This window comes from Mesorhizobium sp. 113-1-2 (assembly GCF_016756475.1).
GTDB lineage: Bacteria > Pseudomonadota > Alphaproteobacteria > Rhizobiales > Rhizobiaceae > Mesorhizobium > Mesorhizobium loti_C.
The window spans coordinates 7,109,458-7,167,128 of the sequence record NZ_AP023242.1 but is presented as its reverse complement, the minus strand read 5'-3'; the positions used below and the strand labels follow the sequence as shown (position 1 = coordinate 7,167,128).

The following is a 57,671-nucleotide window of genomic DNA, read 5'->3' as shown; positions in this document are numbered from 1 at the left end:
CGCGGTTCCGTCGAAGCGGATGCGGCCCCGGTCGGGCCCGAACGGGATGCCGGTGATGATGTTGAACAGCGTGCTCTTGCCGCTGCCGTTCGGGCCGGCGATGCCAAAAATCTCGCCGGCCTCGACCTTGAATGACACGCCGTCGACGGCCTTTAGCGAACCGAAGGCCTTCGAGACGTCGTCCAGTTCAAGCAGGGCCATTCCTCACTGCATCCAGGGCTGCGGCTTGAAGGCGCCGGTGGCGTATTTCTCCGGCGAGATCAGCGTACGCTGGCCGTCCCAGATCTGGAAGAAAGTGATCGGGATATAGTCGTCGCCTTGTGTGGCAAGGTGCGTCGCGGGATCGAACTTCAGCCGGCCCTCCGCCACCTGCTTGTCGGTTTCCGACAGTGCTTTCATGATCGCTGCGTGGTCGGATGCGCCGCCGACCTTCTTGACCGCGTCGAAATAGACATTGGTCATTTCGTAGAGGCCGACGCCGTAGGTGCCGCTCTCGACGCCGTACTTGGCCTTGAACTTGGCCGCCACCTCGTCGGCGCGCGGGTTCTTCGGTGTGGTCAGCGCGCCGCCGAGCAGATTGTAGATGACACCGTTCGATTTCTTGCCGGTCAGTTCGACGAATTCCGGCACGCTCGGCGCATATTGCAGGAAGACCAGGCTCTTGGTCGGCTGCTCGAGGAACTGGTTGAGGAAGGATGCCGAATTACCGGGCAGGTAGTCGGTGTTGATGACGACATCGGGAACATTCTCGCGCACCTTGGCCAGGATCGAGCGCCAGTCGGTCACTTCGCCGAAGGGGACGATTTCGTCGACACTGATGGTCCAGCCCTTCTCCTTGAAGGTCTTCTTCATGCCTTCGGAGATGGTCTTCGAATAGGCGTTGTCGGAGGAGATGATGGCGACCTTCTTGGTCGGCAAGGTGATCTTGCCGTCGGCCGCGAGCTTCTCGACGAACAGGGTGACGTCGGTGTTGTAGGCGTCGAAGGACGGCGTCAGCGACCAGCAGCACATGTATTTGTCCGGGTGCGGCGCGATGATGTCCCTGGTCTGCTGTGAGGTGGCGGCCAGCATGTAAGGCATCTCGGCCTCGGCCATGTTGTCGATCTCGAAATTCGTCAGGCTGGCATAGCCGGTGAGCATGAACTGCACGCCGGGATCGCCAAGCAGGCGCTCGACCGCGCTGGTGACGTTGCCGGCCGACTGATCCTTGACGTCACCGACCACCAGTTCGAACGTGTTGCCGGCAACGCCGCCCGCGGCGTTCGCCTCGTCGATCGCCATCTGCACGCCGCGCTGGAATTCCTGGCCGTCGGCCGCGGCAGGCCCGGTGATCGGCGCCAGCAGGCCGATCTTGACGACATCGGCGAAGGCGGGAACGGCGGATACGGCAAACGCGCCGATCAGCGCGGTGCTCATCAGCATATGGCGGAGTCTGGTGGCGGCGGATTTGGATTTCATCGTGCTGTTCCCTGTTTTCCTCCCGTTCATCGGGAGTTGGATAATTGACAATCTACGCATAATTGTTCTTATTTGAAAAGGATTTTTCAACGCAGCCTGATCGGGAAGACGATTCCCGCAAAGGTATGGAAGCCGTGGCGCTTTGCTGCGCAACTGCACTGAAACAAGGCAATTCCAGACGGAGCGGACCATGACGATCGCGCAGAAGACCCTTGAAACCAGCCAGGGCAGGATCGCCGTCCGCGAGACCGGCGGCAAAGGCACCTCTGTCCTGCTGATCCACGGCAATTCGTCTTCGAGTGCGGTTTTCCGCAACCAGCTCGAGAGCCCGCTGGGCGAGCGCTACCACATCATCGCCGCCGATCTGCCGGGGCACGGGGCATCAGGCGATGCGATCGATCCGGACCGCTCCTACAGTATGGAGGGCTATGCCGATGCGATGACGGAAGTGCTTGGGCTGCTCGGTATCGACAGGGCCATCGTCTTCGGCTGGTCGCTGGGTGGCCATATCGGATTGGAGATGATCGACCGCTTTCCAGGCCTGCTCGGCCTGATGATCACCGGGACGCCGCCGGTGGCGCCCGAGGAGGTCTCCAACGGCTTCAAGCCGAGCCCGCACATGCACCTTGCCGGACAGGAAACGTTCACTGCCGCCGACGTCGAGGCCTATGCGCGCAGCACCTGCGGCGAGCCGTTCGAGCCGTTTCTGATCGACACGGTCGCGCGCACCGACGGGCGGGCGCGTCGCCTGATGTTCGAGAAATTCGCGGCCGGCACCGGCCGCAACCAGCGCGAGATCGTCGCCGGCAAGACGCCGCCGATCGCTGTCCTCAACGGCATCGACGAACCCTTCGTCAACACCGACTTCGTCTCGGCGGTGAAGTTTTCCAACCTTTGGGAAGGCAAGGCGCACCTGCTCGACAATTCAGGCCACGCGCCTTTCTGGGATTCGCCCGACCGTTTCGACCCGATCTTCGCGCGGTTCCTGGCAAGCGTGGATAAGAACTAGACGCAGCCTGCCGTCATGATCTTGCCGGGCTATCCGACGGCATGGAGCACTGTTCGGCGGCACGCCTCCACAGCGTCGCATCGCCCTCTCTCAGAACCTCGAGCAGCCGGATCTTTTCGACGCGGTAGACGCGCCAGAAGCCGGGATCGAGCCATTCGATGGTGCGCGTGTTGTCGATGAGATCGGCGAGCTTGATCGTCTTGGCTTGCGCCGGCGCGGCTGCGGTATGTTCCAGATCCCTGGCCTTGCGCGCAGCGCGGTTGCCGTCGGAAGGCACAGACACATCGGTCAGCCACCCGACGAGTTCGGCGACCGTGCGGCCGAACTCTTCTTCAATCTCGGCAATCGTGACGGGCGTGTCTTCCACCACATCGTGCAGATAGGCCGCGGCGATCATTTCAACCGTATGCGGCACGCCACGCACGATTTCGGCGACCGCGGTGGGGTGCACGATATAGGGTTCGTTGGTGTATTTTCGCCGCTGGTCGATCGACTCGTGCGCCCGAGTGGCAAACGCAAGGGCACGGCGCTCCAAATCGCTAGGCAAGACTCCCCTCCCGAAAATATCCTTCCAAAATTGGCGGCAGGGCCTACGCCACCGACCAGCCACCATCGACCAGTATATTCGTTCCAGTAATCAGCGACGCTGCCGGCGAGGCGAGGAACACCACGGTTCCCGCCACATCGATCGGGTCGCCGATCCGGCCGAGCGGAATGTGGCCGAGCACATGGGCATGGAAATCCGGTTCGGCGAGCGAGGGGCGTGTGCCGTCGGTCCAGATGAAGGTCGGCGCCACGCTGTTGACGGCGATCCCGTGCTGCGCCCACTAGGCCGCCAGGCAGCGCGTCAGATGGTTGATCGCCGCCTTGGTCATGCAGTAGATCGCCTCGCCCTTCAGCGTGACCGTGCCGGCCTGCGAACTGATGTTGATGATGCGCCCACCTTTCTGCGCGATCATCAGCTTTCCGACCGCCTGCGTGGTGAAGAACGTGCCCTTGAGGTTGACGTTCACGGTGAGGTCGAAATCCTCCTCGGTGACGTTCTCCGCCAGGTTTTCCGGGCCGAGCCCGACATTGTTGACCAGCACGTCGATGCGGCCGAAGGCGGCATGCCCGTCGGCGACACCCTTGCGCACCGTGGCGAGATCGGTCGCATCCATCTGCACGGCAAGCGCCCGCCGGCCGATGCGTTCGATCTCGGCGACAAGCTCCGCGCCGTCGGCCTTGTTGCGCACGCCGACGATTACGTCGGCGCCGGAGCCGGCGCAGGCGAGCGCACAAGCGCGGCCAATACCGCGCGAGGCGCCGGTGACCAGCACCACCTTGCCGGCCAGATCGAATTTTGGTGTGAAGTCCGTCATAGCAACCTCCCCTGAAAGCTTATCGGGCCGAGCCTGTGGACAGTCCGCGCATAGGAACGGCCGCTTTGGTTGAAGACTACCTGCTCACGGCGTGAAAGCCAGCTGGCATCGGTGCCTCACGACAAGAACACCGTTCGTCCCGGGACTTGCCACGCGCCGGCCGTCATGATGCCATCTCGCAAGGTAAGATCGCGCGTTGCGGGTTCCGGGGGTGGGCGATGCAGCTTACCGAGGACAGCCTCTGCGACGTGCTGACCGACCTGGGTGCTGCCCGCAAGGACAAGGCGCTGGCTGAGGAAGCGATCGCCGCTTGCCAGGAGGCGCTCGTCATCTTCAGGGACTGCAAGATGGACGATCTCACCGCCGGTTCCGAGAAGAACCTTGCCGAGGCGCAAGCCTTGCTGGCTGATTTGAACTGAGACGCGATGTGCCAATATCGGCATTTGCGCCGGCGGCTCGCCTGTGATCCAAGGCGACGATAAATCCTTGGCACTCGTCTTTGTAGCTGGAGCGCTGAATGACCGGATTGACACGCCGCAGGCTCTTGAAAACGGCAGCGATCGCTGGCGCAAGCGGGCTCGGGCTCGGGCTCTCGGCCATCGGCAGGCTTGGCAGCTGGGCTGCTGCCAGCCCCGAACCGGTGGTGCTGCAGACGGCGAAAATCCAGGCGAAGCTGATGGATGTCGGCCCGACCAACAATGTGCTGACCTATGGCAATGCCGGGATGCCGCCGGTGCTGAGGATGAAGAAGGGCGACCCGTTCGCCGCGCGCCTGGTCAATGCCATCGATGATCCAACAACCATCCACTGGCACGGCATTCGCGTGCCCAACAAGATGGATGGCGTGCCGTTCCTGGTGCAGCCCTACGTCTACACCGGCGACCATTTCGACTACGCCTTCACCCCGCCCGACGCCGGCACCTTCTGGTATCACCCGCATTGCAACACGCTGGAGCAGATGGGCCACGGCCTGACCGGCGTAATCGTGGTCGAGAACCCGAACGATCCGAAATTCGACGCCGAATTCGTCCTCAATCTGCGCGACTGGCGTCTTGGCGACGACGGCCAGTTCATCGACCAGTTCCGGCCGCGCGATGCGGCGAGAACCGGCACCTACGGCACGGTGCGCACCGCCAACTGGCTCGACCAGCCGCAATATGACGCGCCGGCCGGAGGCCTGGTGCGGCTGCGCGTTGCCATCACCGATGTCACCCGCATCTATGCCTTTCGCGTCGACGGCGCCGAAGCGATGGTCATAGCGCTCGACGGCAATCCAGTGCGTGAGCACTTTTCACCCGATGCCTTGCTGCTTGGGCCGGGGCAGCGCATGGAACTCGCCATCCGCATGCCCGACCAGGAGGGCGCGGTGGTGAGCCTGCGGGACGTCAGGGGCACCAAGCCCAAAATCCTGGCGACCCTGCAGGCGACGGGCAGTTCTCTGAAGCGGGATGTCCGCGATGTTGCCCCGCTGGAGGTCAATCCCGTGGCGGAGGTCGATCTTACAGCAGCCCAGCATATTTCCCTGGCGCTCAGCGCCACGGCGGAAAACGTCCCGAGCGATGGCATCTGCGGTTCGCTAGGCTACAGTTTCTGGGCCATCAACAAGGTGCCGTGGCCAGGCGATACATCCGATCCGACCGCGCCGCTGGCCGAACTGAAGCTCGGCAAGAGCTATGTCATCGACATGGAGAACCTGACGCCGCAGTCGCATCCGATGCATCTGCACGGCATGAGTTTCAAGGTGCTGTCGTCCTCGACGCGGCAGGTTGAGCCGTTGATTTCCGACACCTATCTCATCCAGCCCAACGAGAAGGTTCAGCTCGCCTTCGTCGCCGACAATCCCGGCGACTGGCTGCTACACTGCCACATCATCGAGCACCAGAAATCGGGCATGACGAGCTACGTCAGAGTGGTCTGAAGCAACGTTTGAGCGGTTTCATTGGCAAAAGCGGGTGGTTCCCTGCTATGCCGCCTCCAAATCAGGAACCATGGACATCTCCTGCATGACCAATGTCGCCTTGACAGGCCTTGCCCGCGATCTCGCCAGCCGTGCCGCCGAAGACCGCCCGGTGCGCATCGGCGTCATCGGTTCGGGCGAGATGGGCACCGACCTCGTCACGCAAGGCATGCTGATGCCGGGCATTTCGGTTTGCGCCGTCTCGACTCGACGCCCGCACACCGCGCGTGACGCCATCCGCATCGCCTATGGCGACGAGGCGATGGCGGTCGAAGCCGACACGGCATCGAAAGTCACCGCAGCCATCGAGGCGGGAAAGATCGCCATCACCTCCAACGAGATGCTGGTCACCAATCCACTGATCGACGTCGTCATCGACGCCACCGGAAAACCCGGTGTCGCCGCCGATTTCTGCCTGTCGGCGATGGAGCATGGCAAGCATCTGGTGATGATGAATGTCGAGGCCGACGTCACCATCGGCTGCTATCTCAAGCAGCAGGCCGACAGACTCGGCGTCGTCTATTCGGTCGGCGCCGGCGACGAGCCGTCGAGCTGCATGGAGCTGATCGAGTTCGCCTCCGCGCTCGGCCTGACCATCGTCTCGGCCGGCAAGGGCAAGAACAACCCGCTCAACCACGACGCCATGCCCGACGACTATCGCGAGGAAGCGATCCGCCGCAACATGAACCCGCGCATGCTGGTCGAGTTCGTCGACGGCTCGAAAACCATGGTCGAGATGTGCGCCATCGCCAACGCGACGGGCCTGGTACCGGACGTGCCCGGCATGCATGGCCCGAAGGCCGACCGCGACGACCTCGTCAAAGTGCTGATCCCGCGCGAGGATGGCGGGCTGTTGCTGAAAAAGGGCGTCGTCGACTACACGATCGGCAAGGGGGTCGCGCCCGGTGTCTTCGTCATCGTCGAGGCGACGCATCCGCGCATCATCGAGCGCATGGACGATTTGCATATCGGCCACGGTCCCTACTACAGCCTGTTCCGGCCGTATCATCTGACCTCGCTGGAAGTGCCGCTCACCGCTGCCCGCATCGTGCTTTCCGGCAAGCCCGACATGGTGCCGCTGCCAAGGCCGGTCGCCGAAGTCTGCGCGGTTGCCAAGCGCGACCTGGCTGCCGGCGAGACCTTCGATGCGATCGGCGAGACCTGCTACCGCTCCTGGACGATGACGGTCGAAGAGGCCCGTGCCCAGCGCGCCCTACCGGTCGGCCTGCTCGAGGGCGGCAAGGTGCTGAAGCCGGTCAGGAAAGGCGAGTTGCTGACCGCCGACAATGCCGCGCCCGACTCAACGACAAGGCTGTTCGCCTTGCGCCGGCTGCAGGATGAGATGCTGTATGGCGCGTAAGACGACCCCGTTGGCGCTGGGGATTTTGGTCGCTCTATGAGCAAGGATGAAATCGACGGCATGGGGGGTATCCCTGATGTCGACATCGGTAGAACATCATAGACATTCGCGATTGGCCGAAGCCTTCCCAACTTCGTCGTCCCTGGGCGGAGCAGGAGCGAAGCTCCGTCGCGGAGACCCTGGGATCCATTCCGTGACCTTGGTCGGAGAGTGCAGCGAAGCAGAATTCTGCACCGTGGCAGCGCTTCCGAGTCCCGGCATGGATCCTGGGGTCTGCGCCGCGTCGCTGCGCTCCTTGCTTCGCCCCAGGATGACGAACCAAAGGTCGGTTCCGTCAAGGTACGCAAAGAAGGTAGCGGCTTACTTCCCCAGTTCGATCGACCGCAGCCGCGCCGCTTCCACGGCCTGCGTGAGCAAATTGGTCAGCCGGTCCTCGCCCATCAGCACGCCAAGAGCCGCTGCGGTGGTTCCGTTCGGGCTGGTCACCTGCTGGCGCAGCACGCCCGGGTCCTCCCGGCTTTCGGCGGCCAGCGAGGCGGCGCCATAGACGGTCTGCATGGCGAGCAGTCTGGCGGTCGCCGCCGGCAGGCCGGCCTTCTCGGCGGCTACGGTCAGCGCTTCGATGAAGTGGAAAATATAGGCCGGCCCCGATCCCGACACGGCGGTCACCGCATCCATCAGGCCTTCGTCGTCGATTGTGGCCACTTCGCCGCTTGCCGACAGCAGGTCGGCGACGAAGCGCTTGGTGTCATCGGAGACGAGCGGGTTGGAAAACACCACCATCATGCCCTTGCCGATGGCAGCAGGCGTGTTGGGCATGCAGCGCGCGATCGGCGCGCGGCTGCCGAGTATGTCTTCGAAAGTGGCGACCGGCGTGCCGGCGGCGATGCTGACGAAGGTGGTGCGGCCGTCGCCGAAACGCTTGTAGGCGGCAGTGACGTCGCGGATCACCTGGGGCTTCACCGCGATGACGACGAGGTCGGGCACCGCATCGGCTGGAATCTCACTGGCATCCGCGGCCGCAGCGCAGCCAAGCGTTGCAGCGCGCTGGCGCAGATCGGCATTGGGCTCGACCACGAAAACCGCCGATGGCGCAAGCTTGCCTGATTTCAGCCAGCCCGAGAGCATGGCGTAACCCATATTGCCACAGCCGGCGAGAACAAGCCTGATCGTCATTGAGAACCCTCCGAAGGAAGGTTCTGACATAGACGCTCGCGGTTCCCTGGGGAAGCCCCGTCAGGCAGGACGAGAGGGGCTGCGCACCGCGATCGGCCGCAGCGATACTTGCCTCAGGCCAAGCACGCCGAGCACGAAGAACAGCCAGACCGGGTCGCCGCGATGGAAGAAGAAGCTTTCGAGGAAAGCGTTGAGCGCGGTGAACAGCACCACCATCATGAAGAAGTCGCCGAGATAGATGTTTTCCTTGCGCAGTGGGATACGCATGTAGTCGCGCAGCGGCGCGATGAGGAAGGTGTAGACCGCCACGCAAAGCGCGGGGATGCCCATCAGCACGGCGATGTCGAGATAGCCGTCATGGCCGTGCACGATGGTCCTGATATCCCAGGGCCGGTCGAAGGGCTGGTCCTGGTTGAGCAGCAGCGGCGTGCCCCAGAAGCTTTCATAGCCGTAGCCGGTCCATGGCTTCTTAGCCAGCATCGAGCCGGCGAACTCCCACAGTGTCGTGCGGCCGGTATAGGTCATGTCGGGGAAATAGACCGCCGACAGATGTTTCACCGGCGGCAGGAAGACGATGCCCAGCGTGCCGACCGCCGTGGCGATGATCGCCAGCGCAAACAGGATCGGCGTGCCGAGCCGCATGCCGATCAGGCTCGGCAGCACCACAATCAGGATCGAGAACGGCACCAGGCCGGCGGTGGTCTTGGAGCCGGTGTGCAGCATGAAGATCATCGCCGCGCAGAAGATCCCCGCGCCCCACCAGCGTTGCCCGCGCCGGTAGAGATAGAGGCCGGCGAAACTGAAGCAGGCCATGATCGGGCCGGCGATGTTCTTGTGGGTGAACACGCCGCGCCACAGGCCCGCATGTTCCGGCTCCTGGGAGTCGGCCGTGTGCAGCGCTTCGTGCGGGAAGACGATCAGGCCGACATAGGAAAGCCCCATGACCACCACAGCGGTGAAGATGATGACTTTCGAGAAGGACTCGGCATCGCGCGGCAGTGCCAGGATCGTCGCCATGGTCAGGATGCCGATCATGGTGAAGGACGCGGCGCGCATCGCCGAGGGCGGGTCGGTCGCCAGCACCACCGACAGGAAGAAGAAGCCCAGCATCAGCACCCAGGATGGGCTGAGCAGCGAGCGCACGATGCGCGGATCGGCAAAGGCCATCAGCGAGAAGATCGAAATGGCGCCGAGCGAGCCGAAGCCGAGCTGGTTGACGATGTCGCCGCCGTCGCCGGTGAGTTCGGCGCCGGCCGGCTGGAACGGGCGGAAGGACACCATGATGACGGTGAACAGAAGTGCGGCGATCGCCGTCGCCACGCCGTCGCGCGTGAACGCGTCGCTGAGCGGGGCGCGCTCAGTTTTTCTCGGGCTGGCGATACTGCTCATTGGCATATCCGAATTCGGCCAGCACGCGGCCGAGCGCCACATGGACGGGGTAGATTGCGATCGCCGGCGATCCTGTCCGCGCCAGCCGGATCAGGCCGCGAAACGGCGCGGCGGCAAGCAGCGCCAGGCTCTTCGCGAACACCTTGACGCCGGCCAGCGGCGTGCCGGCGCGCTTCTTCTTCTCGACCAGTGTCGAGATCACGCCGTTGCGCAGGCTGCGGGCCCGGATCCAATCGGCCTCGACGCGCCGCGCCGGGACGGTCTCACGAACCTTGGCCTCCGCGCACCAGCCGAGCACAAAGCCCCTTTGCGCCGACCGGCTGAGAAAGTCGGAATCGCCGCCGCCCGTGAAATTGAATTTCAGATCGAGGAAGGGCGGCCCCATGGCGACCAGCACGTCGCGCCCGACCAGAAGATTGCCGGACGAATAGAGCGCGGGCACGCGCCCGGTTTCCCGGTAGGGTGGCGCGAACACCGGATGCTCGGCCCATCTCACATGGGCAGCGTCTGCGAAGACAGGCACCTGCGGGCCGCCGACGATATCGGCGCCGAGCGTCTCGGCAGCCGTGCACATGCGTTCCAGCCAGTGCGGATCGGCGATCTCGTCATCGTCGATGACCAGCAGATGCCTGAAGTTCGGAAAGTGCAGGATCGCCGTTTGCCAGCCGGCATTGTAGGCGCTGCAATTGCCGCGCTCATGCGCGATGATGACCATGCCGGGCATCTCGCCGCGCTCGAACATCGGCAGCACCGCCTTGGCGCCTTCCTGCGCCTGGGCTTCGTTCTCCATGACGATGACGGCAAAGCGCCTGCCGGTCCGCTGCGCACGCAGCGACGCCAGCGTTTCCAGCACCTGTTCGGGCCGCTTGAAGGTCGGCAAGGTGACGATCGCTTCGACAACCTCCACGTTAAGCCGGGGAGACCGTCCAGCGATCGATACCGAACCGTCCGATGGCAAAGGGATCATCCGTGTCCAGCCACATGGTGAGTCGCGTTCTGGTAGCACCACGATGATAAGGTTTCGTTAATCACCTTGCGCGGAGAGGCCCGCCAGGCAGGGGCTTTCGGGCGCCGACTGTGCTCGCTTAATCAAGGGTTCACCGCGCTTTGCTACCGGCTACACCACAGGATAGGTGAGATGCATCTGCTGTTCGCCACATCGATCGTGCCCGATGGCGCTCTCGCCTCGGGCTACGAGATCGCCAATGCTGCGATCATCGCCGCCTTGCGGCGCGCTGGCGCGCGCGTCACGGTCATCGGTTTCGCCTGGCCCGGGAAGGCCGCGGCCGACCTGGAAAACACCGTGGTGCTGGGTGCGATCGACGTACGCACCGAAAGCGCCTCAACGCTGCAAAAGCTAGCCTGGGTCGGCAAGGCGATGCTGTCGGGCCTCACCTTCGCGTCGGTCAAGCTGCGTGGGGTGTCTGACCGCGATGTCCAGGCCGCTCTCGAACGAGCCGGTCCGTTCGATGGCTATGTGCTGAATTCCGTGCAGTTCGCCGGCGCCTTCGAAAAGCTCTTCGAAGACAAGCCTTCCATCTTCGTCGCCCACAATGTCGAGCATCTCTCGGCGCGGGAGAACGCGGCTGCCGCCGGCGGCCTCTTCCAGCGCCTGCTGTTCCGCCGCGAGGCAAGGTTGCTCGAGATCGTGGAAGAGCGTCTCTGCCACCGGGCGCGCTTCGTCTTCACGCTGGCCGAGGAAGACCGGGCGGCACTCGGCGTTGCCTCCGACGACCGCTCGGCGGTGCTGCCGCTGGTGACCGGCGCCAAAGCGCCAACCCGGAACGGGCCGCGCCGGATCGACTGTGACGCCGCGTTGATCGGCACCTGGACCTGGCAGCCGAACCGCATCGGCCTCGACTGGTTCCTGGGCAAGGTGGTGCCGCATCTGCGGCCCGGTTTCCGCATCCGCATCGCCGGCCACATGCCGTCCGGCGTCACCTCGACGCATCCGGGTGTCGAGTTTGTCGGCCGTGTCCCGGATGCCAGGGCTTTTGTGTGCGGCGCGGCCGTGATTCCGCTGATCAGCACCGCCGGTAGCGGCGTGCAGCTGAAGACCATCGAGACCTTCGAACTCGGCCTGCCGTCGGTCGCCACCAGCCGCTCGCTGCGCGGCATCGACCATCGCCCCGACAATTGCGTCGTCACCGACGATCCGGCCGGTTTCGCCAGGGCCCTGGAGGCTGCAGCAGTCAATATCCGGGACGTCGATGGCAGTGCGTTCCATCGCCAGCAGGTTAAGGCGCTCGATGCCGCCATCCGGCTCGGCCTCGAAAAACTTGGGGGCGTCAGGCAAGAGGTGTTTGCATGAATATGCACGCCGCCCGCGCTGCGTTCGGGTTCGACAGCCTGAAGACGATCCTCGGCATCTCGGTGCTCGCCATCCGCTGGGACGATGCGATCGCCCTGCTCACCCGCCTGATCGCCGAACGGCGGTTCACCAAGGTCAGTTTTCTCAACGCCCACAACGCCAACATCGCCTATTCAGACCCGGCCTTCGCCGAGGCGCTCGACGATTTCCTCATCCTGCCGGACGGCATCGGCGTCGATCTCGCCGCGCAGCTTCTCTACGGCGCGCCGTTTCCGGACAATCTCAACGGCACCGATTTCGTGCCGGCCTTCCTGCAGGCCTCGACGCGACCGCTGACCGTCGGGCTGCTCGGCGCGACGCGTGTCAACGCCGAGGCGGCGTCGGTCAAGCTGGCGGCCCTTGCCGTGCAACACAATTTCGTGGTCATTCATGACGGTTATTTCTCCGCCGAACAGGAGCCGGAGATCATCGGCCGGATCGCGGCGCTGCGGCCGGATATGCTGCTGGTCGCCATGGGGGTGCCGCGCCAGGAACTGTGGATCGCGCGCCATATCGACGAACGCCACTGCACCATGCCGGTCGCGGTCGGCGCGCTGCTCGATTTCCTGAGCGGCTCGGTGCCGCGCGCGCCGCTGTGGATGCGCCGCCTGCGCCTGGAATGGCTGTTCCGGCTGGCGGTCGAGCCGGGCCGGCTCTGGCGCCGCTACGTCGTCGGCAATCCGGTGTTCCTGTGGCGGGTCTTCAAGCAGCGATGGTCGCATGGAGCTGACACGGCCGGAGAACTCCGTTGAACAAGCGGTTCGTTCCAGACGCCCGTGCCGGCCAGGGCCTGTTGCCGAAGACGCCGACGGCGGCGGTGGTGACGGCAAGCTACGCGCCGGATTTCGAGCGCTGCCGGCTATTGTGCGAGACCCTGGACCGGCATGTTTCCGGTGCCGCGCACCATTACATCCTAGTCGAACATCGCGATATCAAGCTTTTCCAACAGTTGGAGACAGACCGGCGCACCGTTGTCGACGAGCGTGACCTGCTGCCGCGCTGGCTGCGCGCTTTCGACGATCCGCTCAGCCTGTTTCGCCGGCGCGTCTGGCTCAGCCTGAAGACGCAGCCGCTGCGCGGCTGGCACGTGCAGCAACTGCGCCGCATCGCCATCGCGGCGCATGCCAGGGAAGACATTCTGGTCTTCTGCGATTCCGACGTCGCTTTCCTCAGGTCTTTCGACTGCGCCGCCTTCTGGCGCGACGGCAAGGCGCGGCTGTTTCGCCGCGACGGCGTGCTTGCGGATGACGGCCACGACGAGCATCGCATCTGGTCGCGCAATGCCGGTTCCGCGCTCGGCATCGACCCGACCCGGACGTCGGTCCACGATTACATCTCGACGCTGATCGCCTGGCGCCGCGACACCGTGCTTGCCATGTGCGGTCAGATCGAGAAGGTGCATGGCCGCGACTGGGTCGAGGTGGTCGGCCAGGCGCGCAGATTCTCCGAATGCATGATCTACGGCCGCTATGTCGACGATCTGCTGGACGGCGCCGGTCACTTCCACGGTTCGGAAGAATTCTGCCGCGTCCACTGGACGGGCGAAGCGCTGTCGGACGACGAGTTTCGCCGCTTCGTTGCCGGCATGGCGCCCGAGCAGGTGGCGATCGGCATGCAATCTTTCATCGGCACCGATATCGGCCGCATCCGCCGCCTGATCGGATTGGCTGGCTGAATTCAGATCGCCTTCGCCGGCCTGCGCAGCGCCGAATAGGTCAGCAGCATCGAGGCGAGATAGAGCAGCAGGAAGACGATGTTGAGCGACAGCACCAGCTTCGACGTGTCGGCGATGGTGGTCAGCACATAGGTCAAAAGCAGCGCCTTGAGCCCGGCAAGCAGGCCCAGGTTGATCGCCCGCACCAGGGTCTGGCCGCGCGCGAAGAGAAGCTCGGCCTGGTATTCGACAAGATTGCGCAGCCCCGGAACGCAGATCGCCAACGCCACCAGCGGCGCTGCCTCAGAGACATTCCTGCCAAGCGCGTTGGGGAAGAAATGCAGCACGGTGCCGAGCGCCAGCAGCGCCAGCGTCGAAACGAGGAAGACGCCGCCCTCGATGCCGCTCTTGACCGCCAGCCGCGACAACAGGTCCGGGGCGCGCATCATGCGCTGCACCAGCATCATAGAGAAGGTGCGGATTGGGATCGCGGTCAGGTCGACCAACCGCATGATGATGGCATAGATGCCGGCCAGATGCGGGCCGCCGATCGCCAGCACCAGCAGCTTGTCGAATTCCGATTGCAGATAGAACAGCACCTCGGCGCCGGCGACGTAGATGGAATCGGCAAGCCGCCGCAGATACAGCTCGATGCGCAGCCGCAGCCTCTGGCGCGGATAGAACCAGCCGAAAGCCAGAAGCAGCGAGGCGGCGTTGGCGCCGATATAGAACCACGACCACACCCATATGCTGTGCTGCGCCGAGACCATGAACAACACCGCGCCAAGCGCCCGCAGCGCTGTCGCCAGGATCGCCAGGATCGCGGCACGGCCGAATTTGCCCAGCCCGTTGTTGACGATCAGCGCCACCTCGACCGGCCGCCATAGTAGCGCTTCGGCGAATACAATCGCCGAAAACACCGACAGCGGCACGGTGCCGGCAAAGAAGATCAGGTAGACGCCGAACGAGGCCGCGGCCAAGAGCGGCAGCGAGACGACGCCGAGCAGCAGGAAGCCTGCGGTGAAGGTGCCGATCAGATTGGGGCGGATGGTGGCGGTGCGATAGAGCGCCGAAATGAAACCGAAGGCCAGGATCCGCGACAGCATCACGCCGGCCGCCGATGCGGTGGCGAACATGCCGAATTCGGAAATGGACAGTGTGTTGGCGAGCGCGATGAAATAGGCCAGCGAAAACACCAATCGCCCGCCGGCGCCGCTGATCGCCGAAAAATAGTCGCGCACCAGTCCCCGTCGCTCGGCCACGAAAGTGCCGATCCGGGCGAAACTGCGCCTTTGCGGTATGCCGCGAGCTTCGGTCATGTCTGGGAAGCCATAGGCGGGAAAACTTAACGTGCCGTTCTGAGGCCCGAAAGCGCTGAAATTCCGGCACTTGGGGCTATGAAAAGCTTAGATACCGGCCTGCCGAAATTAACCTTTTGTTTCCTATGCTTGTTTAGCGTGACTTAAGGAATAGCCGACCGCCGCCGCCCAGCGGCCAAAGAGTGAAGCTCCAAGACATGGTCGACAGGGAAAACCGTGAAGACTGGAGGCGCGAGCGTTCCTTGCTGGCGCTCGGCCAGGCCATGCGCGGTGAGGATGACGCATCCCTGGTCTCGATAGGCGATCGCGCGGATTCGGCATGGCGCGAGGATGCCGCCACGCGCCACCGCCTTGCCCGTTCGCAGCGTGAGGCGCGGGCGAACCTAAATCCGTCCGCCGCCGCCGGAACAGAGCACATCCGGTCAGAGCCGGAAGCGGCTGCACAGGACGACGCCTGGCGCTTGCAGGAAGAAGACGACACCCGTGATCCGCCGCCGGCCGTGCCGTACTCAAGGCAGTCCCCGGAAGAACCTTCCGGCAGCGCCCGCTCTGATGACACGTCCGGATCCCGACGGGCGGGTGAAGCGGATGCTTCCCTCGGCGATCGCCGAGATGACCAGCAATGGAAGCCGCTGATCGATCCGATGCAGGTGGTGCGCGGCATTGCCAGGTCGAAGCTGCTGATCATCACCACCACCCTGATAGGTGCCGGACTCGGCATAGCGATCGCGCTGTCGACGCCGAAGAAATATGAAGCCACCGCGGAATTGATCGTCGATCCGCGCGACCTCAAGCTCACCGACCGCGACCTCACCCAGAATGTCGTCGCTTCCGACGCCACGCTCGCCATCGTTGAAAACCAGGTCCGGGTGCTGACCTCGGGCACGGTTTTGAACAAGGTCGTCGACAAGCTTAACCTCACCAACGATCCGGAGTTCAATGGCCAGGGGGCCGGCGGTCTTGGCATCAGGTCTCTCATTCGCTCTTTACTTCCGCACCAGGACGGCCGGAGCGGCGCCGACGAGGTCCGCCGGCGTGCGCTTGCCGTCGGCAATCTGGCCGAAAGCCTCTCGGTCGAGCGCGGCGGCAAGACCTTCGTCATCACCGTCAGCGCGATCACGCAGAACGGCGAGAAATCGGCGCTCATCGCCAACACGATGACGGATGTGTTCCTGCAGACCTTCGGTCAGATCCAGTCCGATACGGCGGGTCGTGCGACCGACGAGCTGACGGCAAGGCTCGATGAACTGCGCAAGGGCGTCGAGGCGGCCGAACGCAAGGTCGAGGATTTCAGGGCGTCGCATGACCTTGTCGACGCACAGGGTCATCTGATCAGCGACGACGAGATGCTCAAGCTCAACGAGCAGCTCTCGGTCGCCCGCGCCCGCACGCTCGAGCTCAATGCAAGGGCGGCTTCGGCGCGCTCGGTCGACGTCAACTCGGTTCTCTCCGGCACCTTGCCGGAAGAGATCAACTCCAACACGATGAGCGATCTGCGTTCGCAATATGCGACGCTCAAGCAGGAGGCCGACCGTGCCGCCATCCGGCTCGGTCCGCGCCATCCCGAACTCCAGGCGCTCAACGCGCAGATCGCCGGCGCGCGCGATCGCATCGCGGGTGAGTTGCGCCGCATCGCGTCCTCTCTGCAGGTCGATCTGAAACGCGCCGTCCAGCTCGAACAGGATCTCTCCTCCCGCCTGGCGCAACTCAAGGTGCGCAGCGGCGACGTCAACAACGATTTGGTGTCGATGCGTGAACTCGAGCGCGAGGCAGCCGCCAAGCGATCCGTCTACGAACAGTACCTTCTGCGCGCCAAGGAGACCGGCGAGCAGAAGGACATCAACACCGCCAATATGAATGTGATCTCCAAGGCTTTTGCGCCGCTCGAGGCGAAGGGGCCGTCGCGAGCCTTGATGGCACTTGCCGGCCTGTTGCTCGGCTTTGCCTCTGGTGTCGGCCTTGGCGCCATGCGTGGTGCCTATGAAAGCCTGCGTGAGACCGCGACATCACGTTCGCGCCGCGACCGCAAGGCGCCTCTCGAAGAGCAGGCATTCCGGGCAGCGCCGCCGCCCGCGCCGCCAATGTCGGCCGCACCGGTACCTCCGGCGCCGCCACCCCCACCGCCTGCACCACCACCGCCGGTGGTACAGGCCGAGGCCGCTCCCGTCGAACGGCCCGGGCGCATCGCCGCGCTCATGGCAAAGCTGCGCAATGCTGTGTCCCGCAAGCCAACCACAGAGGCGGACGACGCCAGCGAGTTTGCCGCCTTTGGCGACACTGCGCGGGCGGCGGGTACTGGCCTGCCTTCCGGCGTCCCGAATCCGGATTTCGGCTTCATGCCGCGGTCGTCGGACTATGCGCGGCCGCCTTTCCCGCCAGGCTTCGATGCCGCCTATTCCCAGCCGATGGGGCCGCCGTCGCGGTCGCCGATAATGCCGCTGCAGCCGCTCTATTCGGCGCCGCCGCCCTATCCCCCTGCGCAGCAGGCCGGCTATCCGCAGATGCAGCCATGGCAGGCGCCGCCGGCAGGCAGCCCTCGCGCCCAAGGCATGGCGGCCTATGCCGGGCATATGCCGTATCCGCCGCAGCCCGCGCCGCCGCAGGCACCGGCCCATTCAGCCCAGCGGCCGGCGGAGCCATCGCGGGCCGAGGAAAGCGCCGAACAGGCGCCGATCGAGGAAATCCGCGCCAGCCTGCGCGAATTTCGCGAGGCGGTCCGCGAACTCACCGAGAGCCGTGCGCGCCGCCGCTACTTCTGAGCCACAAGATACATCGCCGAGGCCGAACAAAACCATCCCGGTTTTCGCGTAAACGGCATGGGACGGCGCTTTGACGGGATTGCGTGCCGGAATTTTCGTGACAATGCCGCGCTGCATGTTGCCGCCGCCGTGGCATCTTGTTCCCGAAAAGCGGCGTTGGGCGAAACAGGGTTGAGGATGGTTCATGGCCGAAGTGATTGACGGAAAGAGCGTTGCCGAGGATGTCGTGCGGACGGTCAAGACGCTGACCGCCGAGCTGGTTGCCAAGGGCAAGGCCAAGCCTGGTCTTGCCGTGGTCATCGTCGGCGAGGATCCGGCAAGCCAGGTCTATGTCGCTTCTAAGTCTCGCACCGCCAAGGAATGCGGCTTTCATTCGCTGCAGCACACGCTGCCGGCCGAGACCTCAGAGGAGGCGCTGCTCAAGATCATCGGCGACCTCAATGCCGATCCGGCGATCAACGGCATTCTGGTGCAGTTGCCGCTGCCCGCCCATATCGATGCCGGCAAGATCATCCAGACGATCGCGCCGGAGAAGGATGTCGACGGCTTCCATTTCATCAATGTCGGCAAGCTCGGCACCGGCGAACTCGACACGGCATTCGTTCCCTGCACGCCTGCCGGCTCGATGCTTTTGATCGAACGCGTGCGCGGCAAGGACCTGTCCGGCCTCAACGCCGTCGTCGTCGGCCGCTCGAACATCGTCGGGAAGCCGATGGCCAACCTGCTGCTTGCCGCCAACTGCACCGTCACCATCGCCCACAGCCGCACCAAGGATCTGCCGGCACTTGCCCGCACGGCCGACATTCTTGTCGCCGCTGTCGGCCGGCCGGAAATGATCAAGGGGGATTGGGTGAAGCCGGGCGCCACCGTCATCGATGTCGGCATCAACCGCATTTCCGCACCCGAGAAGGGCGAGGGCAAGTCGCGCCTCGTCGGCGATGTCGCCTATGCCGAGGCGGCTAGGCAAGCCGGCGCCATCACGCCGGTGCCCGGCGGTGTCGGGCCGATGACCATTGCCATGCTGATGGCCAATACGTTAGCTTCTGCCTACCTTGCGGCCGGACTGAAGCGGCCCTCCTTCTGAGCCCGGGTTGACCCTGAAAGCGCCAGTTTTGCCGAACCCCACCATTTCCCCGGAACGGCCGGTCGTGAGTGATCCCGTTCAAGGTGGCCGGCAGTTCGCCTTCCTGCTGGTCGACAAGTTTTCCATGTTCTCGCTGGCCGCGGCGATCGATACGTTCCGTTCGGCGAACCGTCTGCTCGGCCGCGATTTCTATGGCTGGACCACGGTTTCGGCCGATGGCGATCCGGTGATGGCGTCCAACGGCCTGCCGCTCAAGATCGACTATGCCGTCGCCGACCTGCCGCCGGTCGACATCCTCTTCGTCTCAGTCGGCCTGACGACCGAATTTCCCGGCAAGAGCAAGGTTCTGGCGGCCCTGCGCAGCTGGGGCCGGCGCGGCAACGCGCTTGGCGCGCTGTCGGTCGGGTCCTACCTGCTGGCCGAGGCCGGACAGCTCGACGGGTACCGCTGCACCATCCATTGGGAAAACCGCGCCGGCTTCATGGAGCGCTTCCCCGACATCAATTGCACCGGCAATGTCTTCGAGATCGACCGCAAGCGCTACACCTGCGCCGGCGGCACCACTTCGATCGACCTGATGCTGGAGATCGTGCGCGGCGATTTCGGCTCGAACCTCGCCAATGGCGTCGCCAACCAGTTCCAGCACGAGCGCATCCGCTCGGCCGGCGACCGCCAGCGCGTCGGCCCGGAGCGGGATCTCACCGGCAAGTCAGAAAAGCTCAGGCGCATAGTCGAACTGATGGCCGACCATCTCGACGAGCCGCTCTCGGCGGTGCAACTCGCCAAGTCGGCCGGTCTTTCGGTGCGCCAGGTGGAGCGCCTGTTCCTGCGCCACCTCAACGTCACGCCGGGCCGCTATTACATGCGGTTGCGGCTGGAGCGGGCACGCGAATTGCTGCGCCAGACCAACATGCCGATCCTCGACGTGGCGATTGCGACCGGCTTCACCTCGCATTCCTATTTTGCCCAGAGCTACCGGCTGCAGTTCGGCAGGCCGCCCTCGGAAGAGCGCCGCACCACTTACTGAGCCGCCTGGAAGGCAGCCCGATTTCCCCCACCTTTTCGCCGGGTTGAAAACGGCGATAGACCAAGCAATGCTTCCCGCCGGCAGCGCCGTTGGCGGCATCGAAGCTTTGATGTCGATGGCGATGCTAGCTCAGCCTGGTGTTGGAGGGCATCAGACGAATGCGGGCAGATACGGGCGTTAGGGGACAATGGCCTTGACGAGCAAGCACGACCGTCGCGTTCGCGACTGGAAGGAAATCGCAGCGTTCTTCGGACGCGACGAGCGCACGGTGCGGCGTTGGGAGCAACAACGCGGCCTGCCCGTGCACCGCATTTCCGGCGGCGCCAGGAGCCTGGTGTTTGCCTATACGGATGAGCTCGAAGCGTGGCTGCGTGGCGGTGAGCCGGCCGCATCCGACGATGTCGAGCCCTTGGCCGAAGAACCGGCCGTGCCGCCTTTGGCTGTGGTTGCGCAAACAACCGCCCCAGCCGCTTCGGCCAGATCTTCGAAATGGCCCGTAATCTCGCTGCTGGCCTTCGGTGCGGTTGGATTGGTGTCGCTTGCGATTGCCGGCACACTGGCCATGCAGCATGTCGATGCGCCGCCGGCACGGGTCGTCTATCGCCCAGATTCCCGAGTCCAGGACCTCTACCTCGACGCCGTCTATCATCTCGGCACCCGACAGGCCGACGGCTTCACGCACGCGATCCAACTGCTGACCGAGGCAACGACGCTCGACCCGAATTATGCCGATGCCTATGTCAAACTGGCCGAGGCCTACAACACGGTCAGCCAGTTCACGCTGATGCCGGCCAATGAGGCCTATCCGCGCGCCGTCGCCGCCGCGGAACGGGCAATCGCGCTCGAACCCGACAATGCCGGCGCCTATGCCGCCCTTGGCTTCACCACCTTCTACTGGACGAAGGATTTTCCGCGATCGAGGGAGCTGTTCGAACGTGCCATCCGGCTCGATCCGAATGCCGCGCAGACCCATCATTGGTACGCCTTGACCCTGATGGTGACAGGGGAGACCGCCATACCCTTGGCTGAGATAGGCAAGGCGCAGGCGTTGAACCCGGAATCGCGCGCCATCATCGCCAACAAGGCGCTCATCCTGTTTTATACCGGCCGTGTCGACGATGCCGTGATGATCCTGCAGCAACTGGCCAAGGCCGAACCGAATTTGCGGTCCCCGCCCGAATATCTGGCCACCATCTATCTCGATCAGGGCCGCTTCACCGATTTCCTGCGGGAATACCGGCGCGCCGCCGAGATCGCCAACAACAGCGCCCGCCTGGCTATTGCCGACGCCGCCGAGAAAGGTTTGCGCGAAGGTGGCGCAGAGGGCCTGTTGTCGGCCATGTATGCCGAGCAGATTCGTCAGTACGAAAGGAACCTCGAACCCGCCTACAAGGTGGCGTGCACGGCGGCGATGCTGGGGCGCGATGACGAAGCGATCCGCTATCTCGAAGAGGCGATGCGGCGCAAGGAGGACGATATGATGGGCATCCGCATCGAGCCTCCGTTCAAGCGCTTGCGGTCCGATGCGCGATACCGCGCCATCGTCGAACACGAAGGCTTCAGGCCGGCTCCGCCGGTTGGCGCCTGAGCGAGATGGCCGCGTCCGGGCTTGTGTCCAGAGGCGCGCTCAAATAGTTTCGGGCCGCAGGCGGGGCGGCTACTCAGGAGATTTCGATGGTGGGACTTGCGCGGAGCGTCGCTGCGGCGATCCTCCTTTTGTCGATGACGACGTTCGGCTTTGCCGCAAACAAGGTCATCATCATTCTCGATGCTTCCGGCTCGATGTGGGCGCAGATCGACGGCAAGCCCAAGCTCGAAATCGCCCGGGAATCGCTGAGGACTGTGCTTCAATCGGTTCCCGCCGACGACGAGATAGGCTTCATGGCCTATGGCCATCGCGAAAAAGGCAGCTGCGACGACATCCAGCTGATCGTGCCGCCTCAGGCGGGCTCGGCAAGCGCCATCACGGATGCCGCCGACAGTCTGAAATTCCTCGGCAAGACGCCGCTGACGGCAGCCGTCAAGCAGGCGGCCGAAGCGCTGAAATACACTGAGGACAAGGCGACCGTCGTCCTCATCACCGACGGGCTCGAAACCTGCGGCGGCGACCCATGCGCGCTGGGCAAGGAACTCGAGGCATCCGGCGTCGACTTCACCGCCGACGTCGTCGGCTTTGGATTGACGGCCGACGAGGGCAAGCAGATCGCGTGCCTGGCTGAAAACACCGGCGGCAAGTACATCCAGGCCTCCGACGAGAAGGCGCTGCAGGAAGCGCTGGTCGAAACCGTCGCGGCACCGGCTCCTGCCCCGGCTCCCGAACCAGCACCGGCTCCAGCGCCGAAAGCGGCCGAGGTCGACTACAACCTCATCCCGCAGGCGTTCTTGAAAGAGGGCGGCGAGGTGCCGAAGATCGACGTCTACTATGAAGTCTTTCCGGACGATGCCAAAGGTGTCGGTGGAGACCATGTCAACGACGGCTACAACGCTGTCAAATTCCACGTTCCCGCTGGCAACTACATCGTTGTCGCCTCAAGTGGTGCTGCCAAGGCGCAGCAGAAGGTCACGCTGACGGCAAACAAGGCAACCGAACTCGCACTCAATTTGAACGCCGCGGAACTCTCGATCCACGCCCGACCGGCGCCTGGAGCCGATGTTGACCGCAACGCACAGATCAGCATCGCCTATCCCGGCGGCACCTCGGACAGCAACTACGGCGAGGTCAAGTACGTCGTTCCGGCCGGCGAGACCAAGGTCACCGTGAAGCTGGGAGCCGGCGAGGCGAGCGAGACCATGCAGCTTGCCGCCGGCCAGGTCGTCGACAAGGACATCATCGTCGGTGTCGGCAAGGCCAAGGCCAACGCCTTCTACACCCAGGGCGGTGAGAAGGCCGAAACCGATGTGGGTTGGAAGGTGTACAAGGCTGCCAAGAAGCTTGATGGCTCCCGTGATCAGGTGACCTATGCCTATGGCCCCGACAGCCAGTTCGATCTGCCTCCGGGCGACTATGTGATGGGCGTCGATGTGCAGGCCGTGTCCACGGAACAGCCCTTCGGCGTCACGGTCGGGCAGATGACCGATGTCAACGTGACGCTGAATGCGGGTGTCCTGGCCGTCGACGCGCCAGGCGCGGACGGCTTCAAGATCTTTGAAGCCAAGAAGAACATCCAGGGCGAGCGCAAGCAGGTGACCTACGCCTATGGAGAGAAGATGCAGACCACGCTGGCGGCGGGCGACTACGTGCTCGTGACCAACTTCACCACCGACAAGGCCGACAAGGAAACGCCCTTTACGGTCAAGGCCGGCGAGCGGAGTGAACTCAAAGTCGAGTAACATCCAGCTGGGCAAGCAAAAAAGGGCGGCTCAGGTGCCGCCCTTTTCATTTGAACATCAGAAAGCTCAAGCTGTTCCGAAGGCGCTGGCACCGTGGTCGGCACGGCCCACCAGCTGCCGGAAGCCGGCGAAAAGCTCGCGGCCGAAGCCGAACTCATTGCCGATGAGATCGGCTTCGGCGGTGCGGCGCAGCGCGAACTCGGTTCCCGGCACCAGCACCTCCAGCGTGCCTGCATCGGCGTCGAGGCGGATGATGTCGCCGTCATGGATCCGGGCGATCGGCCCGTCCTCGACGGCTTCCGGCGTCACATGGATCGCCGCCGGTACCTTGCCCGATGCGCCAGACATGCGCCCGTCGGTGACCAGCGCCACGCGCTGGCCGCGATCCTGCAGAATGCCGAGCACGGTGGTCAGCTTGTGCAGTTCCGGCATGCCGTTGGCCTTCGGCCCCTGGAAGCGGATGACGGCGATGAAGTCGCCGGTCAGCGTGCCCGCCTTGAACGCGTCGTTCAGGCCCTGCTGGCTGTCGAACACCTTGGCCGGTGCCTCGATGAGGCGCCGTTCCGGCTTGACGGCCGAGGTCTTGATGACGGCATGGCCGAGATTGCCCGCCAGCACTTTCAGGCCACCCGTCGGCTGGAACGCCTTGTTGAACGGCGCCAGCACCTTTTCGTCGCCGCTGGCCTGCGGCGATGCCTCGCGCACCACGGAGCCGTCGGCGCCGAGCTTTGCCTCGACCGCATAGGGCCGCAGGCCTTCGCCCCACACCGTCTGCACATCCTCGTGCAGGACGCCTTCGTCGAGCAGCTCGCGGATCAGGAAGCCGAGCCCGCCGGCGGCATGGAAATGGTTCACGTCGGCGAGGCCGTTCGGATAGACGCGGGCCAAGAGCGGCACAGCTTCCGAGAGGTCGGAAATGTCCTGCCAGGTCAGCGAGATACCGGCGGCCGCCGCCATGGCGATCAGGTGGATGGTGTGGTTGGTCGAGCCGCCGGTGGCGTGCAGGCCGACGACGCCGTTGACGATTGAACGCTCGTCGATCATCCGCCCGACCGGCGTATAGGCATTGCCGAGTGCGGTGATCGCCAGCGCCTGTTTCGTCGCCTCGCGGGTCAGCGCATCACGCAACGGCGTGCCGGGATTGACGAAGGAGGCACCGGGCGTGTGCAGGCCCATGATTTCCATCAGCATCTGGTTGGAATTCGCCGTGCCGTAGAAGGTGCAGGTGCCCGGCCCATGGTAGGATTTGGACTCGGCTTCCAGAAGTTCGGCGCGTCCCGCCTTGCCCTCGGCATAGAGCTGGCGAACCTTGGCTTTCTCGTCGTTGGGCAGGCCGGTCGTCATCGGTCCGGCCGGGATGAACACCGCCGGCAGATGGCCGAAGGTGAGTGCGGCGATAACCAGCCCCGGCACGATCTTGTCGCAGACGCCGAGAAAGACGGCGGCGTCGAACATGTTGTGCGACAGGCCGACCGCTGCCGACATGGCGATGACGTCGCGCGAGAACAGCGACAGTTCCATGCCGGGCTGGCCCTGTGTGACGCCATCGCACATGGCCGGCACGCCGCCGGCCACCTGGGCGATGCCGCCGGCCTCGCGCGCGGCTTCCTTGATTAGTGCAGGGTAGGTCTCGAAGGGCTGATGCGCCGACAGCATGTCGTTGTAGGAGGTGATGATGCCGAGATTGGGCACCTTGTCGGCGCCGAGCGCCAGTTTTTCCGAGGGGCTGCACACCGCAAAGCCGTGGGCAAGGTTGCCGCAGGACAGGACCGACCGGTTGGCGGTCTGGTTCGACGCCTCGGCGATGCGGCCGAGATAGCGTTCGCGGCCCGCCTTCGAGCGTTGGCGGATGCGCTCCGTGATGGCTTCAATGTCGCGTCTTGCGGTCATGGCGATCGGTCCTTTCAGGCGAGGTCCCGGAAACATCCTCCCGCCGTTGCCGGGACCACTAAACGTAAATCAGGGCGCCCAGAAAACCTCTACGGGCCTGGGAGCGGCGTCGAGCACGGCACGGATGGGCTTTCGCGGCCCGGGCGCGACCGCGCCGTCGAAGGCAGTGCGCTTGTCCTCGCCCTCTATGTGCAGCGCGATGAAGCCGGCATCGATAATGCGCGCCAGCGTCAGGGTCAGTCGCGGCTCGCCCGCACTGGCCGCATGAACCGGCAGGATGATCCTGTCCGAGGCCGGGTCGAGCAGTTTTGCCAGATCGTCGGCATCGGGAAAGAACGAGGCGGTGTGGCCGTCCGGCCCCATGCCGAGCACCACGACATCGAGCGGCCAGGGCAGGGAGCGCAGTGCGGCATCGTCCGATGCCGCCGCATCCTCGATGCCTGACGCCTCATGGTAGAGCGGCACGAAGCGCGCCGCCTTGGCGGCGTTCTGCAAGAGATTGGCGGCCACCAGCCCGGCATTGGAGCGCGGCGAGGAGGCCGGCACGAAACGCTCGTCGACCAGCGTCACGATCACCTTGTCCCAGGCGATCGGCGCCGCCGAGAGGGCAGCGAAGAACTTTGCCGGCGTGGTGCCGCCGGAGACGGCCAGCACGGCCGTGCCGCGCTCTGCGATCGCCTTCACCAGGCGATCGGCCACGCGGGCGGCCAGCGTCGCGGCCAGTTGCGGACGGTCGGGGAAAGCGTTCCAGTTGTAGCTGGCGCCGTTCAATTGCTCTCGTGCCATGTCCGCCCGTCACGTTCGATCAGCGCTATCGAGGCCGATGGCCCCCAGGTGCCTGCCGTATAGCCTTGTGCTTCCTGCTTGGCGCCTTCCCAGGCATTCTGGATCGGGTCGATCCACTTCCACGCCGCCTCGACCTCGTCACGGCGCATGAACAGCGTCTGGTTGCCGCGGATGACGTCCATGATCAGCCGTTCATAGGCGTCCGGCGCGCGGCCGTCGAAGGATTGCGCGAAGCTCATGTCGAGCGAGATCTGGCGCAGCCGCATGCCGCCCGGACCCGGATCCTTGATCATGATGAACTGCTTGACGCCTTCGTCCGGCTGCAGCCGGATGACAAGCTGGTTGGCGAAGATCGGCCCGGCGCTGTCGCCGAAGATCGAATGCGGGATCGGCTTGAACTCGATGACGATTTCCGAAACCCGGGTCGCCAGCCGCTTGCCGGTCCTGAGGTAGAACGGAACGCCAGCCCAGCGCCAGGTGCCGATCTCGGCCTTGATGGCGACGAAGGTCTCGGTGTTGCTGTCCTTGCCGAGTTCCTCGACATAGCCCTTCACCGGTCCGCCCGCCGAAGCGCCGGCGCGGTACTGGCCGCGCACGGTGTGCTTCGGCGCCTCGTTGCCGTTGATGCGCTTCAGCGCCCGCAGCACCTTCAGCTTCTCGTCGCGCACGGCGTCGGCGTCCATCGACGACGGCGCCTCCATGGCGACGAGGCAGAGCAGCTGCAGCATGTGGTTCTGCACCATGTCGCGCAGCGCGCCGGCCTTGTCGTAATAGGTGACGCGGTCTTCCAGGCCAACGGTCTCGGCGACGGTGATCTGCACGTGGTCGATATGGGCGGAATTCCACAGCGGCTCGTAGAGCGCATTGGCAAAGCGCAGCGCCATCAGGTTCTGCACCGTCTCCTTGCCGAGATAGTGGTCGATGCGGAAAATCTGGCTTTCGTGGAAATCGTCGCCGACCAGATCGTTGAGCGCCCGCGCCGAGGCAAGGTCGCGGCCGATCGGCTTCTCCAGCACGATGCGCGAGTTCGGCGTGATCAGCTTGTGCTCTTTGAGCTTGTGCGAGATATCGCCGAACAACGCCGGCGCCACGGCGAGGTAGAAGGCGCGGATGCTCTCGCTCTCGCCGATCGCCTTCTTGAGCTTGTCGAAGCCGGCGCCGGTCGTCGCATCGGCCGAGACGTAGGAAAGCCGCGCCAGGAAGGTCTTCAGCTCCTTGGCGTCGATATCGGCCGGCTTGACGTGGTCGGAGATCGCCTGGCTGGCGAAGGCCCGGAATTCCTCGTCGCTCATCTTCGAGCGCGACGTGCCGATGATGCGCGTCGGCTCGGAGAATTGATGGTCGCGCTGGCGATAATAGAGCGACGGCAGGAGCTTGCGTTCCGACAGGTCGCCGGTGCCACCGAAAATGATGAAGTCGAAAGGATCGACGGGAATGATCTGGCTGGTCATGGTCTGTCCGCTCTGACGCCGGTCGCGAGTACGCGGCTGATATATTCTAATCGATTTAAATTTTCCAGTGCCATGGTGTCACATCGAGGACCAATCGCTGGATATTGATTGGGTCCACATGTGCGCTTGACACTGGCGCTTGCCGGAGGCTTGTCGGTGAACGAAGACTCCGGGAGCTTTCGCAGTTGCAGCATAGAACGTGAATGTGACGAAAGCTAAGGGAGAAATGGCGCCTTGTCTGTCGCGGCATGGGCCGCGCCGGTCAGCCGCCTTACTGGCTTCGGGAAAACATCGATGAGCGGGCAAGGCATGCGTCTGGAAAACAAGGTCGCCATCATCACCGGCGCGGCATCGGGCTTCGGCGAAGGCATGGCCAAGCGCTTCGCGCAGGAAGGCGCCAGGGTCGTTGTCGCCGATCTCAACGCCAAAGGGGCGGAGCGCGTCGCCGGCGAGATCGGCGAGGCGGCGATCTGGACACAGACCGATGTATCGCTGCGCTCCGAATTCGACGAGATGGTCTATGCCGCAAAAAGCGCCTTCGGCCGCATCGACATCATGGTCAACAATGCCGGCTTCACCCATCGCAATGGCGACATGCTGAAGGTCGACGAGGAGACCTTCGACCTGATCACCGCTGTCAACATGAAGGCGATCTATCACGCGGCCCTTGCCGTGGTGCCGATCATGGACCAGCAAGGTGGTGGCGTCATCCTGACCACGGCCTCCACCGCTGGGCTCAGGCCACGGCCCGGCCTCACCTGGTACAATGCTTCGAAAGGCTGGGCCATCACCGCCACCAAGTCGATGGCGGTGGAACTCGCGCCGAAGAACATCCGCGTCAACTGCCTCTGCCCGGTCGCCGGCGAAACCGGCATGCTGGAGAAATTCATGGGCGCCGACACGCCCGAGATCCGCGAGACATTCCGTGCTTCGATCCCGCTCGGCCGGCTTTCGACGCCGCTCGACATTGCCAATGCCGCACTCTGGCTGGCGTCTGACGAAGCCGCCTTCATCACCGGCGTGGCGCTGGAGGTTGATGGCGGCCGCTGCATCTGAGGGGTATCGTCATTGCAACGCCGGTCGGTTTGCCCGCGCCCGCGACTTCGCTTTGATTTGTTCCGGCAGCATGCGCATCGCTCGGCGAGGCCGGCCTCAGCCGCAAATGCGCGGGCGCTCAGCCGCCAGTCTTGATGTAGCTCTTGTAGATCCAGCCGGTCTTGCCGTTGTAGACGATCTGGCACCATTGCTTGCAGTTCGTCACCTGCACCGATGTCCTTGCCGGCACGGTGGCGATGGCGGCCGCGTTCTTCTTCGGGCCGCTGCGCATGGTCACAGCCCTCAGGATGCGCCCATTACCAGCCGCCGCCACTTTGCGCGGTTTGGCCTTGGCCTTGCTGCCATCATCACTCGCCGCCGGCTGCTGCTCGGGCGTTTGCGGCTGCACTTGCGGGATCGCGGCGGTCTGTGCGCCATCCGGATTGCTGCTTGCCGCCGGTGCCGGCGCGGCAACCTTGGCAAGTTCGGCAGTAGCGTCGGTACCGGTCGCCGATTGCGCGAATGCCGCGGCGGTGGCCGGTTTGTCCGGCGCCGGTTCAGCCTGTTTTGCCATCTGGCTGGGGGCAGCCGCCTGATCGGATGCCGCCGAAGCGGGCTTCGGCTGCGCCTCGGTCCAGCGGGGGTCGTTGGCGGCCAGCGCTTGTATCTTTGCTTTCGCCGCCGCCACGGTCGGTGAGACCTGATTGGACTTGGGCGCTGCCTTTGCCACGGTTGCCGCGGCCACCGTTGTTCCGGCAGGCACGATCTTCGTCGTCTTTACCGGAATGGCCGGAATGCTTTGTTCCTGGCTGGCGGCTGCTTGCCGCTCGCTCGTCGGCAATGCCAGCCACAGCGCCACCGCGGCCACGCCGAGCAGCGCGGCGGTGCCGACCGCTGCAATCACCAGATGCGAGTTCGAACGGACTTCCTGCCAGAAGGACGGCCGCATGTCGTATCCAAACTGCATGGCAAAGCGCCGACGTTCCGGAGCACCGAAACTGAAGGGCTCTCTCACTCTCGCCACCTCCATAAGCGGGCCGATGTTCTTTCGATCGTTGCCGGAAGTCCGGCGTCTGATCGGCATCGGTCCCAAAAATCAACACGGGCAAGCCCGCAGCAATCCCCGAATAGTCGCCCAGAAGCGCGAACCTTTCGCCCCCGATTGTGGCATCAGTACGCCATTATAGCGGATTCTGCGCCTTTGCCGGCATTTCCGCAATGTGCCGCCAGGGCAATGAATATTACAATATTACATCAGATCGTGATGGCGATTGGATCCAGCACAAGGCGCGTCGCGTCGAAACAGGTCCATGCGTCTCACTTCAGGCCCGTATAGTTTCCCCTAACCGGGGGCACTTTTGGCCAATATGCCCTAGATCCGGTCGCGCAGGGCGAACCAGTTGAGCGCCAGGAAAAGCAGCGGCGTGCGGAAACGCCGGCCGCCGGGAAATGGCGGAATCTTCAGGTCTTCGATCAGCTTCAGCCGGTCGCGATTGCCGGCAACGGTCTCGGCATAGAGCTTGCCGAAGAAGTTCGCCAGCATGACGCCATGGCCGGAATAGCCGCCGGCCGAGACTACATTGGGCATCACCTCGCGCACGAACGGTTTCCTCGGCACCGTGATGCCGACATAGCCGCCCCAGCCATGGGTGATCTCGATATCCTTCAATGCCGGATAGAGCTCGACGATCTGACGGCGGATATGGATGTGGATGTCCTTGGGGTCGTTGACGCCATAGACCTCGCGTCCGCCGAACAGCAGCCGGCCATCCCGCGATTTGCGGAAATAGCGCACCACGAAGCGGGAATCATCGACCGACTCGCCGCCGGGCAGCACTTTCGAGTCCGCCCCCAAGGGCACGGTGGCTCCGATGAAGGAGCCGATCGGCATGATGTGCGCGGCACTCACCGGTTCGAGCATGCCGCCATAGGCGTTGACCGCGATCAGGCATTTCTGCGCCGTCACGGTACCTCTCGGCGTCGAAACCCTGACCTTGCCGCCAGTGGAGACGATGCCGGTCGATGGCGTGCCTTCGAACAGCTGCGCGCCGGCCTGTGCTGCCACCCGCGCCGTGCCGATCACCAGCTTCATCGGGTGGATGTGGCCGGTGCCGGTGTCGCGCGTGCCGCCGAAATAGGCGGTCGAGCCCAGCCGCTCCGCCGTCTCCTTCGCATCCATGAAGGAGATATGCGGATAGGAGAAACGGCTCGCCATAATCTCGGCATGCGCCTTGCAATCGTCGACATAGCGCGGCTTGTGCGCCACCGAGAGCTGGCCCGGCATGTAGTCGATATCGATCTGGTTGGCGGCCGCGAATTCCAGAAGATGCGTCTTCGCCTCCTCGGCGAGATCGAACAGCGCCCTGGCGCGGGACAGACCGTACTCCGCCTCCAGATCCTCGGCCCACGCGCGCTGCCCGGTGCCGAGCTGGCCGCCATTGCGCCCCGAAGCGCCATCACCGAAGCGATAGGCTTCGATCAAAACGACATTGGTTCCCGCCTTGGCCAGATGTGTCGCGGCCGACAAACCGGTAAAGCCGCCGCCAATGATGACGACGTCACAGGTCCGGTCGACGTCGAGCGCCGGGTATTCGGGTCTAGGTCCCGCCGTGTCTTCATACCACGAGCGGCCGGGAGAAATCGGAGATTGATAGGGCATGGGAACGCCAGCGAATCCAATGAATGGTGAATAGTGTGGATGGTGAACGGCCGCGAGAAAGCGCGTCTGCGTTCATCCATCCAGTATGAAACTACTCACCATTCACTGTTCACCATTCACGTGCCGAGTCGGCACTCACACGTTGAGCAGAAGATACTCCCGCTCCCATGGGCTGATCACTTCCATGAACGTCTCGAATTCCGCCCGCTTGATCGCCGCGTAGGTGGCGGCGAAGGACTTGCCCAGCAGCGCGCAAAGCTCCTCGTCGCCCTCGAACAGGTCGACGGCTTCAAGCAGGCTGCGCGGCAGGTCGATCTCGTGTGCATTGGCGGTCGTCAGCACGGGAGGTTCGGCCTTGATCTTCCTGGTGATGCCGATCAGCCCGCAGGCAAGCGAAGCCGCCAGCGCCAGGTAGGGATTGGCATCGGAGGACGGGATACGGTTTTCGACACGCCGCGCCGCAGGATCCGAACGCGGCACGCGGAAGGCCGTGGTGCGGTTGTCATAGCCCCATTTGTTGTTGACCGGAGCCGAGGCCGCCTGCGTCAGCCGGCGGTAGGAATTGACATAGGGCGCGAACATCACCAGCGCGTTCGGCACGTGCTTTTGCATGCCGCCGATGAAATGGAAGAACTCTTCGGTTTCCGAGCCGTCCTCGGCCGAAAAGATGTTCTTGCCGGTCTTCTTGTCGATGATCGATTGGTGGATATGCATGGCCGAGCCCGGCTGGCCCTGGATCGGCTTGGCCATGAAAGTCGCGTAGATCTCATGCTTGAGCGCGGCTTCGCGAATGGTGCGCTTGAACATGAACACCTGGTCGGCAAGTTCGATCGGATCGCCGTGGCGCAGATTGATCTCGAGCTGGCCGGCGCCCTCCTCATGGATGAGCGTGTCGATCTCCAGGCCCTGGCTTTCGGAGAAATGGTAGATGTCGTCGATCAGCTCGTCGAACTCGTTGACGCCGGCGATCGAATAGCCGGCGCCGCCGCCGATCGCGCGCCCCGAGCGGCCGACGGGCGGGGTCAGCGGATAGTCCGGGTCCGGATTCTTGCGCACCAGGTAGAACTCGATCTCAGGCGCCACCACCGGCTTCAGCCCGAGCTTGTCATAGGCGGCAAGCACGCGCTTCAACACGTTGCGCGGCGTGAACTCGACCGAGCGGCCGTCCTGGTGGACGAGGTCGCAGATGACGGCGGCCGTCGGGTCTTCTTCCCAGGGCACCACCGTCAGCGTCGACAGGTCCGGCATCAGCTTCAGGTCGCCGTCGTCTTCCGGATAGTGGAAACCGTTGCCGTCCTCGGGATAGCCGCCGGAAATCGTCGTCATGAAGACGGCCGAAGGCAGTGCCAGCGAGGTGTTCGAGGTGAATTTCTTCGACGGCATCATCTTGCCGCGCGCGACCCCAGCCTGATCAGGCGTGATGCATTCGATGTCCTCGATGCCGCGCCATTCCAGCCAGTCGCTGACTTCCTTCCAGTTCTTCACGCCACGCAGGTTTTTCACGAAGGCAGGCGTGCGCGCCCGTCCTCCGCGGCTCGACGGACGGACTTCCTTTTTTGCAGGCGGCATCATTCACCAGATTGGGTTGCGGATTTCGGAGTATAGCCGTGCCCCCCTGTGGAAGGGAAGGGGAGCCGCCGCCGGCATTCCTCGTTCCGGTTGAAAATCGTGTCGGTCGGCTTAGGTTCAAGCGGCTCCCAATCCGGAAGGCATCGATGCGAAACAATGAACTGACGACCATCGGCTTCGACGCCGACGACACGCTTTGGCAGAACGAACAGTTCTTCCGCATGACGGAGAAGCGCTTCGCCGCCATGCTTGCCGACCATGGCGAGGAGAAACAGATTTCGGCGCGGCTGCTCGAAGCCGAACGGCGCAACCTTGCCGTCTATGGCTTCGGCATCAAGGGGTTTACGCTGTCGATGATCGAAACGGCGATCGAGGTGACCGACGGGCGTGTGCCGGCTTCGGTCATAGCGCAGATTCTCGACGCCGGCCGCGAGATGCTGAGCCACCCGATCGAGGTCTTGCCGCATGTGCGTGAAACGGTGGAGACGCTCGCCGGCGCATACCGCCTCGTGCTGATCACCAAGGGCGACCTCTTCGATCAGGAGCGGAAGCTGGCTGGCTCCGGCCTCGGCGACCTGTTCGATGCGGTCGAGATCGTCAGCGACAAGAATGCCGCGACCTATTCCCGGCTCTTCAGCCGCCACGGCGACGGTCCGGCAAAGAGCATGATGGTCGGCAATTCGCTGAAGTCGGACGTGGTGCCGGCCATCGAGGCCGGCGGCTGGGGTGTCCATGTGCCGCACGAACTGACCTGGGTGCTCGAGCACGTCGAGGCGCCGCTCGCCGAGCCGCGGTTCCGCCAGATATCCGACCTCGGGCAATTGCCCACATTGGTTGAAAGTATAAAGAACCCAGCTTGATCGCAGTGTTCAGTTTTCTATTCCGATGGAAAACCCGTTAGCGGCTGATCAGGCGATCGATCACCGGTTGCAGCCGTTCGGGCGTGATCGGCTTGGCGACGACGGCGTCGATGACGCTCGACAGGCCCAGGCTCTCCGGCGTGCCGGTCTTGGTTGAAAGCAGGATGACGGGCGGAAGCGATTTGCCCGAAGCCCGCCGCAGCGTTTCGATGCCGGACATCAGATTGTCGCAGTCCTTGTTGTCGGCGCCGCCGTCCAGCACAATCACGCCCAGCACCAGGCTTCGCAAGGTCTTCGCCGCCATATCGGGCGATTCCGAGATTGGCCTGAGCCCGGATCGCTCTACGATTTTCGACACCACCACGCGATTGATCGGCGATTTCCCGACAACAAGCGCTTGCGAGGGATTGCGGATCGTCTCGGCGCTTGAATCCTGGCTCACCAGATTCGGATGTTTTGCGGTCTCGCCCTCGCTACTCACTGGGCACTCAAGTCGGCCAAGAAGCTCGCCCCTATTTCAATGCAGAGTTGAATCTGGCCGACAATTGGCGTGAGATGGCACCCCATGTCAAGTTGAAATAAAACGCTTCGAAAACACCTCCTCCGACAGTGGAGTCAAGCAACAGTACTGTACTGCCCTGTCCATGGATCGACCGCATAAAAATAAAATTCACCTGCGCATATGCTGCGCAGGTGAAGGGTCGGTTGCAACGATTTCCGGTCAGCCATGGCTCTGCTGGGTGACAATCACCGGGATCAGCAGATCGCCCCAATTGCCGTCGCCGCCATGGTGTCTCGCTGAGCGCACCAGCTCCACCGAGACGCCGGCCTCGACCGCCTTCATCACCGACTGGTTCAGTCTGTGCAGGTCGTTGGCGAGCATGCGGATCGTCGCCTGCTGGTCGACGCTCATCGTGGTCGATTGTTCTTCCGCACGTTCCTTGACGCGGCTTATCGATGCCATTGGTCTTCTCCTGTGTCTGAAGCCCTTTTGGGCGTTTCCTCGGTGTTTTCCGATCCGCTATTCGGCGGCCGGCTTGAACTGTGCGTGTTCGGTCGATTCATGCATGGCGGTGGTCGACGACTTGCCGCCGGTGATTGCCATCGACACGGCGTCGAAATAGCCGGTGCCGACCTCGCGCTGGTGCTTGGTCGCGGTGTAGCCATTGGCTTCCGCGGCGAACTCGGCTTCCTGCAACTCGGAATAGGCTGCCATCTGCCGTGCCTTGTAGCCACGCGCCAGTTCGAACATGCCGTAATTGAGCTGGTGGAAGCCGGCGAGCGTGATGAACTGGAACTTGTAACCCATGGCGCCGAGTTCCCTCTGGAACTTGGCGATCGTCGCGTCGTCGAGATTCTTCTTCCAGTTGAACGAGGGCGAGCAATTGTAGGCGAGCAGCTTGCCCGGATGATGCCTGCGCACACCCTCGGCGAACTTCTTGGCCTGCGTCAGGTCGGGCTTCGAGGTCTCGCACCAGATCAGGTCGGCGTGGGGCGCATAGGCGATGGCCCGCGCGATGCAAGGCTCGATGCCGTTCCTGACCTGGTAGAAGCCTTCCACTGTGCGCCCGGCATCGTAGTCGACGAAGGGCTGGTCGCGCTCGTCGATGTCGGATGTCAGAAGCTTCGCGGCTTCGGCGTCGGTGCGTGCCACGACGAGCGTCGGCGTGCCCATCACGTCCGCCGCCAGCCGCGCGGCGTTGAGGTTGCGGATATGCGCCGCGGTCGGGATCAGCACCTTGCCGCCGAGATGGCCGCACTTCTTTTCCGACGCCAGCTGGTCCTCGTAATGGACGCCGGCCGCACCCGCCTCGATGAACGCCTTCATGATCTCGAAGGCGTTGAGCGGCCCGCCGAAGCCGGCTTCGGCGTCGGCGACAACAGGCGCGAACCAGGTCTCGACCGAAAGCCCGTTGCCCTCGGAGGTCTCGATCTGGTCGGCACGCTGCAGCGTCCGATTGATGCGCTTGACCAGCTCAGGCGCGGCATTGGCCGGATAGAGCGACTGGTCGGGATACATCGCCGAAGCGGTGTTGGCGTCGGCCGCGACCTGCCAGCCCGACAGGTAAATCGCCTTCAGTCCGGCGCGCACCTGCTGCATCGCCTGGTTGCCCGACATGGCGCCGAGCGCGTTGACGAAATCCTCCTCGTGGATGAGCTTCCACAGCCGGTTAGCGCCCATTTCGGCGAGGCTCTGGCGGATCTGCACCGAGCCGCGCAGCCGCTTCACATCCTCCGGCGAATAGGGACGTTCAATGCCGTCGAAGCGACCTTCCGGCGCCGAGGGAACGAGATTGTAAAAATCAGTCATGAGTCACTCCGAAGGATTGCTGCTCTTGTCCTCACGCCTGTCTTTCGGCGCATTGGGGTGTGACTGAATTTACATTGCGGCGCAAAATCAGCCAGAAAAATCAGAAGATATGGCAGAAAATAAGGGAAAACCTGTGTTGCGTTTGACAGGTAGCTGCTGTAAATTTGTCATGATTGTAAATATCAGCGGCAATGGATTGACGCGAATGCCATGTAAATTCCTGTCAAGGGCAGTCGATGGCTGAGCAGAAGATTTTCGCCGGGCCGCGCATCCGCCGCATCCGCAACGCCAAGGGCCTGACCCAGACGGCGATGGCCGAGGGGCTCGGCATCTCGCCGTCCTATCTCAACCTGATCGAGCGCAACCAGCGCCCGCTGACGGTGCAGCTGATCCTCAAGCTGGCCTCCGTCTACAAGGTCGACCCGCATGAGCTGCAGGGCGAGGCGAGGGGGTCGGTCGCGGCGTTGAAAGAGGTCTTCACCGATCCGTTGCTGGTCGGCGAATTGCCGGGAGACCAGGAACTGATCGAACTTGCGGAGGCGGCGCCCAATGCGTCGGCCGCGGTGATAAAACTGTTCCGCGCCTATCGCGAGCAGGCCGAGCGGCTGTCAGACCTCAACGAGCTCCTGGCGCGCGAGGGGCGCGCCACCGCGCTGTCCGGCGCCCGCCTGCCGATCGACGAGGTGCACGAGACCTTCGAGCGGGGGCCGAACCATTTTACGGCACTTGAGGAGGAGGCCGAGGCGTTCACCGCGGTGCTCGATCCCGGCGACGATTTGTTCGGTGCGCTGAAGGCCTGGCTGAAGCGCGAATACGGCATCGTCGTCAAGGTACTTCCGGTCGCCACCATGCCGAACTGGCGCCGCCGCTACGACCGGCATTCGCAGCGCCTGTTCCTGTCAGAGCGGCTCTCGCCATTCGACCAGCTGCGCGAAGTGGCGATGGAGGCCTGCCTGATCCGCATGACGGTTGCGGTCGCCGGTCAGATCCAGGCGCTCAAGCTGACCACGGACGAAGCCCGTCGTCTCGCCCGCTTCGAACTCGGCCGCTATGCCGCGCATGCGTTGATGATGCCCTACCAGGCCTTTCACGCGGCCGCCGTCCGCGCACGCTACGATATCGATGTCCTGCGTTCGCGCTTCGGCGTTTCCTTCGAGCAAGCGGCGAACCGGCTGACCATGCTGCAGCGGCAGGGCGCGACGGGCGTGCCCTTCTTCATGCTGGAGGTCGACAATGCCGGAAACCGCTTCCGCAGGGCCGGCAGCCAGGGCTTTCCGCACAGCCGCTTCGGTGGCGGCTGTCCCAAGCTGCCTGTGCATGCCGCCTTCTCCCAGCCCGGCCAAGTTTTCGTCGAGGCGGTGGAAATGCCCGACGGCGCCGAGTTCCTGTGCATCGCCCGCACGCTGGAGGGGCCGCAGGGCGCCTTCTCGGAGCGTCCGCGCCGTACCGCGCTGCTGCTCGGTTGCGACATCGGCTTCCGCGACGACATCGTCTATGGCGCGGCTCTGCCCGGCGCTGCAGTCGGCGGTAAGGCTGGACCGGGCGCTCTGACGGCGACGCCGGTCGGACCCGCTTGCCGGCTTTGCGAACGCGTCGGCTGCCTGGCGCGCGCCGAACCGCCGGTAACGCGCCCGCTCGGCCTCGACGAGATGGTGACGGGCCTGAGCGCCTTCGATTTCCAGTAACGCGGCAGCAAAGGTGCCACAATCATCACTGGTGTCTGGATCACCCGCTCTCCAAGTCTTTGCGTTACGCGAACAAAGCAGTTTTTTGTCGTCCCTTGCGCATCGTCCCGTCCACAAAAGCTCGACAGTCGCGCCCATGACAGACGCAGCATCATCACCAGGTCTTGTGGCATCGACTTCCTCGCCGCGCGAGGAACGTGTCGGCATGCTTCTGGTCTTCCTGTCGGCGCTGATGTGGAGTTTCGGCGGCACCATCGCCCGCTTCATCACCGTCGGTGACAGCTGGACGGTCATTTTCTGGCGCTCCGTCTGGGCCGCCGCCTTCCTGCTCTCCTTCATGGCCTGGCGTGACGGCTGGCGCGGCATGCTGAGATCGTTTCGCGACATGGGCCTGCCTGGCCTTGCCGTCGGGCTTTGCTTCACCATCGCATCGACCGCCTTCGTCGTGGCGCTCGCCTACACCACCGTCGCCAACATCCTTTTGATGCAGGCCGGCGTGCCGCTTCTAGCGGCACTGCTTGCCTGGGCGCTGTTTCGCGAGCGGGTTGGTGCCGTGACCTGGGTGGCGATCGCCGCCGTCATTGCTGGCGTCGCCATCATGGTGTCGGAATCGCTCGATGGCGCCGTCTCACCCATAGGCGACGGGCTGGCGCTGCTGATCGCCTTGATGTTCTCGATCGCCACCGTCATCACAAGGCGGTTCGCCAGCGTGCGGATGACGCCGGCGACCTGTCTCGGCACGATCCTGGCTGCGGGCTTTGCCGCCTCGCAGGCGTCGACTTTCACCGTCTCGGCCAGCGACATGGGCTTTCTCTTTGCCTTCGGCGTGGTCAATCTCGGCATCGGTCTCGCCTTCTTCGCCACCGGCGCGCGGCTGATCCCGGCGGCCCTCGCGGCACTGCTCGGCACTTTCGAGCCGATCCTTGGGCCGATATGGGTATGGCTCATCCATTCCGAGGTGCCGTCCGGGCGCACCATCATCGGCGGCGCGGTGGTGGTCACGGCGCTCCTCGTCCATATCGGGCTCGAGTTCAAGCGCCAGGCGCGGCCGCGGCGGCCAGGGGTCACCGGGGTGCCGTCGCCGAATTGATGCAAGCCGCTGAAGCTTTGCCATTGACAACGTTGCTGCCGCCCGGGCAGGCTGGGAGCACGGCAACAACAAGACAGGCGTATCTTGCCAAGTCTCCCCGGCGGCCCGATCGAGACCGCTTCATATTTCTGTATTTCTGTCCGCGTGGCGGCGAGAGCTTCTGACGGCGCCGTGATTCCCTCCAGCCCGGGACAATTGCGCGGCCGCGACCGTCGCTCCAATCGGCGCTTGTTGTCCCCTGGAAAGCTCAATAGTCTGAAACAAATGCCCGGCCGCGCGCCTGTCGCGACGAGCCGGCGATGGAACACTCACCAAAGGAGAATAGCATGATCCGCAAAGCGCTCTGGCTTTCGGCGACCTCGGTATTTCTGACATTGTTCACACCTGCCGGGCATGCCGAGGACCGCGTCGTCAACGTCTTCAACTGGTCCGATTACATCGACCCGACGATCATCGACGACTTCACCAAGAAGACCGGCATCAAGGTCGTCTACGACACATTCGATTCCAACGAGATCCTTGAAACCAAGCTGCTCGCCGGCGGCAGCGGCTATGACGTCGTCGTGCCGAGCGGCAATTTCCTTGCCCGCCAGATCCAGGCCGGCGTGTTCCAGAAGCTCGACAAGTCGAAACTGCCGAACCTCTCCAACATGTGGGACACGGTTTCGCAAAGGACCGCCAAATACGACCCGGGCAATGAGTATTCGATCAACTACATGTGGGGCACGGTCGGCATCGGCTACAACATCAAGAAGGTGCAGGCCGCGCTCGGCACCGACAAGATCGACAGCTGGGACGTGTTCTTCAATCCCGAAAGCCTCGCCAAGCTGAAGGATTGCGGTGTCTACGTGCTGGATTCGCCAGCCGACATCATTCCGGCGGCGTTGAAATATATCGGCCTCGACCCGAACAGCACCTCGCCCGACGACATCGCCAAGGCCGAGGAAGCTCTGATGAAGGTCCGCCCCTTTATCCGGAAATTCCACTCGTCCGAGTACATCAATGCGCTCGCCAATGGCGACATCTGCTTGGCGGTCGGCTGGTCGGGTGACGTCTTCCAGGCGCGCAACCGCGCCCAGGACGCCAAGCAAGGCGTGGAGATCGGCTATTCCGTACCGAAGGAAGGCGCCCAGATGTGGTTCGACCAGATGGCGATCCCGGCCGATGCGCCGCATGTCGCCGAAGCGCATGAATTCCTCAACTACATGATGACGCCGGAAGTGATCGCCAAATCATCGAACGCCGTGCTCTATGCCAACGGCAACAAGGCTTCGCAGCAGTTCGTCGACAAGGCACTGCTCAGCGACCCGGCCGTCTATCCGGACGACGCGACCCTGCAGAAGCTCTACACGGTCTCTCCTTACGATCCCAAGACCCAGCGCGTCATCACGCGCACCTGGACCAAGATCGTTACCGGCCAATAAGCATTTGGAGCGACCCCGACAGACAACTGCCGGGGTCGCGTTTTTGGGGAATCAATAAGCACGGAGTGGGGATATGAAATCGCTTGGCAGCATCCGCAGGGATTTCGCGCCATGGAACGACCCGAACGCCAAGCCATACATCCAGTTCGACAAAGTCACCAAGAAGTTCGGTGACTTCACCGCCGTCAACAATCTGTCGCTGACCATCTTCGAGCGCGAATTCTTCGCCCTGCTTGGCGCCTCGGGTTGTGGAAAGTCGACGTTGCTCAGGATGCTTGCCGGCTTCGAGGAACCGACGGCCGGCCGCATCCTGCTCGATGGCCAGGATTTGCGCGGCATTCCGCCCTATCGCCGGCCGGTCAACATGATGTTCCAGTCCTATGCCCTGTTCCCGCATATGACGGTGGAGAACAACATTGCCTTCGGCCTCAAGCAGGAAGGCATGCCCAAGCCCGATATCGAAAAGCGCGTCGCCGAGATGCTGAAGTTGGTCAAGCTCGAGCAGTTCGCCAAGCGCAAGCCGCACCAGCTTTCCGGTGGCCAGCGCCAGCGCGTCGCGCTTGCCCGCTCGGTCGCCAAGCGGCCGAAGGTGCTGCTGCTCGATGAGCCGCTGGGCGCCCTCGACAAGAAGCTGCGCGAAGAAACCCAATTCGAACTGATGGATTTGCAGCAGGAACTCGGTCTCACCTTTGTGGTCGTCACCCATGACCAAGAAGAAGCGATGACCATGGCCGATCGCATCGCCATCATGGACAAGGGCGAGGTCATGCAGGTTGCGACGCCGGCGGAAGTCTATGAAGCCCCGGCCTCGCGCTTCGTCGCCCATTTCGTCGGCAATGTGAACATGTTCGAGGGCAAGGTCGCCGAGCGGTCGGCCAACACCACCCGCATCACTGGCGCGACAGGTGCCCAGATCGTCGTCGAGAATGGCGGCGCGGCCGCCGCGGCCAATGCCGATATCGTCTTCGCCATCAGACCGGAGAAGATCAAGGTCTCGTCGAAGAAGCCCGCCGATGCCGTCAACGCGCTGGAAGGCGAGGTCTATGACGTTGCCTATCTCGGCGACATGACCGTCTACCACATCAGGCTCGACGACGGGCAGATCATCAGGGCAAGCGCCCTGAACGCGGCGCGCGTGACCGAGGATCCGCTGACCTGGAACGACCGCGCCTGGGTGTCCTTCCGACCCGACGCCGGCGTCGTGCTGGCACGGTAGGGGGCTGATATGTCCAACATCGCCGTCACCGATGCCGCCGCGCCATCGACTGCCGCCAAGCCGTTACTGACCCGCCTGGGTGCCGGCTTCGTCAACCGGCTCGTCATCATCGTCCCCTATCTCTGGCTGCTGTTCTTCTTCCTCATTCCCTTCGTCATCGTCTTCAAGATTTCACTGTCGCAGACGGCGATCGCCATGCCGCCCTACACGCCGGTGCTCGATTTCAGCGACGGCGTCTCCGGCTTCTTCGCCGGCTTCCGCGACCTCAACTTCGACAATTATGTCTGGCTGACGCAGGACGCGCTCTATTTCAAGGCCTATGTGACGAGCGTCATCATTGCCGCGATCTCGACCGTCCTGACGCTGATCGTCGGCTACCCCATCGCCTATGGCATGTCACGTGCGCCGGCCACCATCCGCCCGACCTTGCTGATGCTGGTCATCCTGCCGTTCTGGACCTCGTTCCTGATCCGCGTCTATGCCTGGATCGGCATCCTCAAGCCCGAGGGCCTGCTCAACCAGTTGCTCTTGTCGCTGCACATCATCAACCAGCCTCTGGTCATCCTCAACACCTATACGGCGATCTTCATCGGCATCGTCTATTCCTATCTGCCGTTCATGGTGCTGCCGCTCTATTCGTCTCTGGAAAAGATGGATTATTCGCTGATCGAAGCGGCCAAGGATCTCGGCTGCCCGCCGACATCAGCCTTCTGGAAGATCACTTTCCCGCTGTCGCTGCCGGGCGTCATTGCCGGCTGCCTTCTGGTGTTCATCCCGGCCGTCGGCGAGTTCGTCATCCCCGATCTGCTCGGCGGCTCGTCCACGCTGATGATCGGCAAGACGCTGTGGAACGAGTTCTTCGCCAACCGCGACTGGCCAGTGTCGTCGGCCGTCGCCGTCATCCTGCTGCTGTTGCTCACCGTGCCGATCATGCTTTTCCAGCAGGCACAGGCGCGTGCCCAGGAGCAGGGCAAATGAACGCCACCTGGAGCCGCTTCAACGTCACCTCGATCGTGCTTGGCTTTGCCTTCCTGTACCTGCCGATCGTGCTGCTCATCGTCTTCTCGTTCAACGAATCCAAGCTTGTCACCGTCTGGGGCGGCTTCTCGACCAAATGGTATGTGTCGCTGTTCCACAATCAGGGCCTGATGGATGCGACCTGGGTCACGGCGCGTGTTGGCGTCATTTCGGCGACGGTGGCGACCGTGCTCGGCACGCTGGCGGCACTCACCCTGACGCGCTACACGCGGTTCCGGGGCAGGGTGCTGTTTTCCGGCATGGTCTTCGCACCGCTGGTCATGCCGGAAGTCATCACCGGCCTGTCGCTGCTGTTGCTCTTCGTTGCCGTCGGTCTCGACCGCGGCTTCTTCACGGTGACGCTCGCCCACATCACGCTGACAATGTGCTTCGTGGCGGTCGTCGTGCAATCGCGCCTGGTTTCCTTCGACCGGTCGCTGGAGGAGGCGGCGATGGATCTCGGCGCAACGCCGGCCAAGACCTTCTTTCAGATCACGCTGCCGGTCATCCTGCCGGCGATCGTCTCCGGCTGGATGCTGGCCTTTACACTATCGCTCGATGATCTGGTCATCGCCAGCTTCACCTCGGGGCCGGGCGCCACGACGCTGCCGATGAAAATCTACAGCCAGGTCCGTCTCGGCGTGACGCCGGAGATCAACGCCGCCTGTACCATCCTGATCGCCGTCGTCGCGGTCGGCGTCATCATCGCTTCGATCGCCAACAAGCGGCGTGAGGTGCAGCGCCAACTCGACGAACAAGCGGCGCAGCGCGGGTGAGCATGATCCCGAAAAGTGGAAGCGGGTTTTCGGGCAAGATCATGCTCAACTAAACGGAGGCATGATCCCGAAAGGCATGCCCTCAGGCCTGATCCGTACAAGCTCGCTTCTATTCGCCCGAAACGCCGCGGCTTATCGGGGAAATGAACGGCGTGTTCCAGGTTCCGCCGACGAAGAAGGACGACTGGTTGGGCCCTTGCTGGCCGGTCTTTTGCGTCGTCGCCTGGTCTGGCTGGATGACGCCGCCGGACAGTGCCAGCCCGCGCCCCGCATAGGAGGCGATGCCGGAGAGCCAGATCTTGTATTTCGCCGAATTGGCCTCGGCCTTGTCCAGCCTCGCCACGCCTCGCGAAATGGTCGCCTTCACTTCGGCGCCGTCGATAGGCAGCGTGCCGTCCGAAACATCGTCTAGCGCGAAGAAGCCGCCCTGTTCGGTATGCTTGAGAAAGGCCGGCAGGTTGAACTTGCTGAGCGCGCCCGGGCCGAAGGTCGCCGAGACCGAGCCGTCGGCGTTTTCAAAGATCGAATCCCAGGTCCTGCCCGGCCCCTTGAGGATGACCGAAACGGTGCCCGTGCCGACCGGCACCAGCCGGGTCATGCCGGCCGCCGTACCGAACGCGCCGCCATCGACATCGGACGCAAGCAGCCGGATCTCGACCTGCGTGCCCTCGGGCTTGCGGTCGAAACGAAGGCTGGTCTGGATGTTGCCGCCAAAGGCGGAGGCGTCGGAGATATCGAAGACGGAAAGACCATCCTTGACCTGGGCGGTGGCGGCGACATCGGCAAGCTGGATGGCGCCGGCCGTGGCATGCGCCGCCGACAGCCTGAGATCGAGATTGACCCGGTCAGCGAAACCTGCCTCGACGTCCTCTGACCCAGCCCCGCTCGCCGGCCCCAGCGGCGTGAAGGCGGACAGGAAGGACCTGAGGTCGAGCGTGTCGAAGGCGAGCGTGCCCGAGATCACCGGCTGGGCGTCGCCAAGCGACAGGTCCAGCGCGCCCATGCCCGGATTGTTGTCCAGCGCCAGCGCGGTGTTCTCGAATTTGATGCGTCCGGCCGACGCCGTGACCTTGCTCGAAATGCTGACGGAGCCGATCGCAGCACTTGGCGCGATGCCGGCCTGCGACCATTCCAGCACGCGGCGCAGCGAAGGTGCCGCGAACTTCACCTGGCCGTCGAAATAGGCGTTCTCGGACATGCTGGCCGTGCCGTCGAAGGAGAAGGTGGCGGGCGCGGCCTTGAAGGACAGGGTGAGCGGCGCCACGCCGCCGGCAAACAGCACCAGCGGCTTCGGCGAGGCAGCGTCGAGGGCGACGCTTTCGCCACGCCAGATCCCGCTTGCCGACAGTGTGGCATTGCTGTTCATCGCCGCCCAATTCGCCTGGCCGCTGAGGCTGCTCAGGATTTCCACGTCCTTGCCGTCGACGGAAGCCACCATGCGGCCGTCCCTGAACTCAACCGTGCCGAAGGCGTCGGCCGGCAGCTTGTCGAGATCGGGCTTGGCGGGGTCGGCATTGACCACGCCGCGCGCCGTGTCGATGGAGCGCGCGATGCGGCCCCCGGTCGGTGCCGTGGGCAGGAACAGGCCATCCGCTGTGCGCTGAACCCGGATCGTCGGCCGCACCAGCCGTGCCGTGGAGAACGCCACGTCGCCCTGCAAGGCCGCCATGGCCGAGAGGTCGATCTCCACCCGTTCGGCTTCGACGACCGGCGGCGCATCGGTGTCCGTCCACTTGGACAGCGTCACGTCGGTCAGGATTGCCCGGAATTTCGGCCAGACCTCGATGCGCGGCGAGCCTTCGATGGCGACCCGGAATCCGCTCCAGGCGCTCATTTCCCAGGCGATGCGGTCGCGCACGATACGCGTCGAGGCGATCAGCGGCAGGGTGGCGACCACCAGAGCAATGACGATCACGGCAGCGCCGATCGCCCATACTCCGCGGCGGATCAAGGATGATGGCATCTCGCCCTATATGCTTCCGTTCCGATAAATCGCCCGACAGACATAACCCCAGTCGTCACTACGACTTAGGACTGAGGCATTTCAAGTCTTTATGGCCCGGCGATGGCATTTGCGCACACCTGAGGGTATCGGCCCAACAAAATCTTGCTCTGCTGCGCTGCGATATGCATAAGCGATGACGACCGAGGAGGATCGATCATGGCTGCCGAAGTACCGCTCTGGACCCCGACGCAAGACCGGATCGACGCTTCGCCATTGACAGCTTTCCTAAAGGCGGCGGAGGCGAAAGCCAGTGCCACATTCTCCTCCTATGCCGACCTTCACCGCTGGTCGGTAGAGGACCGCGAAGGATTTTGGAGTCTGGTCTGGGACTTTTCCGGCATTGCCGGCGACAAGGGCGAGCGCCTGCTGGCCGATGGCGACAAGATGCCGGGTGCCTCCTTCTTTCCCGACGCAACGCTGAATTTCGCCGAGAACCTGTTGAAGAAGACCGGCGCCGGCGAGGCGATCGTCTTCCGCGGCGAGGACAAGGTCGAGCGGCGCCTGTCCTGGAACCAGCTGCATGGCCTGGTCTCGCGCCTGCAGCAGCTTTTCCTGTCGCTCAAGGTCAAGAAGGGCGACCGCATTGCCGCGATGATGCCGAACATGCCTGAGACCGTCGCCGCCATGCTGGCCGCGGCCTCCATCGGCGCGGTGTGGTCATCCTGCTCTCCCGATTTCGGCGAGCAGGGCGTGCTCGACCGCTTCGGCCAGATCGAGCCCGTCATCTTCATCGCGCCCGACGGTTATTGGTACAATGGCAAGGCGATCGAGGTCGCCGACAAGGTCGCGGCTGTCGCGGCCAAGCTCGGCAGCGTCCGTAAGGTCCTGCTCGTCGATTATCTCGGCACGTCGGCCGACGTGGCCGCAACCATAGACAAGGCGGTGGCGATGGACGAGGCGCTGTCGCCCTTCGCCGTCAAATCCGTCACCTTCGAGCGGCTGCCATTTTCGCATCCGCTCTACATCCTGTTTTCATCGGGAACGACCGGCATCCCCAAATGCATCGTCCATTCGGCCGGCGGCACGCTGATCCAGCATGTCAAGGAACATCGGCTGCATGCCGGCCTCGTCGACGGCGACCGCTTCTTCTATTTCACCACCTGCGGCTGGATGATGTGGAACTGGCTGGTGTCGGGCCTCGCTTCCGGGGCGACGCTGCTACTTTATGACGGTTCGCCCTTCTACCCCGACGGCAATGTCCTGTTCGACTTCGCCGATGCCGAGAAGATGACCTTCTTCGGCACCTCGGCCAAGTTCATCGATTCCGTGCGCAAGGCCGGCCTCAAGCCGATCCGCAGCCATGATCTTTCGAGTGTGCGGGCGATTTCGTCCACCGGTTCGCCGCTGTCGCCCGAGGATTTCCGCTTCGTCTATAACGGCATCAAGAAGGACGTGCATCTCGCCTCGGTTTCCGGCGGCACCGACATCGTCTCCTGCTTCGTGCTCGGCGTGCCGACGCAAGCTGTCTGGACCGGCGAGATCCAGGGACCCGGCCTCGGCCTGGCTGTCGATGTCTGGGATGACGACGGCAGGCCGATCCGGCAGGAGAAGGGCGAACTGGTCTGCACCAAAGCGTTCCCGTCCATGCCAATCGGTTTCTGGAACGACCCGGACGGCAAGAAGTACCAGGCGGCCTATTTCGAGCGTTTCGACAATGTCTGGTGCCATGGCGATTTCGCCGAATGGACCGTGCATGGCGGCATGATCATCCATGGCCGTTCCGATGCCACGCTCAATCCGGGCGGCGTGCGCATCGGCACGGCGGAGATCTACAACCAGGTCGAGCAGATGCCGGAAATCCTGGAAGCGCTATGCATCGGCCAGGATTTCGACAATGACGTGCGCGTCGTGCTGTTCGTGCGGCTGGCCGCGGACGTCAAGCTGGATGAGGATCTGGAAAAGCGCATCCGTGCCAAGATCCGCAGCGGCGCCAGCCCCCGTCACGTGCCGGCCAGGATCGTCGCCGTATCGGATATTCCGCGCACCAAGTCGGGCAAGATCACCGAACTCGCCGTGCGCGACGTCGTGCATGGCCGCGCCATCAAGAACAAGGAAGCGCTCGCCAACCCGGAAGCGCTGGAGCTGTTCCGGAACCTGCCGCAGCTGGCCGAGTGACCCCGACCGGCATGGTTAACGAACTATGTCGCGGGAATTTACCTAGATTTCACGAGTGGTACACATTCGTAAATTTTTCGACGAGCCGGTAAGGACTTGTTAAGGCCCGACCCCGATAGTCGCATGTAACTTGAGGGAGAAATCCCGTTCCTCAGCCCCCGGAGGATCTGAATTCGCTCAAGCCCCCGTTGTGACAGCAATCCCATCTCTTAAGGCGTCCTTTGGGCGCCTTTTCTTTTGGGCGTGCTATTCCGCAAGCACCCGGGTCGAGGGAAAAGCGACCTCCACCAGCGTGCCTTCGCCGGGCGTCGAATTGATGGTGAAGCGGGCGCGGTTTGCCTCCACCATCGCCTTGGTCAGCGGCAGGCCGAGACCGGTGCCGTCGCCACGCCCGCGCTTCAGCGCGTTGATCTGCTTGAACGGCTTCAGCGCCTGTTCGATCTCGGCCTGGCTCATGCCAATGCCAGTGTCGCGCACGCGCATGACGACGTCGCCCGAGGTTTCATAGGCGGTCGAGACGATCACCTGGCCGCCGGCCTGGGTGTAGCGGATGGCGTTGGACAGGATGTTGAGCGCGATCTGGCGCACACTGCGCAGGTCGGCCACCACCTCCGGCAGTCGCGAGGCGAAGCTGGAGCGGATGATGACGCGTTCGCGGTTTGCCTGCGGCTGCATCATAGCCACGGTCTCGGCCAGCGTATCGTTGAGCGACACCGCCTCATAGGCCATCTCCTGCTGGCCGGCTTCGATCTTCGAGATGTCGAGCAAGTCGTTGACCAGGTCGAGCACATGGTTGCCCGAGCGGTTGATGTCGCGCAGATAGTCACGGTAGCGGTCATTGGCGACCGGCCCGAACTTCTCGTCGACCATCAGTTCGGAGAAACCGATGATGGCATTGAGCGGCGTGCGGATCTCGTGGCTGATGCGGGCCAGGAAATCGGTCTTCTGCGAGGAAGCCCGTTCGGCCACCGCACGCGCCTGGGTGAGATCTTCCTCGGCTCGCTTCCACTGCGTGATGTCGCGCACGACGGCACAGAAACCGCTGTCATTGGGCAGCCGGCCGATGGTCATGAACAGCGGGATGAAGCGCCCCTGCGCTTCGCGCCCGATCACCTCGCGGCCGTCATTCATTACGCTCGCCACGCCGGGCTCGGACAGTCCAGCGAGATAGTCGCGCGCCGCGCGCTGGCTCTCGATGGCGAACAGCGAGGCGAACGGCTTGCCGGCCACCTCGTCGCTGTCAAAACCGAACAGCGCCTCGGCCGGGCGGCTGATCGAGCGGATGGTGCCGTCGCTGCCGATCAGCACGACGCCGTCGGTGGCGGTGTCGATGATGGTGCGCATCTCGGCGATGCGGGCCTTGAGCTCGGAAATGTCGGGCTGCGTCGGCTCCTCGCCGACCGCGTGCAAGGCGGTGGGCGCGTCATCCTCGCCGGAGCGGCGCACGACCAGCATCAGTGCCTTGCCCTCGCGCCAGGGAACGGAACGCAGGATGGCGTCGATCGGGAATTCCTGTCCGCCGTGCGTCCTCAGCCGCAGCGCCCGGTCGCTGCCGTCGGAGGCGCCATCATCGGCGTAGGGGTCTGCAAACAGCGCGCCCAGGCCGCCGGCATCCTCGAGGTCGCCGAGGGCGGCGTAGCCGGTCAGGTTCAGGAACTCTTCATTGGCATAGTGCAGCTGGTCGCCCGAATGGATGAGCAACGGCACCGGCAGCTTGCCAAGCAGCAAGGTGTCCGGAGCCTTGCTCTCGTCGCCGACGGAAAACGCTGATGGCACGAACCCTTCGGTCTTGAGCGGCGGCACCTGCAGGCGTGGACGCTGAATCTCGGCTGCATCGCCTGCGCCGACAATCTCAGCGGCTGGCGGAATGGCTTGCCCGTCGGAGACAGTCGATGGCGCAACATGCTCTGGGGTCTGATCATCAGCCCTGGCATCTTCTGCGCCGTCACTCCAATCCTCATTGTCTTCGGCATCGCGAAAATCGGCCGACGTCATGCTGTCATCATCGTCGGCCGCAACATGTCCGGCGTCCGAAACTGCCGGTTCATCATCAATCGCAGTGGGCTCGGCACGTTTCGATTCTGCCGCTACGGGTTCTGAAACCGGGAGCCCGTCATTGTCCGCGACGGAGCTGGGCTCATCGGCGCGGTCGGCGTAGCTGAGCAGCGAGCCTGTCGCACCGGCCGGCGTGTCGGCATGCGCCTCGTGAACCATGTCGTCCGGATGGGCGCCGTCGAGCCGTGCGAGATCCGCCTCGTCCTCGTCCTCGGCATCGGTCTCGGACGGCTCGGCCAGTACCGCGTCGTTCCCTGGTTCCGCAGGCGGGATTTCGCCGGCTTCTGCCGGCTCCTGATCCGGGACAGCGTCAGGCGTCGACGCAACCTCGCGGATGGGCTCGATCGGAGCCTCTGTCTTCGCAACCGGAACTTCCGCAGCTGTTTCCGCGGTGGGCGCAGCCGGCGCCTTGGTCTCTGGTTCCGACGGGATTTCGGCGCTGGGCTTCTCGGCCTCCGGCGGCTCGGCCGGCGCACTGTCTTTCTTCAGCCGCTCGCCGATCTCACGAAAGGCGCTGCGTTCCAGCGTCGACAGCCCCTTGTCGTTGGCCGGCTGCCGGTGTTCGGCCAGCCGGATGACCTTGTCGGCAAAGCGCCGCTCCTGTTTCGGCACGATGGTCAGCGCCGGCACCTCGCCCTTGAACGGGTCCGCCGCGTTTGGTTCCTCGGCCTTCGGCTCTTCCGTCTTCGGCTCTTCAGCGGGAGGCTCGACGGCTGCCGGTTCCGGCGTCGCCGGCGCCTTGCCGTTGGGCACCAGGGCCATGCCGATCGCCTCTGGATCGACGACCGCATCGCCGGTTCGCGCTACGCCGAAGCCGCGAAAACCTTCGAAGGCGCGGCTGCGGCCATAGACGGGCAATGCCGCCAGGTCGACGGGGATCTTCAGGTCCGTGCCGACGACTGGCCACAGCACGGAGCGGCCGGACCAGGTGTCGCGCCGTTCCAAGAGGCCGGCGATCTCGCCGGACGCGTCAAGGCCGAAGGCCGCGGCGACATCCCTGAAGCGCCGGCCGATCACATCGGCGGCCGGCTTGCCGACAATGTCGGCGAATTCCGGCGATAGCGCGCTGAATTTGCCCTCGGCGTCGGTGCGCCAGACGAAGCGCAGCGGCGCTGCCGAGCGGTCTATCGTCCGGGCAGCCGGGCTTGCGACCGGCGCAGCAGGCGGGGCGGCCTCGTCCTGCTTCGCGCTGGAAGCCTCGCCGCCGATCGCTTCGACCTCGTTTCTCGGCGCCGACGCGGGTCGCGCGTCATCCTCGCCGGCATGGAAATACCAATGATCGTGCTGTGCGGGCGCGCCGCCCGCTACCGGCTGATCGTTGTCGGCGGCAACCGGTGTCGGCCCGGTCGGCTCCGCAATCGCTTGTGTTGCCGGTTCCGGCATATCTGCGGCCACGGGATCGGAAGGAGCAGACTGCTCAATCTCTGCAGTGGCGGGGGGTGGCTCGATCGCTTCTGCCTGCGAAACATCCGCCGTCGGCTGATTGTCCTGGTGAGGCTCGGATTCTGCGGTGGCCTTTTCTACCGCTGTTGTTTCACCGCCAATCTCGTTGGCGGGGCTTTCCGCTGCTGTGGGGAGGGTGTTTGCCGAGGCTTCCGCAGCAGAAGCGTTGTCCTCAAGCTGATTCTCGTCGATCACCACCAGGAGATGCCGCTCCGGCGTCAGCCGTGCGAGGCCGGCCGGGTAGGAGGTGTTGCCGCCCGGAACGAGGCGCTTGACGATGCGCTCGTCCTCGGCAGCGACATCGGCCACCAAAGCGGCCAGCGTTGCCGGCTGGATGCCGAGCTTCGAAAATCCGTCCGACGCCGCCTCGACATTGCCCCCGGCATCGATGAAGGCGATGAAATGGCCGTCTTCGGTGAAGCCGCTGATCGCCCGGCTGGCGATCTCGGCGGCGCTGCGCGAGCCTGTCTGCGTCGCCGGCACCGCCAGCATGATCGCCTTCTCGCCGTCGGGCAGGGTCACGGCACTTGCCTGGAAGCCGATGGTGCGGCTGGTCATGCCGGTCGCCAGCCTGACGGTGATGCCGCGATCGCTGCCGATCTCGGGAAAGCCGCTGGTCGCCATGATCTGGCGGCGGGCAATCAGCGGCAGCTGTGCCGAGGCGCCGATGATCGCTTCGATGTCGGGATAGCCGAATAGGGCGGCGCCCGGCCCATTGGCCCAGATCACCTGCTCCAGGTCCACCGACAGGATCGCGATCGCGTCGCCGGCGGCAAAGCGCTGGCGCACCGCATCGAGCACGGCGACGTCGAGGAAGGAATATTCGGACGGCATGCGCTTGGCGAACCCTCACGGAGCGGCGAAATTTGCAGTTAACGCTTTGTTAATAAAAGCCGGCGGCGCGAAGGTCCACAAGCCAGAACGTGCAAAGGCCGGTTTCTGGGCTTTTGGTTAACGGCCAGAAAGAAATTTATGGTGCACTGCAACAAAGATATTGCAATGCACAAAATTTGCCTTTATATTGCCATCATAACTGAACGAGACGGCTTTCTGTCAAAGCCGCTGCCGCTGAAAAGGATGGAAAATGTCCAGGACCAAGACCGCCGAGACGATCGAAAACGTTGAATTCCCGAGCTTCGACGCTTCCAAGGCCACCGACCAGATCCGCGCTTTCGCCGAGAAGGGCGTTGAGCAGTCGAAAGAGGCCTATGCCAAGCTGAAGACCGGCGCCGAGGAGACCCAGAAGGCTCTGGAGTCGACCTACGAGACCGCCAAGACTGTTTCCAGCGACCTGTCGCTCAAGACCATCGCGGCGCTGCGCGCCAATGCCGAAGCCGGCTTCTCGCATCTCGAAGCCCTGATCGGCGCCAAGTCGCTGTCGGAAGTCGTCGAGCTGCAGACCTCCTTCCTGCGCAAGCGTATCGAGTTGACCGTCGAGCAGGCCAAGGACTTCCAGGCTGTTGCCTCCAAGGCGGCCGAAGATGTCTCGAAGCCGATCAAGACCGCCTTCGAGAAGGCTGTGAAGGACATCAAGGCTGCCTAACATTTGCGCATGATTTGAAGATGCAACAAAAGGTCGCATTTTCTTAAAAATGATCAGGCGTAGGATGGGTGCCATCAACGAATACCCGGCGAGTGGAACCTCCTCCCTCTGCTCCCCGGGGTGACCAGCCAGCACCTCCTCCCGCTGGCTCGTAACAGGAAAAGGCCGGCACCTCCTCCCGCCGGCCTTTTTCTTTGCCCGGCGAAACCCGCCCGATACGGCGAGATGTGGGGAAGTGGCCTTTGCTTCGCAAAAGCCTTGAATTAAAATCCATAAGCCCGTATGGACGCATCGCCGAACGACAGAGCGCTCGAGTGGTTTTCCACTTCGACCCCGCTCAGGCAAGTGTGCCGTTGTAGCTCAGCTGGTTAGAGCGCCGGATTGTGGATCCGGAGGTCGCTGGTTCGATCCCAGCCAACGGTACCATCGGCTTCTCCCATAACTCATTGATGGAAGGCCAAGCGCCAAATGAGCGTCGATGTCTTTATCGCACTGGCCGGGGACAAGCTCATGGGCGAAATCACGCGCGACGATGCGCGTGCGGTGCACAAATATTGGTTGGATCGAATCGCGCCCGCCAACGGCAAGGCAGACCGTTCGGCGTCGACCGGCAACCGAAACATGGGGAATCTGCGAACCCTATACGCGGATTACTATCGCCACCTCGGTTCTCCCGAGCAGAAGAACCCGTTCGCCGACCTTTCATTCAGCGACAAGTCGAAACGCGGCCGCCCGCCTTTCCCGACCATCTGGATTCGCGACAAGATCTTCGCGCCAGGCGCACTCGCTGCGCTCAATGACGAAGCGCGAGGCATAGTGCTCGCCTTCGCGGAGACGGGGGCAAGACCGAGCGAACTTGCTAACTTGCACGCTGGCGTCATCCATCTCGACCACGAAGTGCCTCACATCTCGGTCGAGCCGCGAGATGATCCTGACGATCCGCGCGAAATCAGAACGGCCTCATCCGTGCGAAAGATACCTCTGGTCGGTGTGGCGCTTGAGGTGTTCAAAAAGCACTCTAATGGCTTCCCGCGGTACAAGGATCGCGAGGCCTCCCTCTCGGCCCTGCTCAACAAGCACTTCGAGAACCACAAACTGTTCCCAACCGACAAACATACGGTCTATTCCCTACGCCATTCGTTCGAAGATCGCATGAAGAACGGCAGGTTGGACGAGGAACTCCGCCGCATGCTGATGGGCCACACGATCGATCGGCCGAAATACGGCGAGGGTGGCGATATGAAGATGTGGCAGGAAGAACTCATGAAGATCGTGTTGCCGTTCGATCCAGCGATCGTTTGACACGCCGGTGAACCGCAGCGAGCCGGTCTCATGAACGAGAACGAAGTCGCTGCCGCCCCGATGCAGATTCGCGCCGAGCCGCCGCGTGTCACGCGCCTGTCGCGCAAGGTGCTCGCCGGCATCGGCTTATGTGCATCGCTTGGCGTCGGCGGCACGCTGATCTACGCGCTTCAGACGAGTGAAACCGGCAGGCATGGCGACGAGCTGTACTCGACGTCCAACAGGCAGCCCGCCGACGGACTGGCCAGCCTGCCTCGCGACCGTTCTTGGGCCGCCGCTGCCTGGCGATCTTGGCCGGCCGATGCTTGATGCCCAGAATAAGGGACAGCCCGTCGTGCCGCCAATGATCGCGACGCCCATGGTCGATGAGGCGGAACAGCGCCGGCGGGCCGAAGAGGAGGCGGCCCCAACCTCGCGTGTTTTCTTCCAGACGGGACAGACAACTGTGGGGATAGCCGAAACGCCAGGAGGAATTGCCCCACCGAACCTTGCCACTGCCGACCTTGCGGGTCCGATTGGCCAGTCGACCGCGCAAGACCGACAGCTCGCCTTCTTGAATGCGGCCGCTGATCGGCGCACCGTGGCGCCGGATCGCGTCACGCCGCCGGCCTCGCCCTATGTGCTTCAGGCAGGGGCCGTCATCCCGGCGGCCCTCATCACCGGTATCCGTTCCGATCTGCCCGGTCAGATCACCGCGCAGGTGACCGAAAATGTCTATGACAGTCCCACGGGTCGCTCGCTGCTGATCCCGCAAGGTACGCGTGTCGTTGGCCAGTACGACAATGGGGTCGGCTTCGGCCAGCGTCGCGTGCTGCTCGTCTGGAGCAGGCTGGTCTTTCCCAACGGACGCTCCATTGTTCTTGAACGCCAGCCTGGCACTGACGCCCAAGGCTATGCCGGCCTTGAGGACGGCGTCGACTACCATTGGGCCGACCTGTTCAAGGCGGCCGCACTCACCACCATCCTTAGCGTCGGTGCGGAGGCCGGCTCGTCCGGCCAGGAAAGTGACATCGTGCGCGCCTTACGCGGCGGCGCCTCCGACAGCCTCAGCCAGGTGGGCCAGCAGATCGTCCAGCGCCAACTCAACATCGCACCGACGCTGACGATACGGCCGGGCGTCAATGTGCGTGTCGTCGTTACGCGCGATCTCGTGCTCGAACCCTACGGAGGCTGAAAATGGCCAAGCTGAAACTCGGTCCGATTGCAGACGACAAGCCGGTTAAGGTCACAGTGGAACTGCCGGCGCCGCTGCACCGCGATCTGTCCAGATATGCTGAGATCCTTGGCCGCGACGCGGGTCAGCCGCCAACTGATCCTGTTCGCCTGATTGTGCCCATGCTTGAGCGATTTATCGCGACGGATCGGGGCTTTGCCAGAGCCAAGCAGGAGCTGAAGGGTTGAGGGTCACCTCGCCGCAAGGCAGAACGAGCAATGCCAAAAGGCAGCACGGTTCACTGCTCTGACCGGCAGTGATGAGTTTCTTGAGATCCATCAGTTCCTCCCATCAGCCCTCCAAAGTTCAAGTTACGCTTTGCGAGAAAAACCCGCATTCTCATTTGATAGACGCAATGCGGGTGTCGACCTGCGCCGAGGCTGAGAAGTATCTGGCACTCCTACCGGCTGAGTTTCCCGTTCGCCACCAGCCACTCGACGGACTCATACACTGCCTGGAGCGACGAATACCGCGGGTCGTAGCCCAGGAGGTTCCGCGCCTTGGCGATCGAATGGCTCGGGCTGCGTGCAATGTGCTCCCAGGTGGCGCGCCAATTTTCTTCGGTCTGCTTGCCCTTCCACGTATCGAACGGCTCGTAGCTCAGCCGCGGGGCGTGGCCGAACCAGTTGTACAGGGCCTCGGCGTAGCCGCGCAGATTGATCGCCTGAGGCGAGACGGTGTTGAAGGCCTCGCCCACCGCGTTGCTCCAGCTCACAATGGCGCGCATCACCATCTGTGCTACGTCGTCGGCATGCACGTGGTGCACTGTCTCGTTGCCAAGATTGGGCAGCACCAGCGGCTCGCCACGGGCGATCTGGGAGAACACACCGACGTCGAAGTGCCCCGCCGGATTGAGCGGCTCCCAGCCAGGCCCCACGATATGGCCGGGACGAAACACCGTGGCTGGAAAACCGTTCCGCCTGGCTTCGTTGAGCAGCCAGCTCTCGATCTCGGCCTTTTGCGTGCCATAGCTGCCGAACGGATTCTTCGGCTGGTCCTCTGTCGCGGGGATTGCGGTATTGTGCCCATAGACCCAGATGGTGCCGCAATGGAGGAAGTGCTGCACCTCGCCTCGCAGCGCACCAACGATCTGCTTGGTGCTGTCGAGGGTGAAGGAAATCATGTCCACCACGATATCGGCCTTCAGCGCGCGGACCTTCTCGCCGAATGTGCCAGCCTTCTCCTCCGTGTCGCGGTCGATCACTACGGGCTCGACCGATTTCCACGCCGCATTCAGCGTATAGGCTGCGCGCTGGCCGCGGCTGACATTGACCACTTCATATCCGGCCTCGACCAGCCGCGGCACTAGGTACGTGCCGACATGGCCGCTGCCGCCGATGATCACTACGCGTGTCATTTTCGCCTCGCCGATTGCTGGCGGATTGTGCCACTGGGAGTTGGCGAACGCCACTCGATTCCGCCGCGGGTCAACGCCCAGACCTGCCGATGCAGACAGAAGTGATCGATGCCATCGTTCTGAAACCGGGCGCGCGGTCGCCATCGGCACCGGGGAGGTAGCGAGAGACTCGGGGGGCGGTGACACGGCCGCATCTGTCTCTCCAATACGGCTTGCGGATTCGTGGTCCGCATTAATCGGGCTCCTTCTTCGGTTCGCCAGACCATACGAGAGAATACGAAGGAAACGGCTTGGCGAACCATCCGCTAACGTATTGATTTTGTGTAGAAAACGCTGACCCTCAGCGACTAACATAATCGTTATCCGCCAATGGGTTACGAAGCGGTTCGCCCAAATTGATTCAAGAAGCTGATCCAGCCACCCACTGAGCGCATTTATCTTCTATCGAATGGCGCTTTGCGCCTCAATTCTGCCATCCAGCACAGCGTCTGCCGGTCTCAAAGCTGACGCGTAGCCGGAGCCGAGCTCTCAGGGCGCATCAGGATCACGGCTCCAACCATAATCGGCATAACACGCTTGCCGGCCATTCTCGCTGCATTCGACGTCAGGCAACCCGGTGTCATTCTGGAGGTCAACCTTACCAATCGGCGTGTCGATCTCATTGCGGAAGGGTTCGACGCCGCCGTCCGGATTGACAAACTGCCGGATTCCGGTCTGGTTGCTCGGCGTCTGGGGACCTATGGTTTCGCCTGCTGCGCAGCTCCCGACTTTGTCCGACGCTGCGGCAAGCTCACCCATCCCAGTCAGCTGTCGCAGGCGCGTTGCTTGCTCAATCTCAATTTTGTGCCGCGCAACCGATGGCCCTTTATTGGGCCAAGTGGGGAAGAACTCACGGTCACTGTAGGATCGAGGTCGACCTTGATGAAGCTCAGCGCAAGCTCGCCATCGATGGTGCCGGTATTGCTTGTTTGCCGCTAGATCTAGTGAAAGGCGATCTTGCTGAAGGGCGCCTGGTGTCGATGTTTTCAGACTGGACCATGCCAACGATGCCCATACACACCGTTCAGCCCTCCCGCCGCTTTGTTCCCCAAAGGGTAAGGGAGTTTCTGACAGTTTTGGCAGCCAGTTTCAGTGACGATCCCATCTGACATTAAGCGAGCACCTAGGCCGAAGGCAGCAAGCGGTATGTCCCGCTCGCGCAAAGCTCCCTGTAGGGTGGCCCCGGCAACTTACGGCGAGAGCAGGGCGCTAAACAAATTTGACCGCGACGGACAATCGTTTGGCATTCGTCCGCGTCGACGTGAAAGTCCGCAATTCAGCGCACGGTGATGCGACGCCGCACGCAATGGTCGCGTCATCTTGGCTACCGGAGGGCCAGGGGAAGGACCTGGTTCGTCATTGGCGGCATGCCAGTCTATCAGTGCTCAATGGTAGTGCCAGGACAACGCCAATCGCCAAGGACAGGTTTGTGCGAGATGATCGCTTGGCAACCAGAAAAAGGCGGATGCCTACTTAATAGGCGTTGTCGCGCCGTACAGTGGCTAGAGCGAAAAAGGGCTTCCATGCTTCCTACAGCTAGTCTTTAGATTGTGAGGATTATTATGGTTAAACCTGCTCTCTCACCAACGGAAACCGG

The 57,671-nt window shown here is 63.5% G+C and carries 45 protein-coding genes, 1 tRNA gene and 3 pseudogenes (2 of these 49 only partly in view); 29 read left to right on the top strand and 20 right to left on the bottom strand.

The window, feature by feature from the left end; all coding sequences use genetic code 11:
* Nucleotides 1-201 carry the start of an ABC transporter ATP-binding protein gene (locus tag JN279_RS34510; protein ID WP_202351419.1) on the bottom strand. It extends 537 nt beyond the left edge of the window, so the window shows 201 of its 738 coding nt (coding positions 1-201); the start codon lies at nt 199-201; the stop codon falls past the left edge of the window.
* A gap of 3 nt (nt 202-204) precedes the next feature.
* Nucleotides 205-1,458, bottom strand: a complete 1,254-nt coding sequence (locus JN279_RS34505) for an ABC transporter substrate-binding protein (protein WP_202351418.1) — start codon at nt 1,456-1,458, stop codon at nt 205-207.
* A gap of 190 nt (nt 1,459-1,648) precedes the next feature.
* Here JN279_RS34505 and JN279_RS34500 point away from each other — a divergent pair, with 190 nt between their 5' ends.
* The gene (locus tag JN279_RS34500) at nt 1,649-2,467 is read left to right on the top strand and encodes an alpha/beta fold hydrolase (RefSeq protein WP_202351417.1); all 819 of its coding nucleotides are present in this window, start codon (nt 1,649-1,651) and stop codon (nt 2,465-2,467) included.
* A gap of 13 nt (nt 2,468-2,480) precedes the next feature.
* On the opposite strand, the gene JN279_RS34495 is transcribed toward JN279_RS34500, so the two are convergent.
* Together JN279_RS34495 and JN279_RS34490 are read right to left on the bottom strand one after the other, a co-directional pair.
* Nucleotides 2,481-3,014, bottom strand: a complete 534-nt coding sequence (locus JN279_RS34495) for an HD domain-containing protein (RefSeq protein WP_202351416.1) — start codon at nt 3,012-3,014, stop codon at nt 2,481-2,483.
* Between the two features lie 43 nt (nt 3,015-3,057).
* A pseudogene (locus JN279_RS34490) lies at nt 3,058-3,828 on the bottom strand (SDR family NAD(P)-dependent oxidoreductase).
* Nucleotides 3,829-4,046: 218 nt separating this feature from the next.
* Here JN279_RS34490 and JN279_RS34485 point away from each other — a divergent pair.
* The 3 genes from JN279_RS34485 (at nt 4,047) to JN279_RS34475 (ending at nt 7,145) form a co-directional block, all read left to right on the top strand.
* Nucleotides 4,047-4,247, top strand: coding sequence for a hypothetical protein (locus JN279_RS34485; protein WP_202351415.1), 201 nt, complete (start codon nt 4,047-4,049; stop codon nt 4,245-4,247).
* 98 nt (nt 4,248-4,345) lie between these two features.
* A complete protein-coding gene (locus tag JN279_RS34480; protein WP_202351414.1) occupies nt 4,346-5,746 on the top strand; it encodes a multicopper oxidase family protein in 1,401 nt (466 codons plus the stop codon).
* Between the two features lie 85 nt (nt 5,747-5,831).
* A complete protein-coding gene (locus JN279_RS34475; RefSeq protein ID WP_202351413.1) occupies nt 5,832-7,145 on the top strand; it encodes an NAD(P)H-dependent oxidoreductase in 1,314 nt (437 codons plus the stop codon).
* 360 nt (nt 7,146-7,505) lie between these two features.
* On the opposite strand, the gene proC is transcribed toward JN279_RS34475, so the two are convergent.
* From proC to JN279_RS34460, 3 genes are read right to left on the bottom strand one after another with little or no spacing between them, the layout of a single operon-like run.
* Nucleotides 7,506-8,321 (bottom strand): pyrroline-5-carboxylate reductase, encoded by an 816-nt coding sequence (gene proC / locus JN279_RS34470; protein WP_096454143.1) that lies wholly within the window; start codon nt 8,319-8,321, stop codon nt 7,506-7,508.
* A 60-nt stretch (nt 8,322-8,381) separates the two neighbouring features.
* On the bottom strand, nt 8,382-9,710 hold the full coding sequence (locus JN279_RS34465; RefSeq protein ID WP_096454145.1) for an O-antigen ligase family protein: 1,329 nt from the start codon (nt 9,708-9,710) through the stop codon (nt 8,382-8,384).
* A complete protein-coding gene (locus tag JN279_RS34460; RefSeq protein WP_096454147.1) occupies nt 9,679-10,677 on the bottom strand; it encodes a glycosyltransferase family 2 protein in 999 nt (332 codons plus the stop codon). Before JN279_RS34460 ends, JN279_RS34465 begins: the two co-directional genes overlap by 32 nt.
* A gap of 171 nt (nt 10,678-10,848) precedes the next feature.
* Between JN279_RS34460 and JN279_RS34455 the strand changes: the two genes are divergently transcribed.
* Genes JN279_RS34455 through JN279_RS34445 form a run of 3 tightly spaced genes read left to right on the top strand, consistent with a single transcriptional unit; the run spans nt 10,849 to nt 13,735 of the window.
* Complete coding sequence (locus tag JN279_RS34455; protein ID WP_096454149.1) at nt 10,849-12,021, top strand: glycosyltransferase; 1,173 nt, start codon at nt 10,849-10,851, stop codon at nt 12,019-12,021.
* A complete protein-coding gene (locus tag JN279_RS34450; RefSeq protein WP_096454151.1) occupies nt 12,018-12,812 on the top strand; it encodes a WecB/TagA/CpsF family glycosyltransferase in 795 nt (264 codons plus the stop codon). The genes JN279_RS34455 and JN279_RS34450 overlap by 4 nt, the downstream gene beginning before the upstream one ends.
* Entirely contained in the window at nt 12,809-13,735 is a 927-nt protein-coding gene (locus tag JN279_RS34445) for a DUF6492 family protein (RefSeq protein ID WP_096454153.1), read from the top strand. The genes JN279_RS34450 and JN279_RS34445 overlap by 4 nt, the downstream gene beginning before the upstream one ends.
* A gap of 2 nt (nt 13,736-13,737) precedes the next feature.
* Here the strand turns inward: JN279_RS34445 and JN279_RS34440 are convergent, their stop codons facing one another.
* Nucleotides 13,738-15,033, bottom strand: a complete 1,296-nt coding sequence (locus JN279_RS34440; RefSeq protein WP_096454155.1) for a lipopolysaccharide biosynthesis protein — start codon at nt 15,031-15,033, stop codon at nt 13,738-13,740.
* A 197-nt stretch (nt 15,034-15,230) separates the two neighbouring features.
* Here JN279_RS34440 and JN279_RS34435 point away from each other — a divergent pair, with 197 nt between their 5' ends.
* From JN279_RS34435 to JN279_RS34415, 5 genes are all read left to right on the top strand, one after another.
* Entirely contained in the window at nt 15,231-17,792 is a 2,562-nt protein-coding gene (locus tag JN279_RS34435) for a GumC family protein (RefSeq protein WP_096458634.1), read from the top strand.
* Nucleotides 17,793-17,976: 184 nt separating this feature from the next.
* Complete coding sequence (folD, locus tag JN279_RS34430; RefSeq protein WP_096454157.1) at nt 17,977-18,876, top strand: bifunctional methylenetetrahydrofolate dehydrogenase/methenyltetrahydrofolate cyclohydrolase FolD; 900 nt, start codon at nt 17,977-17,979, stop codon at nt 18,874-18,876.
* 28 nt (nt 18,877-18,904) lie between these two features.
* On the top strand, nt 18,905-19,903 hold the full coding sequence (locus JN279_RS34425; protein ID WP_446720436.1) for a GlxA family transcriptional regulator: 999 nt from the start codon (nt 18,905-18,907) through the stop codon (nt 19,901-19,903).
* A 193-nt stretch (nt 19,904-20,096) separates the two neighbouring features.
* Nucleotides 20,097-21,491, top strand: coding sequence for a TPR end-of-group domain-containing protein (locus tag JN279_RS34420; RefSeq protein ID WP_202351412.1), 1,395 nt, complete (start codon nt 20,097-20,099; stop codon nt 21,489-21,491).
* An 86-nt stretch (nt 21,492-21,577) separates the two neighbouring features.
* Nucleotides 21,578-23,233, top strand: coding sequence for a vWA domain-containing protein (locus JN279_RS34415; protein WP_202351411.1), 1,656 nt, complete (start codon nt 21,578-21,580; stop codon nt 23,231-23,233).
* Between the two features lie 66 nt (nt 23,234-23,299).
* Here the strand turns inward: JN279_RS34415 and edd are convergent, their stop codons facing one another.
* The 3 genes from edd to zwf all read right to left on the bottom strand — a co-directional run bounded on the left by edd (nt 23,300) and on the right by zwf (nt 27,360).
* Entirely contained in the window at nt 23,300-25,123 is a 1,824-nt protein-coding gene (edd, locus tag JN279_RS34410; RefSeq protein ID WP_096454163.1) for a phosphogluconate dehydratase, read from the bottom strand.
* Between the two features lie 69 nt (nt 25,124-25,192).
* Nucleotides 25,193-25,909 carry a 6-phosphogluconolactonase gene (gene pgl / locus JN279_RS34405; protein ID WP_096454165.1) on the bottom strand — a complete coding sequence of 239 codons (717 nt, stop codon included), beginning with the start codon at nt 25,907-25,909 and terminating at the stop codon, nt 25,193-25,195.
* A complete protein-coding gene (zwf, locus tag JN279_RS34400) occupies nt 25,891-27,360 on the bottom strand; it encodes a glucose-6-phosphate dehydrogenase (protein ID WP_096454167.1) in 1,470 nt (489 codons plus the stop codon). The genes pgl and zwf overlap by 19 nt, the downstream gene beginning before the upstream one ends.
* 309 nt (nt 27,361-27,669) lie before the next feature.
* Here zwf and JN279_RS34395 point away from each other — a divergent pair, with 309 nt between their 5' ends.
* On the top strand, nt 27,670-28,416 hold the full coding sequence (locus JN279_RS34395) for an SDR family oxidoreductase (protein WP_096458640.1): 747 nt from the start codon (nt 27,670-27,672) through the stop codon (nt 28,414-28,416).
* Between the two features lie 118 nt (nt 28,417-28,534).
* On the opposite strand, the gene JN279_RS34390 is transcribed toward JN279_RS34395, so the two are convergent.
* From JN279_RS34390 to JN279_RS34380, 3 genes are all read right to left on the bottom strand, one after another.
* The gene (locus tag JN279_RS34390; protein ID WP_244734286.1) at nt 28,535-29,410 is read right to left on the bottom strand and encodes an SH3 domain-containing protein; all 876 of its coding nucleotides are present in this window, start codon (nt 29,408-29,410) and stop codon (nt 28,535-28,537) included.
* Between the two features lie 357 nt (nt 29,411-29,767).
* The gene (locus JN279_RS34385) at nt 29,768-31,054 is read right to left on the bottom strand and encodes an NAD(P)/FAD-dependent oxidoreductase (RefSeq protein ID WP_202351409.1); all 1,287 of its coding nucleotides are present in this window, start codon (nt 31,052-31,054) and stop codon (nt 29,768-29,770) included.
* 135 nt (nt 31,055-31,189) lie between these two features.
* Nucleotides 31,190-32,626, bottom strand: coding sequence for a glutamine synthetase family protein (locus tag JN279_RS34380; protein WP_202351408.1), 1,437 nt, complete (start codon nt 32,624-32,626; stop codon nt 31,190-31,192).
* Between the two features lie 143 nt (nt 32,627-32,769).
* On the opposite strand from JN279_RS34380, the gene JN279_RS34375 reads away from it, so the two are divergent.
* Nucleotides 32,770-33,483, top strand: coding sequence for an HAD family hydrolase (locus JN279_RS34375; protein WP_202351407.1), 714 nt, complete (start codon nt 32,770-32,772; stop codon nt 33,481-33,483).
* A gap of 37 nt (nt 33,484-33,520) precedes the next feature.
* On the opposite strand, the gene JN279_RS34370 is transcribed toward JN279_RS34375, so the two are convergent.
* The 3 genes from JN279_RS34370 to aceA form a co-directional block, all read right to left on the bottom strand.
* Nucleotides 33,521-33,964, bottom strand: coding sequence for a response regulator (locus JN279_RS34370; RefSeq protein ID WP_202351406.1), 444 nt, complete (start codon nt 33,962-33,964; stop codon nt 33,521-33,523).
* Between the two features lie 240 nt (nt 33,965-34,204).
* Nucleotides 34,205-34,447, bottom strand: coding sequence for an SMc00767 family acetate metabolism repressor (locus JN279_RS34365; RefSeq protein WP_006202762.1), 243 nt, complete (start codon nt 34,445-34,447; stop codon nt 34,205-34,207).
* Nucleotides 34,448-34,504: 57 nt separating this feature from the next.
* Nucleotides 34,505-35,794, bottom strand: coding sequence for an isocitrate lyase (gene aceA / locus JN279_RS34360; RefSeq protein WP_202351405.1), 1,290 nt, complete (start codon nt 35,792-35,794; stop codon nt 34,505-34,507).
* A 236-nt stretch (nt 35,795-36,030) separates the two neighbouring features.
* Between aceA and JN279_RS34355 the strand changes: the two genes are divergently transcribed.
* The 6 genes from JN279_RS34355 to JN279_RS34330 all read left to right on the top strand — a co-directional run bounded on the left by JN279_RS34355 (nt 36,031) and on the right by JN279_RS34330 (nt 43,002).
* Nucleotides 36,031-37,479, top strand: a complete 1,449-nt coding sequence (locus JN279_RS34355) for a helix-turn-helix domain-containing protein (protein WP_096454179.1) — start codon at nt 36,031-36,033, stop codon at nt 37,477-37,479.
* Between the two features lie 136 nt (nt 37,480-37,615).
* Nucleotides 37,616-38,569: a DMT family transporter gene (locus JN279_RS34350; RefSeq protein ID WP_202351404.1), complete on the top strand. Its 954-nt coding sequence runs from the start codon at nt 37,616-37,618 to the stop codon at nt 38,567-38,569.
* Between the two features lie 326 nt (nt 38,570-38,895).
* Complete coding sequence (locus tag JN279_RS34345; protein WP_096454183.1) at nt 38,896-39,993, top strand: polyamine ABC transporter substrate-binding protein; 1,098 nt, start codon at nt 38,896-38,898, stop codon at nt 39,991-39,993.
* Between the two features lie 73 nt (nt 39,994-40,066).
* A complete protein-coding gene (locus tag JN279_RS34340) occupies nt 40,067-41,209 on the top strand; it encodes an ABC transporter ATP-binding protein (protein ID WP_202351403.1) in 1,143 nt (380 codons plus the stop codon).
* 9 nt (nt 41,210-41,218) lie between these two features.
* On the top strand, nt 41,219-42,187 hold the full coding sequence (locus JN279_RS34335) for an ABC transporter permease subunit (RefSeq protein WP_096454187.1): 969 nt from the start codon (nt 41,219-41,221) through the stop codon (nt 42,185-42,187).
* Nucleotides 42,184-43,002 (top strand): ABC transporter permease, encoded by an 819-nt coding sequence (locus JN279_RS34330; protein WP_019860323.1) that lies wholly within the window; start codon nt 42,184-42,186, stop codon nt 43,000-43,002. Before JN279_RS34335 ends, JN279_RS34330 begins: the two co-directional genes overlap by 4 nt.
* Nucleotides 43,003-43,111: 109 nt before the next feature.
* Here the strand turns inward: JN279_RS34330 and JN279_RS34325 are convergent, their stop codons facing one another.
* The gene (locus tag JN279_RS34325; RefSeq protein ID WP_096454189.1) at nt 43,112-44,965 is read right to left on the bottom strand and encodes an AsmA family protein; all 1,854 of its coding nucleotides are present in this window, start codon (nt 44,963-44,965) and stop codon (nt 43,112-43,114) included.
* A 198-nt stretch (nt 44,966-45,163) separates the two neighbouring features.
* Here JN279_RS34325 and JN279_RS34320 point away from each other — a divergent pair, with 198 nt between their 5' ends.
* Nucleotides 45,164-47,122, top strand: coding sequence for an acetoacetate--CoA ligase (locus JN279_RS34320; protein WP_096454191.1), 1,959 nt, complete (start codon nt 45,164-45,166; stop codon nt 47,120-47,122).
* Nucleotides 47,123-47,368: 246 nt separating this feature from the next.
* Here JN279_RS34320 and JN279_RS34315 read toward each other — a convergent pair whose 3' ends face one another.
* Nucleotides 47,369-51,454: a PAS domain S-box protein gene (locus JN279_RS34315; protein WP_202351402.1), complete on the bottom strand. Its 4,086-nt coding sequence runs from the start codon at nt 51,452-51,454 to the stop codon at nt 47,369-47,371.
* A gap of 250 nt (nt 51,455-51,704) precedes the next feature.
* Here JN279_RS34315 and JN279_RS34310 point away from each other — a divergent pair, with 250 nt between their 5' ends.
* The 5 genes and pseudogenes from JN279_RS34310 (at nt 51,705) to JN279_RS34290 (ending at nt 54,866) form a co-directional block, all read left to right on the top strand.
* A complete protein-coding gene (locus JN279_RS34310) occupies nt 51,705-52,163 on the top strand; it encodes a phasin (protein ID WP_096454195.1) in 459 nt (152 codons plus the stop codon).
* A 349-nt stretch (nt 52,164-52,512) separates the two neighbouring features.
* A tRNA-His gene (locus tag JN279_RS34305) sits at nt 52,513-52,589 on the top strand.
* 42 nt (nt 52,590-52,631) lie between these two features.
* Nucleotides 52,632-53,465 carry a hypothetical protein gene (locus JN279_RS34300; RefSeq protein ID WP_202351401.1) on the top strand — a complete coding sequence of 278 codons (834 nt, stop codon included), beginning with the start codon at nt 52,632-52,634 and terminating at the stop codon, nt 53,463-53,465.
* Nucleotides 53,466-53,495: 30 nt separating this feature from the next.
* Nucleotides 53,496-54,639, top strand: a pseudogene (locus JN279_RS34295) (TrbI/VirB10 family protein).
* 2 nt (nt 54,640-54,641) lie between these two features.
* A complete protein-coding gene (locus tag JN279_RS34290; protein ID WP_096454197.1) occupies nt 54,642-54,866 on the top strand; it encodes a DUF2274 domain-containing protein in 225 nt (74 codons plus the stop codon).
* A gap of 212 nt (nt 54,867-55,078) precedes the next feature.
* On the opposite strand, the gene JN279_RS34285 is transcribed toward JN279_RS34290, so the two are convergent.
* On the bottom strand, nt 55,079-56,035 hold the full coding sequence (locus JN279_RS34285) for an NAD-dependent epimerase/dehydratase family protein (protein ID WP_010914453.1): 957 nt from the start codon (nt 56,033-56,035) through the stop codon (nt 55,079-55,081).
* Nucleotides 56,036-56,566: 531 nt separating this feature from the next.
* On the opposite strand from JN279_RS34285, the pseudogene JN279_RS38445 reads away from it, so the two are divergent.
* The 3 genes and pseudogenes from JN279_RS38445 to JN279_RS34270 all read left to right on the top strand — a co-directional run.
* Nucleotides 56,567-57,013, top strand: a pseudogene (locus JN279_RS38445) (substrate binding domain-containing protein); the annotation flags it as partial.
* Complete coding sequence (locus tag JN279_RS38980) at nt 56,941-57,183, top strand: LysR substrate-binding domain-containing protein (RefSeq protein WP_446720435.1); 243 nt, start codon at nt 56,941-56,943, stop codon at nt 57,181-57,183. The pseudogene JN279_RS38445 and the gene JN279_RS38980, both read left to right, overlap by 73 nt.
* A 453-nt stretch (nt 57,184-57,636) precedes the next feature.
* Nucleotides 57,637-57,671: the 5' portion of an aminotransferase gene (locus JN279_RS34270; protein ID WP_096454201.1), read on the top strand. It continues 1,366 nt past the right edge of the window; the window shows 35 of its 1,401 coding nt (coding positions 1-35); it begins with the start codon at nt 57,637-57,639; its stop codon lies beyond the right edge, outside the window.

Coding starts and splice junctions, on each gene's coding strand:
- JN279_RS34485 (WP_202351415.1), top strand. CDS start 4,047: ATGCAGCTTACCGAGGACAGCCTCTGCGACGTGCTGACCGACCTGGGT.
- JN279_RS34320 (WP_096454191.1), top strand. CDS start 45,164: ATGGCTGCCGAAGTACCGCTCTGGACCCCGACGCAAGACCGGATCGAC.
- edd (WP_096454163.1), bottom strand. CDS start 25,123: ATGACCGCAAGACGCGACATTGAAGCCATCACGGAGCGCATCCGCCAA.
- JN279_RS34395 (WP_096458640.1), top strand. CDS start 27,670: ATGCGTCTGGAAAACAAGGTCGCCATCATCACCGGCGCGGCATCGGGC.
- JN279_RS34335 (WP_096454187.1), top strand. CDS start 41,219: ATGTCCAACATCGCCGTCACCGATGCCGCCGCGCCATCGACTGCCGCC.
- JN279_RS34500 (WP_202351417.1), top strand. CDS start 1,649: ATGACGATCGCGCAGAAGACCCTTGAAACCAGCCAGGGCAGGATCGCC.
- JN279_RS34440 (WP_096454155.1), bottom strand. CDS start 15,033: ATGACCGAAGCTCGCGGCATACCGCAAAGGCGCAGTTTCGCCCGGATC.
- JN279_RS34350 (WP_202351404.1), top strand. CDS start 37,616: ATGACAGACGCAGCATCATCACCAGGTCTTGTGGCATCGACTTCCTCG.
- JN279_RS34505 (WP_202351418.1), bottom strand. CDS start 1,458: ATGAAATCCAAATCCGCCGCCACCAGACTCCGCCATATGCTGATGAGC.
- JN279_RS34450 (WP_096454151.1), top strand. CDS start 12,018: ATGAATATGCACGCCGCCCGCGCTGCGTTCGGGTTCGACAGCCTGAAG.
- JN279_RS34285 (WP_010914453.1), bottom strand. CDS start 56,035: ATGACACGCGTAGTGATCATCGGCGGCAGCGGCCATGTCGGCACGTAC.
- JN279_RS34455 (WP_096454149.1), top strand. CDS start 10,849: ATGCATCTGCTGTTCGCCACATCGATCGTGCCCGATGGCGCTCTCGCC.
- JN279_RS34480 (WP_202351414.1), top strand. CDS start 4,346: ATGACCGGATTGACACGCCGCAGGCTCTTGAAAACGGCAGCGATCGCT.
- JN279_RS34290 (WP_096454197.1), top strand. CDS start 54,642: ATGGCCAAGCTGAAACTCGGTCCGATTGCAGACGACAAGCCGGTTAAG.
- pgl (WP_096454165.1), bottom strand. CDS start 25,909: ATGGCACGAGAGCAATTGAACGGCGCCAGCTACAACTGGAACGCTTTC.
- JN279_RS34355 (WP_096454179.1), top strand. CDS start 36,031: ATGGCTGAGCAGAAGATTTTCGCCGGGCCGCGCATCCGCCGCATCCGC.
- JN279_RS34475 (WP_202351413.1), top strand. CDS start 5,832: ATGACCAATGTCGCCTTGACAGGCCTTGCCCGCGATCTCGCCAGCCGT.
- JN279_RS34460 (WP_096454147.1), bottom strand. CDS start 10,677: ATGATCCCTTTGCCATCGGACGGTTCGGTATCGATCGCTGGACGGTCT.
- JN279_RS34325 (WP_096454189.1), bottom strand. CDS start 44,965: ATGCCATCATCCTTGATCCGCCGCGGAGTATGGGCGATCGGCGCTGCC.
- JN279_RS34315 (WP_202351402.1), bottom strand. CDS start 51,454: ATGCCGTCCGAATATTCCTTCCTCGACGTCGCCGTGCTCGATGCGGTG.
- JN279_RS34415 (WP_202351411.1), top strand. CDS start 21,578: ATGGTGGGACTTGCGCGGAGCGTCGCTGCGGCGATCCTCCTTTTGTCG.
- JN279_RS34385 (WP_202351409.1), bottom strand. CDS start 31,054: ATGCCCTATCAATCTCCGATTTCTCCCGGCCGCTCGTGGTATGAAGAC.
- JN279_RS34365 (WP_006202762.1), bottom strand. CDS start 34,447: ATGGCATCGATAAGCCGCGTCAAGGAACGTGCGGAAGAACAATCGACC.
- JN279_RS34310 (WP_096454195.1), top strand. CDS start 51,705: ATGTCCAGGACCAAGACCGCCGAGACGATCGAAAACGTTGAATTCCCG.
- JN279_RS34465 (WP_096454145.1), bottom strand. CDS start 9,710: ATGAGCAGTATCGCCAGCCCGAGAAAAACTGAGCGCGCCCCGCTCAGC.
- JN279_RS34330 (WP_019860323.1), top strand. CDS start 42,184: ATGAACGCCACCTGGAGCCGCTTCAACGTCACCTCGATCGTGCTTGGC.
- aceA (WP_202351405.1), bottom strand. CDS start 35,794: ATGACTGATTTTTACAATCTCGTTCCCTCGGCGCCGGAAGGTCGCTTC.
- JN279_RS34380 (WP_202351408.1), bottom strand. CDS start 32,626: ATGATGCCGCCTGCAAAAAAGGAAGTCCGTCCGTCGAGCCGCGGAGGA.
- JN279_RS34300 (WP_202351401.1), top strand. CDS start 52,632: ATGAGCGTCGATGTCTTTATCGCACTGGCCGGGGACAAGCTCATGGGC.
- folD (WP_096454157.1), top strand. CDS start 17,977: ATGGCCGAAGTGATTGACGGAAAGAGCGTTGCCGAGGATGTCGTGCGG.
- proC (WP_096454143.1), bottom strand. CDS start 8,321: ATGACGATCAGGCTTGTTCTCGCCGGCTGTGGCAATATGGGTTACGCC.
- JN279_RS34345 (WP_096454183.1), top strand. CDS start 38,896: ATGATCCGCAAAGCGCTCTGGCTTTCGGCGACCTCGGTATTTCTGACA.
- JN279_RS34340 (WP_202351403.1), top strand. CDS start 40,067: ATGAAATCGCTTGGCAGCATCCGCAGGGATTTCGCGCCATGGAACGAC.
- JN279_RS34435 (WP_096458634.1), top strand. CDS start 15,231: ATGGTCGACAGGGAAAACCGTGAAGACTGGAGGCGCGAGCGTTCCTTG.
- zwf (WP_096454167.1), bottom strand. CDS start 27,360: ATGACCAGCCAGATCATTCCCGTCGATCCTTTCGACTTCATCATTTTC.
- JN279_RS34375 (WP_202351407.1), top strand. CDS start 32,770: ATGCGAAACAATGAACTGACGACCATCGGCTTCGACGCCGACGACACG.